The sequence below is a fragment of the Halomonas sp. PR-M31 genome, from assembly GCF_001039575.1.
Classification (GTDB): domain Bacteria; phylum Pseudomonadota; class Gammaproteobacteria; order Pseudomonadales; family Halomonadaceae; genus Modicisalibacter.
In genome coordinates this window covers 1-54,526 of the sequence record NZ_JIBT01000042.1, presented here as the reverse complement: position 1 = coordinate 54,526, position 54,526 = coordinate 1, and the positions used below count along the sequence as shown (strand labels likewise).

General features: G+C 59.3%; 44 protein-coding genes and 3 pseudogenes. 17 read left to right on the top strand and 30 right to left on the bottom strand.

Annotation, left to right across the window (positions count from 1 at the left end):
• The 6 genes and pseudogenes from scpB to bcsE form a co-directional block, all read right to left on the bottom strand.
• On the bottom strand, nucleotides 1-697 hold a 697-nt coding region (gene scpB / locus CH74_RS12360), incomplete at its 3' end, for an SMC-Scp complex subunit ScpB (protein ID WP_048307858.1).
• Entirely contained in the window at nucleotides 694-1,599 is a 906-nt protein-coding gene (locus CH74_RS12355) for a ScpA family protein (protein ID WP_048307857.1), read from the bottom strand. The genes scpB and CH74_RS12355, both read right to left, overlap by 4 nt.
• Nucleotides 1,600-1,691: 92 nt before the next feature.
• Nucleotides 1,692-3,563 carry a DEAD/DEAH box helicase gene (locus tag CH74_RS12350; RefSeq protein ID WP_048307856.1) on the bottom strand — a complete coding sequence of 624 codons (1,872 nt, stop codon included), beginning with the start codon at nucleotides 3,561-3,563 and terminating at the stop codon, nucleotides 1,692-1,694.
• Between the two features lie 63 nt (nucleotides 3,564-3,626).
• Nucleotides 3,627-5,287 (bottom strand): annotated as a pseudogene (gene bcsG / locus CH74_RS19625) (cellulose biosynthesis protein BcsG).
• The gene (gene bcsF, locus CH74_RS20060; RefSeq protein WP_048307855.1) at nucleotides 5,274-5,465 is read right to left on the bottom strand and encodes a cellulose biosynthesis protein BcsF; all 192 of its coding nucleotides are present in this window, start codon (nucleotides 5,463-5,465) and stop codon (nucleotides 5,274-5,276) included. Before bcsF ends, bcsG begins: the two are co-directional and overlap by 14 nt.
• Nucleotides 5,462-7,057, bottom strand: coding sequence for a cellulose biosynthesis protein BcsE (bcsE, locus tag CH74_RS12335; protein ID WP_048307854.1), 1,596 nt, complete (start codon nucleotides 7,055-7,057; stop codon nucleotides 5,462-5,464). The genes bcsF and bcsE overlap by 4 nt, the downstream gene beginning before the upstream one ends.
• A gap of 177 nt (nucleotides 7,058-7,234) precedes the next feature.
• On the opposite strand from bcsE, the gene bcsR reads away from it, so the two are divergent.
• The 7 genes from bcsR to CH74_RS12305 all read left to right on the top strand — a co-directional run bounded on the left by bcsR (nucleotide 7,235) and on the right by CH74_RS12305 (nucleotide 18,015).
• Nucleotides 7,235-7,438, top strand: coding sequence for a BcsR/BcsP family cellulose biosynthesis protein (gene bcsR / locus CH74_RS20055; RefSeq protein ID WP_082140415.1), 204 nt, complete (start codon nucleotides 7,235-7,237; stop codon nucleotides 7,436-7,438).
• Nucleotides 7,435-8,142 carry a cellulose biosynthesis protein BcsQ gene (bcsQ, locus tag CH74_RS12330; RefSeq protein WP_048307853.1) on the top strand — a complete coding sequence of 236 codons (708 nt, stop codon included), beginning with the start codon at nucleotides 7,435-7,437 and terminating at the stop codon, nucleotides 8,140-8,142. Before bcsR ends, bcsQ begins: the two co-directional genes overlap by 4 nt.
• On the top strand, nucleotides 8,139-10,709 hold the full coding sequence (bcsA, locus tag CH74_RS12325; RefSeq protein WP_048307852.1) for a UDP-forming cellulose synthase catalytic subunit: 2,571 nt from the start codon (nucleotides 8,139-8,141) through the stop codon (nucleotides 10,707-10,709). Before bcsQ ends, bcsA begins: the two co-directional genes overlap by 4 nt.
• Before the next feature lie 50 nt (nucleotides 10,710-10,759).
• On the top strand, nucleotides 10,760-13,006 hold the full coding sequence (gene bcsB, locus CH74_RS12320; RefSeq protein WP_048307850.1) for a cellulose biosynthesis cyclic di-GMP-binding regulatory protein BcsB: 2,247 nt from the start codon (nucleotides 10,760-10,762) through the stop codon (nucleotides 13,004-13,006).
• A 3-nt stretch (nucleotides 13,007-13,009) separates the two neighbouring features.
• Nucleotides 13,010-14,116: a cellulose synthase complex periplasmic endoglucanase BcsZ gene (gene bcsZ / locus CH74_RS12315; protein ID WP_082140414.1), complete on the top strand. Its 1,107-nt coding sequence runs from the start codon at nucleotides 13,010-13,012 to the stop codon at nucleotides 14,114-14,116.
• Nucleotides 14,113-17,649: a cellulose synthase complex outer membrane protein BcsC gene (gene bcsC / locus CH74_RS12310; protein WP_053070747.1), complete on the top strand. Its 3,537-nt coding sequence runs from the start codon at nucleotides 14,113-14,115 to the stop codon at nucleotides 17,647-17,649. The genes bcsZ and bcsC overlap by 4 nt, the downstream gene beginning before the upstream one ends.
• Nucleotides 17,650-17,775: 126 nt before the next feature.
• Nucleotides 17,776-18,015, top strand: coding sequence for a hypothetical protein (locus CH74_RS12305; protein WP_048307849.1), 240 nt, complete (start codon nucleotides 17,776-17,778; stop codon nucleotides 18,013-18,015).
• 62 nt (nucleotides 18,016-18,077) lie between these two features.
• Here the strand turns inward: CH74_RS12305 and purL are convergent.
• A pseudogene (gene purL / locus CH74_RS12300) lies at nucleotides 18,078-22,018 on the bottom strand (phosphoribosylformylglycinamidine synthase).
• Between the two features lie 62 nt (nucleotides 22,019-22,080).
• On the opposite strand from purL, the gene mltF reads away from it, so the two are divergent.
• Nucleotides 22,081-23,643 carry a membrane-bound lytic murein transglycosylase MltF gene (gene mltF / locus CH74_RS12295; protein ID WP_253273055.1) on the top strand — a complete coding sequence of 521 codons (1,563 nt, stop codon included), beginning with the start codon at nucleotides 22,081-22,083 and terminating at the stop codon, nucleotides 23,641-23,643.
• Here the strand turns inward: mltF and tadA are convergent.
• Nucleotides 23,610-24,095: a tRNA adenosine(34) deaminase TadA gene (tadA, locus tag CH74_RS12290; RefSeq protein WP_048307848.1), complete on the bottom strand. Its 486-nt coding sequence runs from the start codon at nucleotides 24,093-24,095 to the stop codon at nucleotides 23,610-23,612. The genes mltF and tadA overlap by 34 nt on opposite strands.
• An 87-nt stretch (nucleotides 24,096-24,182) precedes the next feature.
• Between tadA and CH74_RS12285 the strand changes: the two genes are divergently transcribed.
• The 3 genes from CH74_RS12285 (at nucleotide 24,183) to CH74_RS12275 (ending at nucleotide 27,767) form a co-directional block, all read left to right on the top strand.
• Nucleotides 24,183-24,986 carry an acyl-CoA thioesterase II gene (locus CH74_RS12285; RefSeq protein WP_048307847.1) on the top strand — a complete coding sequence of 268 codons (804 nt, stop codon included), beginning with the start codon at nucleotides 24,183-24,185 and terminating at the stop codon, nucleotides 24,984-24,986.
• A gap of 170 nt (nucleotides 24,987-25,156) precedes the next feature.
• Entirely contained in the window at nucleotides 25,157-26,890 is a 1,734-nt protein-coding gene (locus CH74_RS12280; protein WP_048307846.1) for a dipeptidase, read from the top strand.
• A 160-nt stretch (nucleotides 26,891-27,050) separates the two neighbouring features.
• Nucleotides 27,051-27,767, top strand: a complete 717-nt coding sequence (locus CH74_RS12275; protein ID WP_048307845.1) for a YebC/PmpR family DNA-binding transcriptional regulator — start codon at nucleotides 27,051-27,053, stop codon at nucleotides 27,765-27,767.
• 20 nt (nucleotides 27,768-27,787) lie between these two features.
• Here CH74_RS12275 and CH74_RS12270 read toward each other — a convergent pair whose 3' ends face one another.
• The 13 genes from CH74_RS12270 to frdA all read right to left on the bottom strand — a co-directional run bounded on the left by CH74_RS12270 (nucleotide 27,788) and on the right by frdA (nucleotide 41,352).
• Nucleotides 27,788-28,441 carry a glutathione S-transferase family protein gene (locus CH74_RS12270; RefSeq protein ID WP_048307843.1) on the bottom strand — a complete coding sequence of 218 codons (654 nt, stop codon included), beginning with the start codon at nucleotides 28,439-28,441 and terminating at the stop codon, nucleotides 27,788-27,790.
• An 85-nt stretch (nucleotides 28,442-28,526) separates the two neighbouring features.
• Entirely contained in the window at nucleotides 28,527-29,567 is a 1,041-nt protein-coding gene (locus CH74_RS12265; protein ID WP_048307842.1) for a mechanosensitive ion channel family protein, read from the bottom strand.
• A complete protein-coding gene (locus tag CH74_RS12260; RefSeq protein ID WP_048307841.1) occupies nucleotides 29,564-30,319 on the bottom strand; it encodes a creatininase family protein in 756 nt (251 codons plus the stop codon). The genes CH74_RS12265 and CH74_RS12260 overlap by 4 nt, the downstream gene beginning before the upstream one ends.
• 3 nt (nucleotides 30,320-30,322) lie before the next feature.
• Nucleotides 30,323-30,943, bottom strand: coding sequence for a DUF6151 family protein (locus tag CH74_RS12255; protein WP_048307840.1), 621 nt, complete (start codon nucleotides 30,941-30,943; stop codon nucleotides 30,323-30,325).
• Between the two features lie 44 nt (nucleotides 30,944-30,987).
• The gene (locus CH74_RS12250; protein ID WP_048307839.1) at nucleotides 30,988-32,307 is read right to left on the bottom strand and encodes a sorbosone dehydrogenase family protein; all 1,320 of its coding nucleotides are present in this window, start codon (nucleotides 32,305-32,307) and stop codon (nucleotides 30,988-30,990) included.
• A gap of 64 nt (nucleotides 32,308-32,371) precedes the next feature.
• Nucleotides 32,372-33,658, bottom strand: a complete 1,287-nt coding sequence (locus CH74_RS12245; RefSeq protein WP_048307862.1) for a S9 family peptidase — start codon at nucleotides 33,656-33,658, stop codon at nucleotides 32,372-32,374.
• A gap of 52 nt (nucleotides 33,659-33,710) precedes the next feature.
• A complete protein-coding gene (locus CH74_RS12240; protein WP_048307838.1) occupies nucleotides 33,711-35,177 on the bottom strand; it encodes a peptide MFS transporter in 1,467 nt (488 codons plus the stop codon).
• Between the two features lie 100 nt (nucleotides 35,178-35,277).
• On the bottom strand, nucleotides 35,278-36,738 hold the full coding sequence (locus CH74_RS12235) for a catalase (protein ID WP_048307837.1): 1,461 nt from the start codon (nucleotides 36,736-36,738) through the stop codon (nucleotides 35,278-35,280).
• Nucleotides 36,739-37,126: 388 nt separating this feature from the next.
• Nucleotides 37,127-38,023, bottom strand: a complete 897-nt coding sequence (locus tag CH74_RS12230; RefSeq protein ID WP_048307836.1) for a prenyltransferase — start codon at nucleotides 38,021-38,023, stop codon at nucleotides 37,127-37,129.
• Nucleotides 38,024-38,081: 58 nt separating this feature from the next.
• Nucleotides 38,082-38,447, bottom strand: coding sequence for a fumarate reductase subunit FrdD (frdD, locus tag CH74_RS12225; protein ID WP_048307835.1), 366 nt, complete (start codon nucleotides 38,445-38,447; stop codon nucleotides 38,082-38,084).
• On the bottom strand, nucleotides 38,447-38,842 hold the full coding sequence (locus tag CH74_RS12220) for a fumarate reductase (protein ID WP_048307834.1): 396 nt from the start codon (nucleotides 38,840-38,842) through the stop codon (nucleotides 38,447-38,449). Before CH74_RS12220 ends, frdD begins: the two co-directional genes overlap by 1 nt.
• Nucleotides 38,843-38,851: 9 nt before the next feature.
• Nucleotides 38,852-39,571, bottom strand: a complete 720-nt coding sequence (locus CH74_RS12215; RefSeq protein ID WP_048307833.1) for a succinate dehydrogenase/fumarate reductase iron-sulfur subunit — start codon at nucleotides 39,569-39,571, stop codon at nucleotides 38,852-38,854.
• Nucleotides 39,568-41,352 carry a fumarate reductase (quinol) flavoprotein subunit gene (frdA, locus tag CH74_RS12210; RefSeq protein WP_048307832.1) on the bottom strand — a complete coding sequence of 595 codons (1,785 nt, stop codon included), beginning with the start codon at nucleotides 41,350-41,352 and terminating at the stop codon, nucleotides 39,568-39,570. Before frdA ends, CH74_RS12215 begins: the two co-directional genes overlap by 4 nt.
• 299 nt (nucleotides 41,353-41,651) lie before the next feature.
• On the opposite strand from frdA, the gene CH74_RS12205 reads away from it, so the two are divergent.
• The gene (locus CH74_RS12205) at nucleotides 41,652-43,529 is read left to right on the top strand and encodes an aspartate ammonia-lyase (protein WP_082140412.1); all 1,878 of its coding nucleotides are present in this window, start codon (nucleotides 41,652-41,654) and stop codon (nucleotides 43,527-43,529) included.
• 65 nt (nucleotides 43,530-43,594) lie between these two features.
• A complete protein-coding gene (locus CH74_RS12200; RefSeq protein WP_048307831.1) occupies nucleotides 43,595-45,046 on the top strand; it encodes an anion permease in 1,452 nt (483 codons plus the stop codon).
• On the opposite strand, the gene CH74_RS20050 is transcribed toward CH74_RS12200, so the two are convergent.
• The 5 genes from CH74_RS20050 to yghU form a co-directional block, all read right to left on the bottom strand.
• Nucleotides 45,039-45,539 (bottom strand): dicarboxylate/amino acid:cation symporter, encoded by a 501-nt coding sequence (locus CH74_RS20050; RefSeq protein WP_367379121.1) that lies wholly within the window; start codon nucleotides 45,537-45,539, stop codon nucleotides 45,039-45,041. The genes CH74_RS12200 and CH74_RS20050 overlap by 8 nt on opposite strands.
• Nucleotides 45,491-46,318, bottom strand: coding sequence for a dicarboxylate/amino acid:cation symporter (locus CH74_RS12195; RefSeq protein WP_367379120.1), 828 nt, complete (start codon nucleotides 46,316-46,318; stop codon nucleotides 45,491-45,493). The genes CH74_RS20050 and CH74_RS12195 overlap by 49 nt, the downstream gene beginning before the upstream one ends.
• A gap of 144 nt (nucleotides 46,319-46,462) precedes the next feature.
• Nucleotides 46,463-47,419: a DUF429 domain-containing protein gene (locus tag CH74_RS12190; RefSeq protein WP_048307829.1), complete on the bottom strand. Its 957-nt coding sequence runs from the start codon at nucleotides 47,417-47,419 to the stop codon at nucleotides 46,463-46,465.
• The gene (locus CH74_RS12185) at nucleotides 47,419-48,039 is read right to left on the bottom strand and encodes an NUDIX hydrolase (protein WP_048307860.1); all 621 of its coding nucleotides are present in this window, start codon (nucleotides 48,037-48,039) and stop codon (nucleotides 47,419-47,421) included. Before CH74_RS12185 ends, CH74_RS12190 begins: the two co-directional genes overlap by 1 nt.
• A gap of 114 nt (nucleotides 48,040-48,153) precedes the next feature.
• Nucleotides 48,154-49,026: a glutathione-dependent disulfide-bond oxidoreductase gene (yghU, locus tag CH74_RS12180; RefSeq protein WP_048307827.1), complete on the bottom strand. Its 873-nt coding sequence runs from the start codon at nucleotides 49,024-49,026 to the stop codon at nucleotides 48,154-48,156.
• Between the two features lie 243 nt (nucleotides 49,027-49,269).
• Between yghU and CH74_RS12175 the strand changes: the two are divergent.
• A pseudogene (locus CH74_RS12175) lies at nucleotides 49,270-49,551 on the top strand (catalase-peroxidase); the annotation flags it as partial.
• 174 nt (nucleotides 49,552-49,725) lie between these two features.
• On the opposite strand, the gene CH74_RS12170 reads toward CH74_RS12175, so the two are convergent.
• Both CH74_RS12170 and CH74_RS12165 read right to left on the bottom strand, forming a co-directional pair.
• Nucleotides 49,726-50,016: a type II toxin-antitoxin system RelE/ParE family toxin gene (locus CH74_RS12170; protein ID WP_048307824.1), complete on the bottom strand. Its 291-nt coding sequence runs from the start codon at nucleotides 50,014-50,016 to the stop codon at nucleotides 49,726-49,728.
• The gene (locus tag CH74_RS12165) at nucleotides 50,004-50,282 is read right to left on the bottom strand and encodes a CopG family ribbon-helix-helix protein (RefSeq protein ID WP_048307823.1); all 279 of its coding nucleotides are present in this window, start codon (nucleotides 50,280-50,282) and stop codon (nucleotides 50,004-50,006) included. The genes CH74_RS12170 and CH74_RS12165 overlap by 13 nt, the downstream gene beginning before the upstream one ends.
• 197 nt (nucleotides 50,283-50,479) lie before the next feature.
• Between CH74_RS12165 and CH74_RS12160 the strand changes: the two genes are divergently transcribed.
• Nucleotides 50,480-50,695, top strand: coding sequence for a TIGR02450 family Trp-rich protein (locus tag CH74_RS12160; RefSeq protein ID WP_048307821.1), 216 nt, complete (start codon nucleotides 50,480-50,482; stop codon nucleotides 50,693-50,695).
• A gap of 107 nt (nucleotides 50,696-50,802) precedes the next feature.
• Here CH74_RS12160 and CH74_RS19615 read toward each other — a convergent pair whose 3' ends face one another.
• Together CH74_RS19615 and CH74_RS19000 are read right to left on the bottom strand one after the other, a co-directional pair.
• The gene (locus CH74_RS19615; RefSeq protein ID WP_253273056.1) at nucleotides 50,803-51,564 is read right to left on the bottom strand and encodes an amidohydrolase; all 762 of its coding nucleotides are present in this window, start codon (nucleotides 51,562-51,564) and stop codon (nucleotides 50,803-50,805) included.
• On the bottom strand, nucleotides 51,483-52,454 hold the full coding sequence (locus CH74_RS19000) for an amidohydrolase (protein WP_216594758.1): 972 nt from the start codon (nucleotides 52,452-52,454) through the stop codon (nucleotides 51,483-51,485). Before CH74_RS19000 ends, CH74_RS19615 begins: the two co-directional genes overlap by 82 nt.
• A gap of 185 nt (nucleotides 52,455-52,639) precedes the next feature.
• Between CH74_RS19000 and CH74_RS12150 the strand changes: the two genes are divergently transcribed.
• Entirely contained in the window at nucleotides 52,640-53,908 is a 1,269-nt protein-coding gene (locus tag CH74_RS12150; protein ID WP_048307820.1) for a putative DNA modification/repair radical SAM protein, read from the top strand.
• Nucleotides 53,909-53,923: 15 nt separating this feature from the next.
• Nucleotides 53,924-54,526 (top strand): TIGR03915 family putative DNA repair protein (locus tag CH74_RS12145; protein ID WP_156181508.1); only part of this gene is annotated, 603 nt, incomplete at its 3' end.

The following is a 54,526-nucleotide window of genomic DNA, read 5'->3' as shown; positions in this document are numbered from 1 at the left end:
CTTTTACTGGCTGTGATTTTTGCTGTTCACTTGAGGCAGTGACTTCATCGAAAACATCGCCTATCGCGCTGTCGTCGGTGTCCGTTTCATCCAATGCAGCCACGCCAGTGTTTGCCTGGGCGCCCTGAACGTCAATCTCATCTTCATATAGGGTCTCTTCGAGCATGTCGAAGCCCTTGAGTTCGTGCATGGGTGGCAGAGCGTCCAAGGTCTTGAGACCGAAATCGTCGAGAAACTGCCGGGTGGTGGCATAGACCGCCGGACGGCCCGGTACGTCGCGATGGCCGACCACCCGAATCCAGCCGCGTTCGCCCAAAGTGCGCATGATCGAACTGCTCACCGTCACGCCGCGCACCTGCTCGATATCGCCTCGCGTCACCGGTTGACGATAGGCTATCAGCGCCAGGGTTTCGAGCAATGCCCGAGAATAGCGCTGCGGGCGCTCGTCCCATAGACGCGATATCCAGGGCGAGAGACGCTGACGGATGCGTACCTGAAAACCCGAGGCGGATTCGATCAATTCCAGCGCCGAGTTTTCCAACCGGGACGCCAGTTCCGTCAAGGCATTGCGCAGTTCGCTGCGCGGTGGGCACTCCCGCTCGTCGAACAATCCTTCAAGACGTTCCACCGGTAGTGGTTCCCCCGCTGCCAATAGCGCCGCTTCGAGAATCTCGTCGAGGCGCACAGGATCGCTCATGGACGCTCCTCGAAGGCGCTTTCGCCGTCGCGATCGTCGCCAACCACGAACTCATGAATATCTTCTGATTCCTCCACGGGCTGACGTGCTCGCACATGAATGGATGATAGCGGCGCATTCTGAACGATCTCGATCATCATTTCCTTGGCAAGCTCCAGAATTGCCATGAAGGTCACGATCACCCCGGCGCGCCCTTCCTCGAGATTGAACAACGACTCGAAGGAAGTGAAATGCTCATGATTGAGGCGCTCCATAATGGCCAGCATGCGATCCCGAGTCGAAAGCACCTCACGACTAATGTTATGGGACTGATTGAGCTCCGCCCGGCGCAAAATACCCGACAGGGCGCTTAGAAGCTCGTCGAGCTCGACCTCTGGATGTACTACCCGAGTTTCCAGCGGGGGCAGTCCCGCACTGGCACCGAACCAGTCCCGGCCCAGGCGGGGCAATTCATCCAACCCTTCAGCAGCGAGCTTCAGGCGCTCGTACTCCTGCAGGCGACGGATCAGCTCGGCGCGAGGATCCTCTTCACCGTCTTCACTGTCCTCCTTGGGCGGCCGTGGCAGCAGCGTGCGCGACTTGATCTCCGCAAGCATTGCTGCCATCAGCAGATACTCCCCGGCCAGCTCGATCTCCATCGCCTTCATCAGCTCGACGTACTCGATGTACTGATGAGTGATGACGGCCACATTGATGGACAGAATATCCAGGTTCTGGCGTCGGATCAGATAAAGCAGCAGATCTAGCGGCCCCTCGAAGGTCTCGAGAAAGACCCGCAGCGCCTCCGGCGGAATGTACAGATCCTGGGGCATTTCAGTGATCGGTTGATCATGCAGACGCGCCAGTACCGCCGTCGTTTCCTGAACGGCCGTCTGATCTGACGGTACAACGATGTCCGACATATCACTCACGCTCGCACACACTCCTGGCAGATTTCGCGCCTGCAGAGTGTAACGAAACTAGGCGTTGGGCAGAACGCCGAATTTACACGCTTTCATACTTCTTCCCTAGCAGCATCAGCTTTCCGGTAGCGACCGACATAATCGAAGAGTTTTTCCCGCACCTGCCAATGGCGCCCTACTCGTCTACCGATGACGAAATCCGGTGCCTTGAGACGCCACTCTTCGGCGATGACCGCCTCGGGCGACGTGGGCCGCCAATTCGTTCCCGGCGCCCGAAGATGATGACGCAGAAAGGCCGCCGAGAAGGCGCCCCGCTGGGCAGACGTTTCCAAGGCGTACCATTCATCCAAAGTGGCGCCATCCTCGTCATGGTAGGTCACCTTGAGTCGGGGTAGGCCGCGACCATTGACGGTCGCGGCGAGCTGCATACCGCTAATCCGCAGCACCCGGGCGTCCTTCAGGCGCAGTGCGTCCTTCAGTTTTTCGTCCGGGTCCACCAGGCGTTCGCCGCAGTCGTGGCAACTGCGCGCGGCGATATCGTTCTCGGCGCCACAGGCTTCACAGGTCTTGAAGCGAAAGCGGAACGAACACTGCTCCATCGCAACCTTTTCCGATTTTGAAGTTGTGTCTTTCGCGCGGGGGCGGGCGCGATGAATAGCCGCGCGGGGGCGGGCGCGATTAGAAAGCACAAGCCCTTGGCAGCGCCGGCCATGATGCTCGATGACGATATCGCCATCTCGCTTACCCCAGAACAGGTTGGCATGGCCACAGGCCGGGCATTCGACCTGTACCGGTTCGCAGTCGCTGTCCGGCTTTGGCGCTCCGATTTCCGGGGCGTAGAGATCCCAAGGGTTGCCGGCGTAATCGAGAATCAGACAATCATTCTTGCCCGGCGCCAGGCGCAGGCCACGCCCGACGATTTGCTGATAGAGCCCCACGGACTCCGTGGGCCGTAGAATGGCGATCAGATCCACATGGGGCGCATCGAAGCCGGTGGTGAGCACTGAAACATTGGCCAGATACTTCAATTGCTGCGCCTTGAAAGCCTCGATCAAACGCTGGCGCTCTTTCGAAGCTGTCGCGCCGGTAATCAGCGCCGCCTGATCCGCAGGCAGATAGCCAAGGATTTCCTTGGCGTGATCCACGGTAGCGGCGAACAGCATCACCCCGCGCCGGTCTTGGGCACGAGCGATGATCTCTTCGATGATGGTGGGTGTGGCGCGGTTGCCCCTTACCACCCGATTGAGCTCTTCTTCGGCGAACAGGCCACGCGTGTTGGGCGCAAGCTGCGAGAAATCGTAACGTTCGACCGCCGCATCCACCCGGGTCGGTGCTGCCAGGTAGCCCTGCTTGACCATCAGCCGCAGGGGCTGCTCGAACACGCATTCCTGGAAGAAACACTCCGCTTCACCACGCACCATGCCGTGATAATGACGGTGATAGATGAAGCCCTGGCCCAGGCGGAAAGGGGTAGCGGTCAGGCCGAGAATCTTGAGACGCGGATTGGCTTGACGCAGATGATCGATGACCTGTCGATAGCTGGCATCCTTGTCCAATGACACCCGATGACACTCGTCGATCACCAGCAGTGTGAAACCGCCGTCGTTGAAGCTATTTAGATTGCGCACCACGGACTGCACGGAACCGAACACCACCTGACGGCTGGACTCCTTGCGCTTGAGCCCTGCACTGAAGATGTCTGCGGCAAGGCCGTAGGCCTGATACTTGGCGTGATTCTGCTCCACCAGTTCACGCACGTGGGCCAGCACCAGCACCCGGCCTCGGGCCAGACGCGCAAGCTCCGCGATCACCAGGGATTTGCCGCTGCCGGTGGGCAGCACGACCACCGCCGGGTCGTCGGTTTCACGAAAATGCTCGACCACTCGCGTCACGGCCTGTTGCTGATAGGGCCGTAGCGCGGGCGGTGTAGACGATGTAACGATCTTTGCGATGCTGTTCGACATGACGCTCCTTGAAGATACGGAAATCACTGGATGGCTAATCAGTGATTCCCAAAGGAGATCATTCTACTGCGGATAGGCCATCCAGCCATCGCCTTTCAAGCGAATGTAGGGTGTCTCGTTCACCGGCATCACCACTACACCTTCATTGGCGGATACCGGCTTCGTGGTCGGCAGATCCGCCGTCAATGCCTCCCAATCCACCTCCTGTTGAGCATAGATGTCTTGCTCCAGGAAACGCTCGACCAGCTCGGATACCGCCAGATAGCTACTCGGCGCCTCGATGTGAATGGGCGACTCGTCGTCAGACTGCTCAAGACCGGTAAGTTTTACCCCGACAGGCACATGGGTGATCGAGGGAGTCGGAATCTCGCGCATGCCGGCGAACTGCATCTTGTCGCCGCTCAGGGCCGCACCGTGCTCCGGCACAATCAGAACCGCCACCTGCCGACCTTCGCTATCCAGACGCTTCAAAAACGCAAGCAGATCATCGAACAGCTGCTGCAACAGCGGCTCATAATCCGCAAAGCCTTTTTCACCCACGATGCGATTGCCATCGTGCAGCGTCACCGTGTTGTAGAAAGTGGCAGTAGACTTGTCCCAGTCCTGCTGGGCTATCCATTCATCGAACATGTCCCGGTCACGGTATATCGGTGAGTCGTCGAAAGCGGTCATCTGAGGCTTGAGACTGTCTTGAGGCAGCATCGGCACTTCGATGCCTCCCTGCTCACGAATCGACTTGAGATAATCATCGAATATCCCGTCGTGATTGAGCGCCAGCTCCGTCGAGAAACCCTGACTGGCCAGGTTCTCGAACAGATGACACTGCTGCGGGGCTTCGCTGTAGAGTTCTTCGTGGGGAATCTGGCCGCAGCTGGCACGCAGTAGCCGCAAGCTGGCAGGGCCGCTATAGGAAGTTGCCGAATTGAAGTTGTCGAAGAGACGTCCAGATAGTCGAACAATGGATGATTCGTGACCCCGGCTTCTTCCATGTCGTCCCAGGACAGCGAGCAGACATTGACGACCAGAACATCAAAGGGCTGCGCCGGGGACGCGGAAAACGACACCTGGCGCTCGCTCTCGCTGGCATAGAAGTCTTTGAGCTTGGCATCAAGCTCTGGATCCTTGGGAGTGGCAGCGGGGGCGGGCGCCGGCGCCGTGTTCTGCTCGACGGCGGCCACGCCATTGGTGGCATTCCCTGCCGGAGCCGTAGTGGCGGTCGCCGTCGTAGGCAAAAAAGAGGTTGCACCTATCATGCTTAGTACCGGCAGCATGGCAACCCAGATCAATCCCAGCACCACCGGCACCGTTACCCGAATCCAACCGGCGATGAAGGCATATCCTACCGCCAGCACGAACAGTACCGCCATCCAATCCCAATTGATGAACCGGCTGGCAAGCTCGATGAGATAGTCCAAACTGAAGGCCGATACCTGGGATGACTGGGCCAGCAAGCGGCTGAAAGGCGGTAGCCAGCTATCTTGATAGAACAAGGCAATTCCAATGGGAATGGCCAGTACATGACGTGTTCGATGCAACCAGAGAGGCGGCAAGGGCACCAGCAGGAAGGCGGCAAAAGCCAGATTGGTCAATGCGTTGAAATCAATTACGCCCTGCCAGTAAAGCGCCAGCTTGAAAATGAAGTATATGTTCCATGCCCCCAGACCCCGCCAGTAACGGTTGACTGCAGGAGAACTCGTATTCAACGTCTGTTCAGCGTAATTCATCGACACCCATGCCCTCGTTGCTCACCCCTTTCCTGTCCTCCATACGACGCCTTACACCCAGCCTTGACATATATCGCGGGCGCTGTGGCCAAACCTGATTCAAGCGACGCCATGCCCAATGCGCGACTAGTCCAAGAACAAAACCGCCTAGCGCCATCACTATGAAAAGCTCATTCATTTCTGATGCTCCACGCTCAACTTCAAGGGGGCAGATCTGGGTACGTTTTGATCCTGCTCATCCTCAACGTCAAGCGCTTCCTCTCTAGCGTGTTCCACGTCAGTAAAGACGGGAAGGTTCTCCTGCTCTGCCCAACCAAGCTGGATCAAGCGCTGCATTTCCTCAGCGATGGCGACAGGATCTTCCTGAATGGCCCACTCACCAAACAGCGTCGCGATCGGCATGCCGAATAGACGCTGCAGCGCCATATCGCTGTCGCTTTGCCGGCAGCCGAACAAAAACAGATAAAGACGCCCTTCCATTACCGTAATCATGTCACCTTTCCGGTGAATCCGGCACTGGGCAAACGCCTGTGAGCATGAAAGTCCGCCCGCGGGTACAAGCGTTATTAGAAGTCCCGATGCCAGCGCCGCAGAATCATTCTCGAGCCAGGCTTGCAGGTGGCGGATGAAGGCTGCAGGTGGGCAGCGTCCGCTCATCCCCGCTGGACGCATCACCTTGATCAATCTTTCCACATCATCGTTCACCGGCCGTGTCAGACGTTGGCCTTGCAATGCCTCGATCCGGCTGAAGAAATGAGAAAACGTCACATTGCTTCTTATCACCATGTTGATGCCGCTCAGGATCAGCAGCCGCTCGTCCTGATAACGCAAGCAAGGCACGAGTTCGCGAACCACCAGCTTGAGCGCGCCACCTCGGGACTTGCGCAAGCCGTGAAGCTTGCGCGCCAAGGTTTCGACATCCTCGCTTCGCTCGATGCCGACGATCACCGTGGCGGCCCGGGCCCGGGTTGCCTGAACGACGACCTCGTCGACCTGCTCGAACACTTGCCAATTGCTTAAGGATACGGACGTATGGGCAATTACCGCTCGCTGAACGAGATAGAGATGTTCGTCGCTGCTGCCCCGAGGGGAAGCCCCGGTATCGCCCTGTCTACGCCATCCGATGGCGACGGGGCTGAGAATCATGTCGTCTACGCCGCAGACACCACGATCGCTACGCCAATAAAGAAGATGACACAGTGCCTCCTCTGCATTTGGCTGCAGATGCATCAACCCATCGATGACGTCGTTGTAGATATCCAGCCGTTCGCGCAACGCCAAGCTGTCGGGGCCATGGGCCAGCAACAGCAAACAGGCGTCGCGTTCGGCAAGCCATAAATGCCAACGCCAGCACCAGCGCCGCAGTGCTCGCTCCTTGAACGCAAGCAGCGCTGCTGCGGGTATTTCAAGCACGATAAGATGCGGCGCGCGCCGTTTGCGACGGACTCCGGAAAAATCCTCGGGTAAGGCATGCAGCGCCTCACTCAGGTGTTTACCGGGCAATGACCACTGCGCCACCGACTTGGGACCCGTATCAGCGGAGAGCGGTTGCAGTACGCCAAGGGCATGCTCATCTGGCGCTATCCAGTCCGCCGTCGTATGGCGGGACAGAGCTACCAGAACACCTTGTCCCATACGCTCCGCCTGGTCTTCTGAATCTGCCAGCACCGTATAAAACCCGGGACAGCGTAACGCATCGAATTCCGGTAACGCCTCTTGCAACCCCAATGGAAAATGGTGGCGTTGCATAGCCTCTGGCAGTCCCTGCATGTATCAAGTTTCCGTTATTTACTGAATAAAAACACTGTTATTGTAAACAAAACTTACTGCGCTTAAAATTACGCGCCCTTCAATGAATTCATCTGATTAAAACAATAATTTCAATAAAAAACATAAGCTTACGTTATTTATTAGTTTATTAACCCACTTTGAGATTTAAATTTTAATATGATTAACGAAAAGGGTTTTAATAAAACAATTCAGAACAAATTAGAAAAATACGACGAAGATATAATTTCGCTATTAAAAAACTCAGACTTACCAGAATTCGATTACCGTAACCTGGCTCAACTCGAGCGTCTCAAAACGATCGGCACACGTTGGCCATTGCTCGCTGAACTCACTTTTCCGCATCGAGACCGCTGCATATGATTCGGGTGGCGGTTCAAGGATGTCGTGGCGGCACGGGCGCCAGCAGTATCGTTGCGGGGTTGGCCCAGGCACTGGTGAATGCCGGTGAACGGGTACTGTGCATCGATCTCGATGCGCGCAACTTGCTGCGTCTGCATTTCAACCACGACTGGCGCGATGAGCACGGCTGGGCCAATGCGGTCGACAACGGTCAGACTTGGCATGCTGCCGCTTTCGCTCTTGGAACGCACCTGCACTTCCTGCCTTATGGCCATAGCGAAGTCGCGCCTGTAGAAGCCTTGAACGGCGATGAATGGCAGCAACGTCTCAAGGAGCTCGATAAAGATACCTACCGCTGGGTATTGTTCGACCTACCCGCAGCGTCGTTCGCCCAGGATCATTTTTCAGCGGATGTGACACTTACCGTGGTTCACGCCGATCCCGCTTGCCATGTCTTGTTGGCCAGGCGTCAATTTCATGAAAACGACTATTTGCTAGTCAATCACTTCACCCCTTCCAGCTTGCTGCAAAACGACTTGTACACATTATGGCAGGCTCAGTATTCCGATCGGCTACTGCCTTGGACCATTCATCGGGATGAAGCCATGTTCGAGGCGCTGGCGCACAAACGTAGCGTTACCGCCTATCGATCAGATTGTCTTGCGGCGCAGGGAATTCGCAACCTGGCAGCGTGGCTACTAGCTCGTCATGAGGAAGCCGCATGAGTCTGTGGCTGCAACCCGGCGCGCAAGCCCAATGGAGACGCCACTATCGGCATCTGCGCGATAGACGAGGCGCCACGCCACCCACTGCAGTGCTGCTGACACTTGCCTGGGCCGTCGCCTGGTGCTTCCTGCCGCTGGAATCGGGGCGCTGGCAGAGCCTTCTGTCATCCCATTCCGGAGGCTTTACGCATTTGCAGCGCCGTCGTCCAGGCATTGCAGACCCGCTGCGCTATGGGCTTCAGTTCCTATGGCTGTTACTCGTACGACCGCGTCGCTCCCATGCGGCGCGCGCGTCTCGTCGTGAACGATTCAAACCGTTGGCTCGTGCCCGCGGGTTCCTGTATCCCCGGGCGAACAAGGTAGCCCAGCGTGTCGAGCGCCATTTGCGTCCGGCGCTGAGCACTTTCGAAGGCGATAATCCCGATGGCAGCGCTGCTACCCGGAACACTCGCTGGCTATTGATACTCATGGGCGGAACGACCGCCATACTGATGCTGCTGGTCATCACCCAGCCCTTCACCTTGCCGGCCCAAGCCCTGTTTTCCGTGCTGCTATGGATCATCGCCCTGATCGTACGCCGTCTGCCGGGGCGTTTCTCCACGCTCATCCTGGTAGTACTGTCCCTTACGGTGTCCTGTCGTTATCTGTGGTGGCGCTACACTTCCACCCTCAATTGGGACGACGGCCTGGACATGACCTTCGGCCTGCTCTTGCTGGGCGCCGAAACCTATTCCTGGCTGGTGCTCATATTGGGATATTTCCAGACCCTGTGGCCCCTCAATCGCAAGCCGGTGTCCCTGCCCGAGGACACCCGTGAGTGGCCGAGCGTCGATCTGATGATTCCTACCTACAACGAGTCTCTAGAAGTCGTGCGGCCAACGGTACTGGCGGCACTCGGACTCGATTGGCCCAAGGACAAGATCAACATCTATCTGCTCGATGACGGCAAGCGTGCGGCGTTTCGTGACTTCGCCGCGGACGTGGGCGTTGGCTATATCACCCGGGACGACAACAATCATGCCAAGGCGGGCAACCTCAATCATGCCTTGACCGTGACCCAGGGCGATTACATCGCCATTTTCGACTGCGATCACGTTCCCCAACGTTCTTTCTTGCAGATGACCATGGGCTGGTTCCTGAAGGATCCCAAGCTTGGCCTGATACAGACACCGCACCACTTTTTCTCGCCGGATCCTTTTGAGCGCAATCTCGATCGCTTCAGACGCATGCCCAACGAAGGCACCCTGTTCTACGGCCTGGTACAGGATGGCAACGACCTGTGGGACGCGGCCTTCTTCTGTGGCTCCTGCGCGGTGCTCAAGCGTCGCGCCATCGAGGCTATTGGCGGTTTTGCGGTGGAGACCGTCACGGAAGACGCTCACACTTCGCTGCGTCTGCATCGCAAGGGGTTCACCTCCGCCTACCTGCGCATTCCACAGGCCGCCGGTCTGGCTACCGAGAGCGTATCGGCCCATATCGGCCAGCGCATTCGCTGGGCCCGAGGCATGGTGCAGATATTCCGCCTCGACAATCCGCTTTTCGGACCCGGCCTGCGCTTGAGCCAGCGCCTGTGCTACGTCAACGCCATGCTGCATTTTCTGGCCGGGGTGCCACGCCTGATATTTCTGACCGCGCCGTTGGCCTTTCTGCTGCTGCATGCCTACATCATCTATGCGCCGGCCTTTTTGCTGCTGGCCTTCGTGATACCCCACATGCTGCATTCCGGGCTCACCAATTCGCACATCCAGGGCCGCTATCGCCACAGCTTCTGGAGCGAGGTCTACGACACGGTGCTGGCCTGGTACATCGCCCTGCCTACTACCGTGGCGCTGATCAATCCACGCAAGGGCAAGTTCAACGTCACCGCCAAGGGCGGCCTGGTGGACAGGCAGTATTTCGACTGGAGTATTTCACGCCCCTATCTGTTGCTGATCCTGCTCAACCTGTCCGGTGTCGTGGCCGCCATCTGGCGTTTGCAGAGTGGCCCCGCGGATGAGATCCCCACGGTACTGGTCAGCCTGGTATGGGTGTTCTACAACCTGGTGATCCTGGGAGGCGCCATTGCCGTAGCGGCGGAAGCACGCCAGGTCAGGCGCAATCATCGGGTCAGCATTACGCTCCCGGGGGCGGTGCAGCTTCCTGGCGGCTACGCCTATCCCTGCACGCTGCAAGATTATGCCGAGGGGGGCCTGGGTATCGTTCTGCCAGCAGCCGGGCTGGTCAACGTCGGTGACACCCTCACGCTGTTGTTGCAACGCGGTCATCAGGAGCATGCCTTCGCTGCTCGAGTAGTCAATGCCAGCGGCGAACGGGCCGGTCTGGAACTGGAGAAGATGCCCTTGGCAAAGCATGTGGATTATATCCAGTGCACCTTCGCCCGGGCGGATACCTGGTCCTTGTGGCGTGATGATCTGCCAGCGGATCGGCCCATGAAAAGCATGATCGATGTGGTTTGCCTGGGTTTTGAAGGCTACCGGCGGCTTTTCCAGCATGCGCCTCGAGTCGTGCGTGCCCCGGTGTCCTGGCTGGGTTCTTTCATACCGCAGCGTCCACACGAAGCATCTTGATCGCCGTCCATATAACGGATTACGTCTCATCGAATAGGAATGTTCACAACATGCGTCATCGCTGGATCCTGCTTTCACTGCTGATCGCCCTACCCGCCTGGGCTCAACCATCACCCTCTGCGTCGATGGAGGCGCCTGGCGCTGAGCAATCGGCAACACCGACTCAGGAACGCACATTGAGTCTGGAAGAGCTGGCCCAAGAGGATCTGGAGCTGAGCGGCATGTCGCCGGAACGCCAGATCGAATTCAAGATACGGGGTGATCAACTGGTGACCGACGCCACACTGGAGCTTGGCTATACACCCTCTCCCTCTTTGCTGGCGGACGTATCGCATATCAAGGTGTATCTCAACGACGAGCTGATGGGCGTCGTATCCATCGATGCAAGCGCACCGGGGAAGGCTCAGCGGCAAACGGTATCACTGGACCCTCGGCTGATCAGCGATTTCAATCGCCTGAACCTGGAACTGGTCGGTCATTACAGCAAGATTTGCGAAGACCCCACTCATTCCAGCGTCTGGGTCAACATCGCTGGTGACAGCACGCTGACTCTGCAACAGCAAAAGCTGCCCGTGGCCAATGATCTGGCCAATTTGCCACTGCCCTTCTTCGATGCCAACGACGATACGGCATTGAAGCTCCCCCTAGTGCTATCCCAAAACCCTTCTTTGGGCGCACAGCGTGCGGGCGGTATCGTGGCCTCCTATTTTGGCTCTCAGGCCGAATGGCGCGGACAGCACTTCCCGGTCACTTTCGACACGCCACCCGAAGGGCATGCCGTCGTGCTGGCGACCAACGAGCAACGCCCTGCAGTGCTGGCGGACTATCCCGCCGTGGATGGGCCCACCATCGAGATGATCAGTCATCCCGACTCTCCCTATGACAAGCTGCTGGTAGTGATGGGGCGCGACGATGCGGAACTTGTGACCGCCGCCCAGGCGCTAGCCCTAGGCAATACGCTGTTACGGGGTCAGAGCGCGCGTATCGACGGGCTCGATACTCTCGAGCCCCGCAAGCCTTACGATGCCCCGGCCTGGATACCCACGGACCGACCGGTGACCTTCGGCGAACTGATCGACTACCCTAAACAGTTGCAGACCCAGGGCCGTACGCCCAGTGTTCTAAACGTCGATCTGCGCCTGCCGCCGGATCTGTTCATCTGGCAGAACGAATTGATCAGGCTGAACCTCGATTATCGCTATAGCCAGCCGGTAAAAGACGCCACCTCCCGGCTCGATATCAGCATCAACGACGAGTTCCTGGAGTCCCTGGTGCTCGATCAGGACGGCAGTGACAACCAGCGCAGCCTGCTGCAGGTGCCGCTACTCAAGAACTGGCTGCTGCCGGAGCAAGAGACGGATATTCCGGCCCTGAAGATCGGCACCCGTAATCAGCTGAGCTTCGACTTTGCCTATGCCAATCGCGTGGGCATGTCCGGCTCCGAGGAGCAGTGTCGTCCAATCATCTCGGTGCCTCATCAGGCCAGCATCGATAAGAGCTCGAGTCTGGATTTCTCGAGCTACCCCCATTATCTATCCATGCCGGCGCTGCGCACCTTCACCTATGCCGGCTTTCCCTTCAGCCGGCTGGCGGATCTTTCCCAGACGCTGGTGATCATGCCCAAGTCGCCCTCGGAGCTGGAGCTGACTGCCCTGTTCGATACCTTGGGTCGCATCGGTGCCCAAACCGGCTACCCGGGTGTGGCGCTGAGCATCAGCGACGACTGGGCGAGCGCCGAGGAGACCGACGCGGATATTCTCGCCTTTGGTTCGCTTCCGGAAGATCTGGATGATACCGACCAGGTCGTGGCGTTGGGCGATGATGCCCGCAGCCGCTTGCGCCTGAGCTCGGGCAGCAATGAAAACAACTCATCTGGCAGCATGCAGGCCACTGCCTCGGAAGTGGATAGTGAAATCAGCGTGACCGCCCATGGTCCCATCGCCGCGCTGGTCGAATTGAAATCGCCCTACTTCGATCAGCGCAGCATCGTTGCCCTGCTGGCCAATACGTCAGCGGACTATCGTCTGCTCAACGAATCGATGAACGATCCCGTGGTGATTTCCCAGATACGCGGCTCGATCGCAGTAATCCGGGATTCCGGCATCCGCAGCGACGTGGTGGGCGAACGTTATCACGTAGGCGAACTGCCCTGGGCCACCTGGCTGTGGTACCACCTTTCCACTCACCCCAAGCTGATGGCATTCATCGCCTTGATTGCGATACTACTGGTGGCATTGATGCTGTGGATGCTGCTGCGTCGTTTGGGTACGCGACGCCTGAGCAGAGACGAGGACTAAGCCGTGCGTGGACTGCTCTGCCTGCTGGGGCCCTGGTTACTAGGGTTATGTCTGCTGGCGCCAAATGCTCAGGCTGCAAGCGTTGAATGGCCACTATGGGAGCGCTTCAAGAACGCCCTGATCAGCGATGATGGCCGCGTGATCGATGTCTCCGATGAGCGCATGATCACCACCTCGGAAGGCCAGTCCTATGCGCTGTTCTTTGCCTTGGTGGCCAACGATCAGGATACCTTCGAGCGTCTGCTCGCCTGGACGCAGAACAACCTGGCCGAGAGTGACCTGGGCGCCAGACTGCCCGCCTGGCTGTGGGGGCACGACGAAAGTGAGGATCGCTGGGGCGTGCTGGATGCCAACAGCGCCTCGGATGCGGATTTGTGGATTGCCTACACGTTGCTGGAAGCCGGAAACTTATGGCAGCGCCGAGATTACCAGGTGTTGGGAACGCGTATGGCGCGCCTTATTGCCGATCAGGAAGTAACTAATCTAGAGGGCTTTGGCCCCATGCTATTGCCCGGCAAACGCGGTTTCGCGGACCCGCCGCGCTGGCGTGTCAACCCAAGCTATGTGCCGCCTCAGATACTCAGCCGTTTGAGCGCATTGGGCGCCCCCTGGGACGCCGTTGCCGAGAACGTGCCGGCTTTGTTGAAGGAAACCGCACCTCAGGGGTTTGCACCGGATTGGGCGGCTTGGCGCGCGGATGAAGGCTGGCAAGTCGATCCGGAGCACGGCGCCGAAGGCGACTATGATGCGATCCGGGTCTATCTATGGCTGGGCATGCTGGCCAAAGATGCGCCCGGTCGCGAGGCGCTGCTGGTTCATTTCGCGCCCATGGCGCTGCTGACCAAACGCCTGGGCGCGCCACCGGAAAGCATCGATGCTCAGAGCGGCGAACATGAGGCGCTTGGCAATGCCAGTTTCTCCGCTGCGCTGCTGCCTTTTCTAGCGGATACCCCTTTTCTCGAGGAGCAGCGTCAGCGGCTGCTCGACAACTTCCCTGCGGAAGACGCCTATTACGCTCAGGTACTGACCCTGTTTGGGCTCGGCTGGGACCAGGGGCGTTACCGTTTTGCCAATGATGGCACTCTACAACCCGAATGGAGTTCACCGTGAAGCCGACCCGTTCCCATTGGCCTCTCTCCCTGTGCTTACTGGCTAGCGGCGTGATCGCGTCGCCCTTGCATGCCCAAACCGACGTAACGCCCATTCCCAACGAAAACAGGGCCAGTGGCAATCAAGCCAATGAAACTGGCGCCGTGTCTCCGGAAGAGTGGCTGCTGCAGCAGCTGCGTCTGGGCGAGGCGCGACAAAACGATGTGCTGGTGAAACAGGCACTCGAACGTTTGAAGACCACCGCCCCAGACGATCCTCGCGTTCTTCAGGCTGAGGTTCGCAAGGCGGTGCGGGAAGACAATCTTGAAGAAGCCCAGCGCTTAGTGGAGCGGCTTTCCCAGGAAGCCCCGAACAGCGACGCCTATCGCCTAGCCCGGCTCAACCTTGCCTTGACCGAACCCGAGAAGCGCAGCGCCTTGAGCAAGGCCCGCCTACTGGCCACCACGGGTCAGGCGGAGCAGGCCAAAACCATTTATGACGACGTTCTGGCCGAAGGGCTGCCGACGCTGCCCCTGGCGCTGGAATATTGGCAAATGATCGCTCAATTGCCGGGGGGCACGCCTCGGGCCATAGAAGAACTGCAGGCCCTGGACGAACGCTATCCGCAAAGCCCGGAGCTGGGGTTTACTCTGGCCCGTTTTCTATTCAGCGAAGATCGCAACGAAGAAGCCTTTGCACGTCTGGAACAGCTTGCCGATAACCCCTACGCCCGCAAGGATGCCGGCCGGCAGTGGCGGGATGCCCTGCGAGAAATGGAGGCAAGCGAGGAGAGCGTGGACGGCTGGGAGCGGTTTCTCACGGTTTTCGGCGACACAGATTACGCCGAGGAGGCTCAGCAGACCCTGACACGTCATCGCGATCTGCTCGCCGACCCTAACTATCAGGCTCGTCTGCGAGGTCTGGCCCGCAATGAAGCCGAGGGCGGCGAAGCAGGCGAGGCCGACATTCAACGCGCACTGGCCGCCTATCCGGACGATATCGAACTTCTTGGCGTACTGGGCACCATCCGCCTGCGTCAAGGCCGTCACGATGAAGCCCTGGCGCTGTTCCGCCGCGGTGAGCAACTCGATGACAGTCCCTACGCCAGCGACAAATGGAGCAATCTGATTGCCACCGCCACCTACTGGCAACAGATCAAGCAAGGCGATGAAGCCTTGACCAACGGGGATGATCGACGTGCCGAGCAGGCGTTCGAGCTGGCTCGGCAGCAGATCGCCAAGGCCAACGAGGCCTGGCTAGGACTCGGGGACGTGGCGCGTTACCGCAATGACCGCGAAAGCGCAGAAAACGCCTATCGCCAGGCGCTGCGTCTCGAACCCGGCTATACCACCGCCCTGGAACGCCTGACCGGGCTCTACGCCGAAGAATCGCCCCAGGCCGGGCTCGATTTCATCGACACTCTGCCGCCGGCTCAACAGATGGCGCTGGAAGACACCCGGCGTCGCTTGCAGGTCGCCATCCTGCGCGAGGAAGGCGAAAAGCTGGCCGCCGAGTCGCGCTGGTACGAAGCCAGCGGACGCTTTGCCAAGGCCAGAAAACTTGCGCCGGGTGACGTCTGGATAACCTATGCCCTGGCCAACACCCTCACCGTTCAAAACCGGCAGGCAAGCGCCGACCAGGCCTTTCGCGAACTCTTCTCCCATTTGAACACGCCGCAAGAGCGCGCCCAGGGTCGCTATGCCCAGGCGCTTTACCTTTCAAGCGACGATCGCGAGATTCTGGCCCTCGAGGCTCTGGAGCGTATTCCGGAGGATCAGCGAGACGAGAGCATCCGGGATCTTCAGACTCGGCTAGAGCGCAGTCAACTGTTGTCCCGAGCCGAACAGCGCCGGGCTCAGGGCAACGAATCCAGCGCCATCGCCATGCTGCAAAACGCCCCTGCTCATGCTGACGTCACCCTGCGCCTGGGAGACTGGGCCCTGGAACGCAACGATTACACCGAGGCAGACACCTACTATCGTCGTGCCCTGGAACTCGAACCCGACAATACCTCCGCGCGGCTGGGGCTGGTCGATACGGCCCTGGCTCAAGGCGATCGTGTGGCGGCTCGACGTCAACTCGAGACGATCGATCCCCCCATGGAAGACCTCAATGCACGGCGGCGCCAGGTCAACGCCTGGGCAGCCCTGGGTGAGACGCAGCGCGCCCAGAACATGATGGATGAGCTGCTGGCGGACGAAGAAGCGTCAAAGGATGCGCTGACGTTGCGGGATGCGGGCCGTCTGGCCCAGGCCCAGGGGCAATCGTCTCAGGCGCTGCAACGGTATCGTCAGGCCATGGTGGCCGCGGAGCTGGGCGATCAGGAGAGTCTGGACGACAACGCCGCCTTCACACGACAGACGCGCACGCGACCGGGCGACGACTGGCTGGTGTCCAGCCTGCGCTCCTCCGCCGCCGAGGTCTACCAATCCCAGAACACCCGGGTTCGCTACGGTCATCAGCGCGATCATGAAAGCGGCACCTCCGGGGTTTCCGAATTGACCACGGACGTCGACATGCTCGAAGTCGATACCCCGTTGGCCGGTGGACGCGGGCTTCTGCGGGTCGATCGGGTGCGACTCGATGCGGGTCGTCTGGATCGGGAGATCGATGGATTCAATCGCGACAGCTTCGGCACCTGTTCCGAAGCCGGCTGTAACGACGACTTCAACCAGCAGCAAACCGGTGTGAGCGTAGGCGTCGGCTGGTACAACGAAACCTGGCGAGTGGATATTGGCACCACGCCGATGGGTTTCGAGGTCACCGATGTGGTCGGTGGCGTCACCTACAGCGGCGACGTGGGGCCCCTGTGGTTTGACGCCACGCTGTCCCGACGCGCTCTGGACGATTCCATACTGGCCTATGCCGGGGTCGAGGACCCGCGTACCGGCACTACCTGGGGCGGGGTGCGCGCGTCCGGGGGCAGTATCGGACTGGGCTACGATCAAGGCGGCCCCTGGGGCGTATGGTCCAAGCTCGGTGTTCATCATCTCGATGGCAAGAACGTCAAGGACAACTCTCGCGTGCAGGTCATGGGGGGTGTCTATCGCAAGCTGATCAATCGACCTGACGAACGTTTGAGCGTCGGCGTCAGCACCATGTACATGCACTACGACAAGGAGCTCGGCGGCTACACCTTGGGTCAGGGGGGGTACTACAGCCCCCAGCAGTATGTTTCCCTGGCGCTGCCTGTCACCTATGCCCGACGCACCGAGGACTGGTCCTGGGAGATCGGTGCTTCGATCTCGCAATCCTGGAGCGACAGCGACGACAGCAAGCGCTACCCTCTGGGCGGCAGCGACGTGGCCTCGCTTGCAGATGCCAACGCTACCCGCACAGGGGGGTCCGGAGGGGATTTCGGCTATGGAGTGCGCGGCCAGGTCGAGCGCCGGCTGGGGGATCACTGGTCGGCAAGTGCAGGCTTTGCGCTGCAGGAAGCCGAGGACTACTCGCCCAACATGATCAACTTGACCCTGCGCTACAATTTCCAAGGTTGGCAGGGTGAGCTTGATCTGCCCACATCGGCGCTATCGCCCTACGCGGATTTCGATTGATCGCGCTTCTATGCGGTAGGCCTCATCACCCTTTAAACTGACCGTCCGGGACAGGCTTTTGCGTCTGTCCCGGATCGTTCCCCTGAACACGTTTTTGCAATTTCTTATATAAAGAAGAGTACGCTCATGAAATTTCCCGCCAAGGCTACCACCGATCCCAGTTGCCCTGAGTGCGGCAGTCTGGAGAAACGATTCCCGCCCGGTCGCGAAGGTCAGTACCATGTGTTCTGTGAGCAGTGCAGCCATGATTTTGGCCGCTACAATCGGCTGGTAGGCAACTACAACCACATCCTCGATGATCTGGAACGCAAGCTGGGCGTCAGCCATGCCCCGGTAGACGAGAAGGGCAATCCTTCCCACGAATAAACATTGACGCCATGAAAAATCGCAGCCTCGATGGCTGCGATTTTTGAATGAACCAAGAAAGCCTAACCCAGCCACACCCTCGCATTATAAAACAACCGCATCCAAGCACCGTCTTGCGTCCATCCCTGAGGCCGCCAGGAATTAGTCACTGCTCGGGCGACCCGTTCCGGGTGCGGCATCATCACCGTGACCCGCCCATCTGGGGTAGTCAGCCCGGTGATGCCCGCCGGCGAGCCGTTGGGATTGGCCGGGTAGCGGGTCGTCACCTGGCCATAGTTGTCCACGTAGCGCAGCGCAATCTGTCCACTACTCTGCATGGTGCGCAAATGCGCGCTGTCGCGAAACTCGGCCCGCCCTTCCCCATGGGCCACGGCGATCGGCAGGCGCGAGCCTTCCATGCCCGCCAGTAGAATCGACGGACTCTTCTCGATCTGGACCATTGAGAAACGCGCCTCGAATTGCTCGGATTCGTTGCGCAGAAAGTGCGGCCAGTTCTCGGCGCCGGGAATCAGCTCCCGGAGCTGGGAAAGCATCTGACAGCCATTGCAGACCCCTAAGGCAAAATTGTCATTCCGGGCGAAGAAGCCGGCGAACTGCTCCCGGGCTTTGGAATTGAACAGCACTGACTTGGCCCAGCCGCCCCCGGCGCCCAGGACATCACCGAATGAGAAGCCGCCGCAGGCCACCAGCCCCTTGAAATCTGTGAGCGACTGACGCCCGCTGAGAATATCGCTCATGTGCACGTCAATGGCCTCGAAGCCGGCCTTGTCGAAGGCCGCCGCCATCTCCACATGGCCGTTGACCCCCTGCTCCCGCAGAATCGCCAGACGCGGCCGGGTAGTATTGATAAAAGGTGCGGCCACGTTCTCGTTCACCTCAAAGGTGGGCGTGGCGGAGAGGCCTGGATCACGCAGATCGAGCAGATCATCAAACTCGGACTTGGCGCAGTCGGGATTGTCTCTGAGCGCCTGCAGGCGATAGCTGGTTTCGGCCCAGGTACGCTGGGTCAGGCCGCGGGTGGTCTCGAGCAAGGGTTGCTCGAACAAAGTCACCCGAATCTGGTCGTCGTAGCGCGGCCGGGCAATGACGCCGCAGGTATCGATGCCCGCCGCCGCAAACTGGGCCAGCACGAACTCGGTATCCTTGCGATTGACCTGAATGACCGCCCCCAACTCCTCGGCGAACAGCGCATTGGCCGCCTCGAAGGCATCGTCGATCAACCAGTCGAGCTTGATCTCGAGCCCGCCCCGAGCGGCAAAGGCCATTTCCAGCAAGGTGACCAACAGCCCGCCGTCGCTGCGATCGTGATAGGCCAGCAGCTTGTCGTCCGCATTGAGGCCTTGAATGACGCTGAAAAACGCTTTCAGGTCTTCCGGATCGTCCAGGTCGGGACACACATTGCCCACCTGCCCGTAGACCTGGGTCAGGGCGGAGCCCCCCAGACGATGCTGGCCGTTCCCCAAGTCGATCAGAATCAGATCGCTCTCATCCTGATCCAGGCGCATCTGCGGGGTCAGGGTCTTGAGCGCATCCGTCACTGGGGCAAAGCCGGTCACGTTCAATGATAGCGGCGAGGTGACCGCCTTGTGTTCGACATTACCGTTCTCGGCCTCATTTTCCTGCCAGGCGGTGCGCATGGACATGGAATCCTTGCCCACCGGAATGGCGATACCGAGCGCGGGACACAGCGCCATGCCGACTGCGTGTACCGCGTCATAAAGCGCCTGGTTCTCCCCGGGATGATCCGCGGCGCTCATCCAGTTGGCAGAAAGTTTGACGTCACCGAGCTTGGCAATGGGCGCCGCCGCCAGGTTGGTGATCGCCTCCGCCACCGCCAGACGGGCACTTGCCGCCGGATCGATCAGCGCCACCGGTGGACGCTCGCCGAGAGCCATGGCTTCGCCGGCATGGGTATCGAAGCTTGCCGTGGTCACCGCCACGTCCGCTACCGGCACCTGCCAAGGGCCGACCATCTGATCCCGGGCGCCTGACCGGTGATGGAACGATCGCCGATGGTGATCAGGAAACCCTTTGATGCCACCGCCGGCAGTCGCAGCACCCGATCCAGCGCCTCGCGCAGGTCCAGATTGTCGAAATCCGCACCGGGGACTTCCAGGCTATGGCGCTCGAACTCGCGCTGCATCTTCGGCGGCTTGCCGAACAGCACGCTTATGGGAAGATCGATCGGCGTCGTTGCAAAATGCGCGTCTCGCACGGTCAAGTGGTGCGCTTCGATTGCCTCGCCGACTATCGCATGGGGGCAGCGTTCCCGGGCGCACAGGGCCTCGAAAATATCGATATCCTCTGGTGCCACCGCCAGCACATAGCGCTCCTGGGCCTCACTGCACCAGATTTCCAGCGGGCTCATGCCAGGCTCCGCATTGGGTACGGCGCGAAGCTCGAAACGCCCGCCGCGACCGCCATCCTTGACCAGTTCCGGCAAGGCATTGGAGAGCCCGCCGGCGCCCACATCGTGGATGAAGCGAATGGGATTTTGCTCACCCAAGGCCCAGCAGCGATCGATGACCTCCTGGGCGCGACGCTCCATCTCCGGGTTGTCCCGCTGCACCGAGGCGAAGTCGAGATCCGCACTGGAACGCCCTGAGGCCATGCTGGACGCCGCCCCGCCCCCAAGGCCGATCAGCATGGCCGGCCCGCCCATCACGATCAGCTTGGCGCCAACAAGGATTTCGCCTTTCTGGACATGGCCTTCGCGAATGTTGCCGTGCCCCCCGGCCAGCATGATCGGCTTGTGATAGCCGCGCCGTTCGATACCGTCGACGCCGACGATATCCTGCTCGTAGCTGCGAAAATAACCGGCCAGATTGGGCCGGCCAAATTCGTTGTTGAAGGCGGCGGCGCCGATAGGCGCTTCCAGCATGATCTCCAGGGCGGATTTGATGCGCTCGGGCTTGCCGTAGTCGAAGGCTTCCCAAGGCTGCACGAACTCGGGGATGCGCAGATTGGAAACGGCGAAACCGGTCAGGCCCGCCTTGGGCTTGCCGCCGATGCCGGTCGCGCCCTCGTCGCGAATTTCACCGCCGGCGCCGGTGGCCGCCCCGGGAAACGGCGCAATGGCGGTAGGATGATTGTGGGTCTCCACCTTCAGCAGAATATGAATCGGCTCCTGATGGGTCGCATAGCGTGCCTGCTCGCCTGCCTGCCCAGTCAAGGGTGTAGGAAAGAAGCGCCCGGCCTCGGAGCCCTTGATGACCGCGGCGTTATCGCTATAGGCGGAGAGAATGCCGTCACTGGCGCACGCATGGGTGTGCTTGATCATCTTGAACAGCGAGCGGGGCTGCGCCTCACCGTCGATGAGCCAGTCCGCATTGAATATCTTGTGCCGGCAATGCTCGGAGTTGGCTTGGGCGAACATCATCAGCTCGATATCGCTTGGGTTGCGCCCCAGCTCCTCGAAGGCGCGCAGCAGATAGTCGATCTCGTCTTCTGCCAGGGCCAGGCCCAGTTCGTCATTGGCGATTGTCAGGGCCGCGCGGCCGCCACCCAGGATATCCACCTGCCCTAGCGGCGCAGGTTGCTGTTGGGAAAAGAGCTTGACCGCATCCGAGGCATTGGTCAGCACCGACTCGGTCATGCGGTCGTGCAGGGTGGCGATGATGGTATTGAAAGCCTCTTCGCTCAGCATCCCCCGCAAACGAACCCGATAGGCGATGCCCCGCTCGATGCGTTTGACTTGATGCAGGCCGCAGTTGCGAGCGATCTCCGTGGCCTTGGACGACCAGGGTGACTGCATACCCAGACGGGGCACGACCAGGAACAGATGGTTATGCGAGGTGCTGTCGTTCTCTGCGCGCCGAGTGCCGTAATCGAGCAGGTTTTCAAGCGTCTTGCGGGCATCGGCGGTCAACTCGCCTTCATGATCGATAAAGTGGACATAGTCCGCGTCGAAAGAGTCAACCTCGGGGACCCGGTCGCGCAGGACGGCCAGCAGCTTGGCATGACGGAAAGCGGAAAGGGCGGACGTGCCTCGCAGTTCGAGCATCTCGGGAAAAGCCTCTGCACAAAGCCGAATGGGGGCCGCGAGCGGCGGCAACGAAGGGCTACATGATACTGGAAAGCGTGGGCTGCGAGAAATCCATCGACTCCCCCGACATGACAGCAACTCGGGTGAGCGGTATGGTACTGATTCTCTATCGTCGATCATGCTCCATGTACAAGGTTCTAACCCAGCACCCGCGCTGGTGGATAATTCCGTTGCTGATTGTCCTGCTGACATTGATCACGGATGGCACTCGAAAAGAATCCGATCCGCTGCTGAAGGATATTCATCGTCGGGACTTTCTTCAGGTAATCACTCGGGATACGCCGGCCACCTATTATCAGGGCCGTCAGGGGCCGACTGGCTTCGAGTTCGAGCTGCTGCGCCGTTTTACCGATCACCTGGGGGTGAGCCTGGCCGTCGATACCACCGACAGTATCGACAGCGTATTAACGACCCTGCGCCAGGGGGATGCTGATCTGGGCGCCGCGGCCTTGCCCATGGGCCCACTGCCTGACGGCATCCACTACAGCCGGCCGATACTCGAACTGCAGCCTCTGGTGGTCTATCGGCGCGATCTGCCCAAGCTGCGAGAGCCTGCGGATCTGATCGGACTCAAGATAGGCGTGATAGCCGGTTCCGGGCCCAGGGCGGCGCTGCTCGAACTGCAGTCCCAGCTGCCGGGGCTTGGTTGGCAGGAATCCGTCGATCTCGAGGTTGCCGATCTCTTGCACATGATCGAACAGCAGGAACTCGATGCGGCGGTGATCTATCAACATCAGTTCAAGCTCAATCGCCTGTTCTATCCCGGCGTCGAGGATGGCTTCATTCTTGGAAGGTCGATGAGCCTGGTGTGGGCGCTGCCTGCCAGCAATGGGCTTGGTCTACTGAGAGAAGCCAATCGCTTTCTCGATGAGTTGCGCGAACAAGGCGTTCTCGATGCGTTGATCGAACGCTATTTCGGCCACGACGACTATCTCGAGTACGTCGGTGCCCGGCTGTTCATTCGGCACGTGCAAAAACGTCTGCCCCGGTACGAAAGCGCCTTCAAGGAAGCTGCTCGCAAGACCGGCTTCGACTGGAAGTTGCTGGCAGCACTCGGCTATCAGGAGTCTCACTGGAAACCTGACGCCACCTCTCCGACGGGAGTGCGGGGTCTGATGATGCTGACGGAATCCACCGCCAAGCAGGTAGGGGTCGCCAATCGGCTCGACCCCTGGCAGAGCATCGATGGAGGCTCGCGCTATTTGGTCAGTGTGAAAAAACGCCTGCAGCCCCAGATAACGGAACCAGATCGCACCTGGATGGCCCTTGCGGCCTACAATGTCGGCCTGGGTCATGTTTACGATGCGCAAAAGATCGCCGACATTCGCGGTGGCGACCCTTACAGCTGGGAAGACGTTCGCGAGGCGCTACCGCTGTTACAGCAGCAGCAGTGGTACTCGAAAGGTCGTTATGGCTATGCCCGGGGCGGTGAACCGGTCATCTATGTGCGCAACATCCAACGCTATCTTGAAATTCTCGACTACGTCAGTCGCAGTCAGCAGGAGTTCTACCAGCTTGATCGACGCCTCTTGGAGGATGTGGAAAAGAATCAGTCGTTCGACATCGTACCGCCGGTGCTTTGATCACGCCGGTAAGCAAAAAAGCTCTGCAACAGCTTTTTCGAGCGTGATGCCAGAATACCGCTTGTGATCGTGACCCGATGATTGTGCCAGGGCTGATCGATGAGATTGGCCTGCGACTCGACCATCCCGGTTCGCGGCTCCGTTGCCCCATAGACCAGTCTTGCCAGGCGCGCATGAATGATCGCACCGCTGCACATCATGCAGGGCTCCAGGGTCACGTAGAGGGTACAGTCGTCGAGCCGATAGTTGCCAAGACGCAGCGCGGCGTCCCGCAATGCCTGAATTTCGGCGTGGGCGCTGGGATCCTGGCGGGAGATCGTCGCATTATAGCCGCTGCCCAGGATCTCGCCCTGAGGATCCACCAGTACCGCCCCCACGGGTACTTCTCCGGCGTTTAACGCCTGTCGGGCCTGATCCAGTGCTCGATGCATGTAAAATTCATCACTGCGCATGGTATCGCTCTCTATTATGCTGCCAGCCAGTATGTCGAAGCCTCTATACTGCTGCCATTCGATAGATTCAATCAAAGAGACACCTACATGACGAATACTCTGGATACGCTCGTCACCCTGCTCGGGCTTGAAACCCTTGAGGAGAATCTGTTCCGGGGCCATAGCCAGGACTTGGGCTTTCCCCAGCTGTTCGGCGGTCAGGTACTGGGGCAGGCCCTTTCCGCAGCCAGTCAGACGGTGGATTCGCTACGCCGCGTTCACTCCCTGCATGGCTACTTCCTGCGCCCCGGGGACGCCAAGCGACCGGTGATCTATCAGGTCGATCGCGTGCGGGACGGCGGCAGCTTTACCACCCGGCGCATCAGCGCCGTTCAAAACGGCAAGACGATCTTCTTTTGCAGCGCATCCTTTCAAGGCGAGGAAGAGGGTCTTCACCATCAGACGACCATGCCGGACATAGCCAGCCCAGATGAATTGATGAAATCCGGCGTCAAGGTGATGAACTTCAAGAGTCATCCCATCGAGTTTCTGCACTTCCCGGAAGAGGATGCGGTGGCCCGCCAGCGGCTATGGTTTCGCCTGGCCGGCGAGCTTCCCGATGACGCGATCCTCAATCGCTATCTGCTCGCCTACAGCTCGGATTTCAATCTGCTGACCACGAGCCTGGCCTTTCACGGCGTCAAGTTCGGCGATCCCAAGCTGCAGATCGCAAGCCTCGGTCATTCCCTGTGGTTTCATCGGGACGTCAAGGTCAACGACTGGCTGCTGTACGATATGGACAGCCCCTGGGCTGGCGGCGCCCGAGGCTTTGCTCGGGGCAGCATCTACGATCAGCAGGGCCGGCTGGTAGCCTCTAGCGCTCAGGAGGGGCTGATCCGCATGCGTCCTTGAGGCGTCGTTTCAGCAGCACCCATCCCCCTTTTATATACGCCTGGTACGCCTTGAAGGCTGCGGAATCGCATATTAGAAACTATGATTGGCTGAGGCGGATTGCATGAAGTCTCATACCTATCTTTTGCGCAGTCTACTTTTATGTAGCCCATGGAAAAAGGAACGCTCCAATGAACAAACCTCTTGCGATGTTCACCGTGTCGGCCTTGGCTCTGAGCCTGGCAGGCCCGATCAGCGCCGCGGATACGGACACCATCAAGCGCGATACCCTCGAGAATTTGCAGCAGACCTACGCGGATGCCACTTTTGAGAGCTTCGATGATTTTCTTCAGCAAGTGCAAGACAAAACCGATAATGACACCTTGAAAAGCGCCATCGACCGCTATCGTCAGGATGAAACCCTGGAAGGCAACGACTTCATCAACGTCTACCGCTTGCTGGGGCTTTACACTCGCCTGCACTACGGTGACGAGGTGGTCGATCTGCTAAGCGAGATGGTCGCGGTCAAAACCGGCAAGCAAGGCGACACGCCCCAGCACGAAAATCCGGGGATTGCCGAGTTCGGCGAGTTGGTCAAGAGCAAGGCGGAAGACTTCGGGCTTGAGTTCAACAACGTGGACAACCGCATTTTCGAGGTGACCCTTCCCGGCAGCACCGATGAGGCCTTCGGCATCCTGACCCATAGCGACACCGTACCTGCCAACCCGGATGACTGGGTACTGGACGATGGCACTCAGCTCGATCCTTTCACCACCACCCTCAAGGACGGCAAGATCTACGGTCGTGGCACCGAAGACGACAAGGCCTCCATTGCCGCTTCCCTCTACGCCATGAAGGCCATCGAGGAGAACGACGTTCCATTGAAGCGCAGCATTCGGCTGATGATCGAAACCACGGAAGAAACCGGTGGCGAAGGCTTCGAGTACTACAAGAAGCAAACCGACCTGCCTGCCTACAACATCGTGCTGGACAGCGGCTACCCCGCGGTCATCGCGGAAAAAGGCTTCGGCACCATCGACACCTACTTTCCCATGACCGAAGCCGATGGGCAGGGCCCGGTCATCACCAAGATCACCGGCGGCCTTGCCACCAACCAAATACCCTCCAACTCCATCGCCACCATCGAAAGCGACGATCCCAAGATGCTGAGCCAGAAGCTCCAGGCTCAGGGTCAGGCCTATGCGGATGATAACGGCGGCGACTTCGAGGTGAGCACGGAGGTCATGGACGATACCGTCACCCTGACGGTCAAGGGTCAGTCGGCCCACTCCTCCCGGCCCCAGTCCGGCGTCAATCCGGTGCCTCGCCTGGCCGGACTGCTGGCAAACTCCGATATCGATTTCCAGGAAAATCAATACACCCAAGCCATCCACTACATCGACGACAACTACGGCCTGGACTTCAAGGGTGAAAAACTGGGCGTGGGCTATGACAACGACTTCATGGGCCCCTTGACCCTCACCCCCACCTACCTGGAGGAGCAGGACGGCAAACTGCGGGTGGCGGTCAACGTGCGCGCCCCCAAGGGCGATCAGTCCGTGGAAGAGCTGGCGCAAAGCATCGATGACAAGCTTGCGGCCTATGCCCAGCAAAACGACCTGGACATGGACGTCGACATCGAGATCAGCGACTGGATGATGCGAGATCCTCAAGGGGCCTGGTTGCAGACCCTGCTCAACATATTCGGTGACACCACGGGCCAGAAGGCAGAGCCGATTGCTTCCGCCGGCAGCACCACCGCCAAGCTCTTGCCCAACGCCATCAACTTCGGCCCTTCCATGCCGGGTGAGGAGTACACCGGCCACACCGCCAACGAGTTCAAGAAGGTGGACAACCTGATGCTGGATATCCAGATGTTCACGGAAATGCTCGCGCGCATCGGCAATCAGGAACAGCTGGACTAAACGCCCTTTCCACTGGCCAGCCAACTCCCCGGCCAACCGGTCGGGGAGTTTTCAAAGATGTTCTTCACCCCTGCAGAACTTCCTGGTTAATTAATCCTGTTCCCCATTTCTCTGCTTGCGTAAAATCCTGTGTTTTAAACAGACGTCACGGGAACACAACATGGGCAGGGCCTTTCAGAACCGCAAGGAATCCATGGCCAAGACGGCCGACGCCAAGACCAAGGTGTACAGCAAGTACGGCCGCGAGATTTATGTGTGCGCCAAATCCGGCGGCACCGATCCTGCGGGCAATCTGAGCCTGCGCGGCCTGATCGATCGTGCCAAGAAGGACCAGGTGCCCTCTCATGTCATCGACAAGGCTTTAGACAAGGCTGCCGGCACCGGCGGCGAGGACTTTTCACCGGCCCGCTACGAAGGCTTCGGTCCAGGCAGCTGCATGGTGATCGTCGACTGCCTGACGGACAATCCCAACCGTACCTTTGGCGATGTGCGCGGCTGTTTCACCAAGACCAAGAGCAAGATCGGTACCCCGGGCAGCGTCAGCCACCTGTTCGATCACTGCGCGATCTTCGTTTTTGCCGGCGACGACGAAGACGCCACCCTCGAAGCGCTGATGGAAGCGGACGTGGATGTCACGGACATCGAAAACGAAGACGGGAAACTGACCGTGTTCGCTCCCCACACGGAATACGCCAAGACCAAGCAGGCGCTGCTCGATGCCTTCGGCGAGATCGACTTCGAGACGGACGAGATTCAGTTCGTCCCCCAGACCGTCACGCCGCTTGAAGGCGACGATGTGGCGATGTTCGAGAAACTCCTCGACATGCTCAACGATCTGGACGACGTGCAAAACGTCTACCACAACGCTGAGGTGTAGTACCTCAGCGTGGCAATTGACTAGGAATCGAGCTCGGCCTCGACGCGATTGGGATCGGTGCTCTGATAGGACGGCAACGCCTGTATCCGCTGCCACCACTCGTCGAAGCCGGGCACGTCGAATACCTTTTTTGCATCCGGCGTCGGGCTGACCTGATAGCAGATCGGTGCCAGGAAGAAGTCCGCCAGGCTGCGCTCGTCTCCGGCGATGAAGTCCGAGTCACCGCGAATCGCCATGATCTCCGTCAGCACCCGCTTCGAATTCTCGATGCCCTTTTGATAGTCCTCATCGCTTACCGGGCCGAACAGATCCGGAAAAAGATGGTAGGCGGCCACGGTGCCGATGATGTTGGCGTAGCCATAGGCATCGACCAGATTGATGGTCATGTCCATGCGAGCGCGGTCCTTGATGTCCTCGGGAATGAACGAGGAACCGGGCAGCGCCGCATCGAGATAGCGCACGATGGCGCCGGTCTCGAGTATCCGCAGACCGTCGTGTTCCACTACCGGCACCTTGCCGAAGGGATGACGCTCCAGATGCTCAGGTGAATGCGGCTCGCCTTTCAATACGTTGAGCGGCACCTGCTCGTAGTCCGCCTCCTTTTCCGCCAACAGCATGCGCACGGTGCGCACGTAGGTGCTGTGATTGAATCCGTACAAAACGAGATTAGTCATGAAGCGCTCCTTGGCAATGACATTATATTTCCGATAAAACCGCGCCCATGGACCGAGGCCTGACCTAGAATGCCTCGCGCGCGGCCTAGCCCTGACGATCCGTCTGAGTGTTCTTCTGTGCGTTCTCCTGCGTTGCCGCTTGCCTCCCTTCCTTTTGTACATTTTCTTGCACCTTCCAGCGTGGCGGCGGCGGGCCCTCATGGGGACTAGGCCAACCTTCCCGCTGGGACCCCCGATCGCCGTCCGTGGCCTCGGTTTGGTCGTGAAACAGCTGGACGGTGGTGTCGTAGGGCATGTCGATGCGCGCATCATCCAGGGCCAGCTTGATGGCCTTGACGACCCGTGCACGCACATGAACCACGTCGGCGCGACGGCTATGACTCCACCAGCGCACCCGAATCGTCACCCAGCTGGCGGCAAGATCCCAGGGTAGCGCCTCCGGTGCGGGATCGTTTTCGACGCCATCGACCCTCGCCACCGCTTGGCGTAACACGTCACAGGCCTCGTCCATGCCATCGCCGTAGCCGATGCCGATATCGTACTGGCTGCGGCGCTTCTCATAGGCGGTCTTGACCTGCACCGCGTTGGTGTAGATGTCGCTGTTGGGCACCACGATGCGCTGACCGTCATAGGTTCTGATGATGGTGGCCCGGGTTTCGATGCGCTCCACGGTGCCTTCATAGCCATTCACTTCGACCTGATCGTCGATATTGAAAGGCTGACGCAGCAGAATGAGCAGGCCCGCCATCCAGTTCTGCAGGATATCCTTGAAGGCGAAGCCGATCGCCACGGAGCTGACCCCCAAGCCCGCAAACAGATCACCGGGCTTCAAGGTAGGAATCACGATGGTAGCGGCAAACAGAAAGCCCACCAGCACGATCACCCACTTTACAAACCCGCCCAGCACATCGCCCAGGTTGGCGCGCTGCCGGCGTATCGACTGACGGCGAATGATTCGACGTACAAGCAAGCCTATGGCGTAGAACAGCGCCAGCAGCACGATCGCCACCACGATATTGGGCAGCAGGCGGATGGCACCGTCGACCCAGCTGTCGATACGCTCGAAGGATGCGCCAAAATCCAGATCGACTTCCTGGGGTATGTCCTGCTTTTCTGCAACACTCATTGTAAGAACGCCCGATAGGCCTCCAGCACGTCCTCCACCCCGGCTTCCAGGAAACGCTGGCCGTGCTCGACGCAGGCCAAGGACGGCGCCGATCCCATGCGCCCATCCGGGAAGCGCTGGCGGAAGGTCACGGCGTCGCACTGGGCGCTTCCACCGGGCGCGATGTGGGGCGACATGGTTGCGTCCTTGACTGCCTCGGGATGCGCCGCCCAGGAAAGCGAGACCTCTGACGGAGTGGCGTGGCCCCCTTCCGCATCGCCATACAGCTCCTTGGCGATCTCCCGCCCGCGGCGCCCGGTAAACCAACTGTACAGCGATAGCTGCAGCGCATCCTTCGACTGCCCGCTCTGGCTGCCTCCGGACAGGCTTCGTTCGGAAAGAATTTCGGCAAAGGCCGTGCTTACCGTTGCAATATTGCCGCCATGGCCATTGAGAAAGAACACATGGGTGAAGCCATGGCGCGCTAGCGACTCCACGGTATCTTTCAGTACTGCCATCAAGGTGCTGGGGCGCAGGCTGATGGACCCGGGAAAGGCCAAATGATGCTGGGCCATGCCCAGATTCTGGGTCGGGCCGATCAGCACATCATGGCGCTCGCCCAGGGTCCAGGCGATCGCTTCCGGACAGATCGCGTCGGTGCCTATCAAGCCATTAGGCCCATGCTGTTCCGTCGAACCGATGGGAATGATGATGCCCGTGGAGCGCTGAAGATAGGCCTCCACTTCCTGCCAGGTGGCCAGTTGCAGCCGCATGATTCAACTCCCTTTCGTATCCGTCTGGTTGGCGGGAATCTTGGCGCTTTCCAACTCCTGCTCGCTGAGTATTCTGGGGGTGACGACGCATTTGCCGGACTGCTCATCAAAAAACGGTGTGCGCTTGTAGCTTCCATCGAGACGCGCCTTGGTAATCATGCCCGCGGCCTGGGCACCGCAGCCGATCAGACCTTGAGATGAAGGCTTGGGCTCGCCCAGAGCAGACTTGGTGAAAACCCGCATGCGGATCGGGCCAAACGTATTATCAAGTGAACCGACTTCATGTCGCAGGCAGGTATGTACCAGGCCCATAAAGGGCATGTTGTAGTTTGACGGCGTATTCGCAATGGGCGTGTTGCAACAACTGGCATACCAGCGCATCAGCCCTTTCGCGGTCAAGCGCAGACAGGCCAGGTTCTCGATACCTTCGCTGAAGGTCAGATTTTCTGGAGTGGTTTGGATGAGTTCGGTGCCACCAGCCTCGTCGAGAGTCTCGTGTTCCTTACCTAGAAATCGAGGGAACGCCTGACAGTCCGTGCAATAGCAGACGCAGTGAATGTAGTTCTTGATGGGTTCGAGTGTGCCCTTGAGTTTGCCGCACTGGCACTCGATGGCATGAGTCATGGTTGCAGTCCTTGCAGAGTTCGTCAGATCTAGCTTAGCCTGTTTTACGAAGGGTCATTGTACTCACCGCTCACTCGCCAAATGACATTGCCGACGTCGTCCGCTACCAGTAAACCGCCCTCTCGATCGATGGTCACCCCTACCGGCCTGCCTTGAGCCTTGTCATCTGCATTGATGAATCCGGTCAGCACATCGATCGGCTCACCGACGGGCATACCGTTCTCGAAGGGTACGAAAATCACCTTGTAGCCGCTGCGAGGCTTGCGATTCCAGGAGCCGTGCTGGCCAACGAACATGCCCTCATTAAATTGCTCCGGCAGGCTATTGCCCTCGGCAGCGGTCAAACCCAAGGATGCGGTGTGTGGCCCGAGAGCGTAATCCGGCACGATGGCGCTGGCGACGAGATCAGGGTTTTGTGGCTCGACCCGTTCATCCACGTGCTGTCCGTAATAGCTGAAGGGCCAGCCGTAGAAACCACCTTCCTGGACGGAAGTCATGTAGTCCGGTACCAGGTCGCTTCCCAGCGCGTCTCGCTCATTGACCGCGACCCACAGCGCCCCGCTTTCAGGCTGCCAGGCCATGCCCACCGGGTTGCGCAGCCCCGAGGCAAATACGCGGTGCTTCCCGGACTCGGGATCGATCTCCCAGATCGCCGCCCGGCCCTCTTCGTTTTCCAGTCCGTTTTCACCCACGTTGCTGTTGGAGCCCACCCCGACATAGAGCTTGCTGCCGTCCGGGCTCGCGATCAGGCTCTTGGTCCAGTGATGATTGATCGGCCCGCCGGGCAGATCGACAATCTTCTCACCGGCGGCAGTGATTTGAGTCTGGCCCTGCTCATAGGGAAAGCGAAGCACCGCATCCGCGTTGGCCACGAAAAAGTCATTGCCCACCAGGGCCATGCCAAAGGGCGAATACAGATCATCGAGAAAGATCGAGCGTTGATCCGCCACGCCGTCTCCGTCGGTATCTCTCAACAGGGTAATGCGATTGGCGCTTTCAACACCGGCGCCGGCGCGTTTCATGAAGTAGCCCATGATCCAGGACTTGATGCCACCTGACTCCTTGGGGGGACGGTTGGTTTCCGCCACCAGCACATCCCCATTGGGCAACACGTACAGCCAACGGGGATGATCTAGCCCATCCGCAAACGCCTTGACCTCGACCCCTTCGATGCCCTCCGGCTTGGCGCCGGCGGGCCAGCCCGTGGCCGGGGCGATATTCACAGTGGGGATCAGCGTCTCGTTGGGTTCGGGTAGCTGCGGATCGGGCCCGGTGCCGGCGGAGACCGGCAACGTAGCGGTTTCGCCACAGCCCGCCAGGGTGAGCGTAAAAAAACCGAAGACGATCAAGCGCAGGAGAATCATGGCGGCATCCTTTCCCGACAAGCAGTGGTTATTGTTGTAACACCGGAATCAGTGTCGACTAAAATCACTGATTCTGCACAAGAGACTGCAGCTTCTCGAAAACCTTGGGGTCCTGACGCAGGCCATCATGCTGATATTCGTTGGTCAGCCAGTAGGTCAGATTGCCGACCGCCTCGACGGTCTGCAGCGACAGTTCGACATCCACGTACATGTCATCGAAGTAGATGGCAGCCGCCACCGGCACAGTGTTGTGAGCCAAACGCTCTCGATCATAGAACGGCTTTGGCAGGGGGCGGCGGGCAAGTACTTCAACCGCTTCTCGAAAAGGCCTCAGTGTGCTGATTTCCTCGAACATCCAAGGGTAGATCATCTCACCGGTCAGATAGAGCGGACGATGATCTTCCGCAAACTTTGGATGCTGCTGTCGCCCTCGCTCCGCAGACCAGGCGCCTTGAGCATCCGGCGACGCATAGATGTTCTCGTGCAGGGCAGCAAACAGCGGGTTTTCATCGAAGCCTGTCAGAACCATCACCTCCAGCAGGAAATGCGGGTTCAGCGTCTTTTGTTGCTCATCGACGAAGGCCTCTTCGATCAGCCAGTGCAGCCGCTGTGCCCCCTCTCCCATGCCGATCATGAGCCCAAGTGTCTGGAAACGTCGGACGGTAAGCAGGTCCCCGTTGGGCAGATGGGGCTGATGGGCCTGAATATGATCGGCGATATCGTTGAGCTTTTGTTTATCCGAGGGAAAGCGTGCGTAGTAGGCCCGCATCTTCTTTTCCACCTGGGCGTAGGTGCGCCGATAGACCTCGTCCGGATCAGGGGAAAGGCTCGGGATGCCCCCGGCGATATAGCATTTCGCCAGACCTTCCGGTGCATAAGAAAGATAGGTCAGGGTCAGAAAACCGCCGTAGCTCTGCCCCAGGGTTTCCCAGCACGCGCCCTGATAGACATTCTTTCTAATGTGCTCCAGATCCGCCACGATGGCATGGGCATCAAAACAGGCAAGATAGTCCGCGGCGGCCTGGGCATCACTCATCGCTTCCATGGTGGCGCCGGTGATTCGGCTGCTGCGACCGGTGCCGCGCTGATCCGGCAGGATGACGCGATACTTCTTGATGGCGTCTAATAGCCACCCCGGGCCGCTCGAGGTGGGCCTGGGGGATTTGCCCCCGGGCCCACCTTGAAGAAACACCAGCAGCGGAAGCTGAGCGTCTTTCTGGGCAGGATCGCAGACTTCCCGAAAGAAGACGCAGAGCGTTTTGTCGTCATCCGGATTCCTCCAGTCAAGCGGCACCTCCAGGCTTTGGTCAATGACATGCAATCCGGAAAGATCGTAGGTATCGATTTCCATGGTGAAGCGCTCCATCACAAGTTGGATCCTGAGCAGATACTTTCCACAAAGCCTAAGCCACGCCTTGAGATGCTCTTTTAATGAAAGGAAGACAAATCAGCAGCAAGACCGAGGTCGCCATGCCGATCACCGCCATGGCGATGAAGTAGGTGACTTCGGTGTCCTGGGTATAAAAGGTGCCCAGCTTGCCGCCGGCGGCGAACCCGAGCGACAGCGACATGTAAAACAGCGCCAGCATCTGGGTCTGAAAGGCCGTGGGCGCAAGCTTGGTGGAGACCGACAGGCCAATGGGAGACAGGCACAGCTCCGAGGCAGTAAAGCCGATCAACAAGATGACCAGCATGATCAACGGCATGCTGACCCCCTCGGCGCCCAGATAAGGCAGATAACCCAGGAAGGTGAGCCCAATGATGAGCATGGCAATGACGAACTTGGCGGTGGAAGATGGCTGACGCTTGCCCAGGGTCGTCCATAGCCAGGCAAAGACACCGGAGAAAACGATGACACACAGCGCCTGAATCGAGACCAGCCAGCCCACGGGAACGGTCCAACCAAAGAGCATGCGATCTACCCGCTGATCGAAGAACGCCGTGATCACGGTATAGGACTGGCTGTACAGCGCCCAATAGATCGCGCTGGTCAAGAACAGCGGAACGAAGGCATAGACCCGGCGGCGCTCTTCTGCGCTGACGCGGCTCGAACGCAAAATGAGGTAGAAATAGATGACGGACACGATGGCAATGATGCCGAGCAGCACGTCCGCCAGATTATCTGCGCGAACCCAGCCAAGACCGATGGCCAACAGCAGAATGGCAAGGGCGATGACGGCTCCGGCAACGTGATATTTGACGCTGCCTGCTTCGAGAGGCATCGGTGGCTTGCGCTGGTCGTCGGGAAGCTGCTTGCGCCCCCGGGCGTATTGGAAGAGCCCGATGGCCATGCCGATGGCGGCAATGCCGAAACCATAGTGGAAGCCGACATTTTGCTGCAGCAGTCCGGTCAGCAGTGGCCCGACGAAGCCGCCAATGTTGATACCCAGATAAAAGATCGAAAAACCCGCGTCCCGCCTGGGGCTGCCCGGTTCGTACAGCGAGCCGACCAGGGACGAACAGGTGGATTTCACCCCGCCGCTGCCAAGGGCCACGAGAATGAGACCCGCGGTGACGCCATACACCCCGGGCAGGATTGCCAGGGAAATATGCCCCAACATGACGACCACGCCGGCGTAGAACAGGGTGCGCTCCGCGCCGAACACCCGATCGGCAAACCAGCCGCCGAGAATCGCCGCCAGATAAACGCCGCTGCCGTAGGCCCCGACGATGCCGATGGCGACGGATTGGCTGATGTCCAGCCCGCCTTGAGAAGTCTCGTAATAGAGATAAATCAGCAGGATCGCCTGCATCCCGTAAAAGGAGAAGCGCTCCCACACTTCCATGCCGAACAGCGTGGCAAGCGGCCAAGGATGGCCGAAAAAGTGTCGCTCGCTTTTAGCGTCGTTGACGCCTTGATTGTCCTTCATCCTTTCTCCAAGTCGCGCGCAAGAAATGACGTTTTATATTAGCAATAAAAAAGCCCGCTCACCTTGTGGCGAGCGGGCCGGCTTTGGAAAATAAAGGCGATCAGCTTTTGCCTTTCTTCACTCCGTCTTCGATGCGTGCACCGATATCCTTGTCGATGTTCTTCCAGTACTCGAACGCGCGCTCGAGTACCGGCTCGGTCACCCCATCCAGCAGATGGCCGACGGCATTGTTGACCAGTCGCTCGCGAGCAGCATCATCCATTACCTTGTTGACAAGCTGGTTGGCCTGACTGAAATCGTCGTCGTCCTTGCGCAAGGTGTAGGCCGAGCGCACCAGTTCGCCATCCGCATGCCAGGTGGTGTCCTCCGGATAGCGCTCTGGGTCCGCCGCCGGGCCGCCCTTGCTGTTGGGCGCATACACCGGATCGGACACCTTGTTGATACGCATGGCGCCATCCTTGGAGTAGCTGTGCACCGGCGCAATGGGCGCGTTCACCGGGATCTGCTTGTAGTTGGCTCCCAGACGATGACGATGTGCGTCCGCGTAGGCAAAACCGCGGGCCAGCAGCATCTTGTCCGGCGAGAGTCCGATACCCGGTATCAGGTTGTTGGGCTCGAAGGCGGCCTGCTCTATCTCCGCGTGGTTGTCCGTGGGGTTGCGATCCAAGGTCATCTTGCCGACTTTGATCAGCGGATAGTCCTCATGGGGCCATACCTTGGTCAGATCAAACGGATTGAGCCGGTAGGTCTTGGCATCATCAAACGGCATGACCTGAACGTGCATGGTCCAGCTTGGATGATTGCCTTGTGCAATGGCGCCGAACAGATCCCGCATGTGGTAGTCGCTGTCCTCGCCGGCCAGGCGATCCGCGTCTTCCTGAGTCAGGCATTCAATGCCCTGATCCGTCTTGAAGTGATACTTGACCCAGAATTTCTCGCCCTGGGCGTTCACCCACATATAGGTGTGGCTGGTGTAGCCGTTCATATGGCGCCAGCTCTTGGGAATACCGCGATCCCCCATCAGCCAGGTGACCTGGTGGGCAGATTCCGGTGACAGGGTCCAGAAATCCCACTGCATGTCGTGATCGCGCAGGTTGTTGTCCGCACGCCGCTTTTGGGAGCGAATGAAGTGCTGAAACTTCATCGGATCGCGCATGAAGAAAACCGGCGTGTCGTTGCCGACCATGTCGTAGTTGCCTTCGCTGGTGTAGAACTTCAGCGAAAAGCCCCGCGGGTCGCGCCAGGTATCCGGGCTGCCCCGCTCACCGGCCACGGTAGAAAAACGCGCCAGCATGTCGGTCTTGGTACCCGGCTGGAACACCACTGCCTTGGTGTACTGGCTGACATCCTCGGTTACTTCAAAATGGCCGAAGGCGCCGCTGCCCTTGGCGTGGGGCTGGCGCTCCGGGATGCGCTCCCGGTTGAACTGGGCCATCTGCTCGATCAGGTAGTGATCGTGCAGTACAAGCGGACCGTCCGGGCCAACGGACAGCGATAGTTCATCGCTTGCTACCCCAATGCCGGCGTCCGTGGTAGTTGGCTTGCGGTTGTCATTTGCCATTAAAAATCATCTCCCTGATGGTTGCGTAACAACAGGTGTTCGCAGCCATTCTATCGCTAGCAATCGTGTTTATCTTGTCGGTCTGTACATACAATGGACCGATACCAGTAGCTTAGGTTCCTGACGTCCACTGTATATAAAAACAAGATAAGGCGGCTGTCTACCGACTCAACATTCGCCGGCGCTTTCGGATGCTGTTTATCAAGACGGGAACCGTCGGGCCAAAATCATTGATATTGGCTTCAGACGCCACGGGGCGCGACTTCAAGAATAGCCGGCGTATGACAGCGTAGGGGGTGTCATAGCTCGGCTTTATCCGATTCATCGCAAGATTTCATCGCTTCACTTGAAAATCGATGACATTACCCAGTCTGATCACATGCCTTTTTCACGCTACCCACATACCCACCGCCAATAGCAGCAGCGTGGACAGCAACGTGGCGACATTAATGCTCATGATTTTCTGTAAGGCTTCTTCGTCCTTCAGTGCTTTGAGCAATCTCAGGGCAATCCATAGCGCAGCAGGAAGGGTAAGAAAGGCAAGCCAGGCGTCCATGGGCAACAGACCGTACAGCCTACCCAAGGCAATCAGCCCATAGGCGCCGAGCAGCAGCCCCGCCACCCAGCGCGAGGCGACGGGCAAACCCACCACGATAGGCAGGTGGCGGCGACCGATACGCCGATCCGCCTCCACATCGGGGAATTGGTTGATCAACAGCAGCTCGCTGACCAGCATCAAGGTCACCGCCGATCCCATCAGCGCCGTCTCATCGACGCGCCCGCCAAGGGCAATCAGAGTGCCCAATACCATGATCGGCCCGAAGCCCAACCCCGGCGCCAGCAGGCACCATAGCGGCGAACGGGTCAGCCAGCGGGTATAGGCGACCATCAGGAACACGCCGCTCAAGCCCACGATCAGCATCGGCCAGCCGCGCAGCCACAGAAAATACACCCCGATCGCGGCTATGCCGACGAGTGTGGCAAGCGCCGTTATCAATACCTGTGGGGCCGCGGACGGATGCTCCGGCAAGGCACCACTGCCCCCGGAAAACGGGGTGCGCCGCGTAATATGATCGAGCCCAGAATGAAAGTCGTCGTATTCATTGAGCAGATTGACCCCGGCATGGGCCAGCAGGCCGCCGATCAGCACCAATGCAACATCGAGTCCGTGAAGGGATATCGGCTGATTGACCGCAAGGCTTATTCCCAGCAGCACGCACAGCGGCGCCAATATCAGAAAACTCGGGCGCGTCGCACGGGTCACTGCTGCAATCGATGATGACATGAACGTTTTACTCAGTATGACAAGGCTATATGCACTCACTAGTGAATATGAGCACACATTACATATTGCCTAGCACGAACCCCAGCAACGCAACCACACTAAACAACATAGCCGCGCCATAGGCGATGATCTTGTTGGTCTTGTCGCGGCCCAGTTTCAGGTCGTGCAGGCCATGGCGAATACGGTGCATGGCATGAAACAGCGGCAGACAGATGACCGCCCCGATGAATATCAAGCCGGGAAAGCTGAACAACAGGCTGCGACTGCGCTCGAAATCAAGGGTCTCTACGGGTAACAGCCCCAGAGGAATCAGCAGGGCAATAAACAGAATGGCAGCAGGCACGAACACCGCGAAGCAGACGCCGCCGGCGCTGAACAGGGCCCACCAGATGGGCTCGTCGCTTCTCTTGATGCGCTTTTCCATCACATACCCCTCCCAAATACCCAGGCAAAAAGCGCCATTACCAAGAGCACGCCGAACCACTGCCCCAGGATGATCCACTTGGCTGGAATCGCCCGGCCCCCCACCCGCAATGGCATGACCCGGGGAAACAGCGTGAAGAAGGTTGCCGCGTGGAAAAGACTGGCACCGAGCGCCAGCAGGTTGATGGCGATGGTGATGGGGTTCTGCATGAAGTGTAGCCATCCTTGCCAGCTTCCCGGCCCCAGCAGCAGGCTATAAAGCCCCGCCAGCAGGCAGACAATGAAAAACACCAGGGGCAGCACCGTGGCTTCCCGGGCCATGTAGGCCATGAAGTAGCGATTCTTCAGCCACCAGTTGCGTTTTAATTCGGGAAAGTACCCAACGTGCTTTGCCATTGTGATCTCCTAGCGTTTGAACAAGTTGATCAAGAGATCCTTGGCGGATTCGACCTTGCCTTGGTTCACCGCTGCTGCCGGATCGACGCTCTTGGGGCATACCTCCGAGCAGTAGCCCACGAAGGTGCAAGTCCACACGCCTTCCTCACGATTGAGCTGCGCCATGCGCTGCGCCTTGCCCTGATCTCGGCTGTCCAGGTTGTAACGGTGCGCCAGAGTCAGCGCCGCGGGCCCCAGGAACTCGGGATTCAAACCAAACTGCGGGCAGGCGGAATAACACAGGCCGCAGTTGATGCAATCAGAGAACTTAAGATACTTGGCCAGCTGGGCCGGGGTTTGCTTGTGGGTCTGGGTACTGTCTTCCGAATCGTTGATCAAATAGGGCTGCACCGCTGCCAGATGCTCAAGGAAGATCTCCATATCGATGATGAGATCTTTCTGCACGGGAAAATGCGCCAAAGGTTCTATCTTGATTGTGCCCGGATACTCCCGCAGGAAGCTCTTGCAACCGAGCTTGGGCTCGCCGTTCACCATCACCCCGCAGGAGCCGCAGATCGCCATGCGGCAGGACCAGCGATAGCTCAGGCTGCCGTCCATGTCTTCCTTGATATGATTGAGCGCCTCGAGAATTGAGGTGCTGTCATCGAAGGGAACGTCGAAGTCCTGCCAGAAAGGCGTCTTACTTTGCTCTGGCAGATAGCGTTGGATACTCAGGCGTTTGGTGGTCATTTGCGTGCTCCTTTACCCGCATCGCCATAGGCGCGCACCGCAGGTGCCGAGAAGCGGGTATCTACATCCTGCCAACGCAGCTCCGCCGGGGCATCGGCGTTGAAGAACACCTGGCTATGCTGCAGGAAATTGATATCGTCGCGCTGCTCAAGACCTGCATCCAGGCGCTGATGGGCACCTCGGGACTCCCGGCGATTCAGGGCCGCCAGACAAGTTGCCTCGGCGATGTCCAGGCCAAATCCCAGTTCGATGCATTGCAGTAGCTCAGTGTTGTAGATGCGGCTTCGATCGCTCAACTTAATGTTGTGATAGCGTGACTTGAGGTCACGGATACGATTCAGTGCGGCCTGCATGCCCTGCTCGTCCCGATAGATACCGCAACCGTCCTCCATGGCCTGGACCATCTCACGCTTCAAACCAACCCAGCTCTCAAGGCCATCGGCGTCACGCAACCGGGCCACCTGTCGCTCCTGATCCTGAACCTGCTGTTGAAGTGACTCGATGTCGGCGTAAGCGGTGGCGGCTGCGCGATGACTTGCCTGCTCCCCTGCCAGGCGGCCGAAGACCAGCAGCTCAGAGAGTGAATTCGACCCCAGTCGATTGGCGCCGTGCAGCCCCACGGAGGCGCATTCCCCCGCCGCATACAGGCCTTTCAGGCTGGTTTCACACTGGGCGTCGGTCTCGATGCCGCCCATGGTGTAATGCACCGCCGGGCGGATCGGGATGGGTTCGGTGACCGGATCAACGTTGATATAGGCCTGAGCCAGCTCGCAGATGAAGGGCAGGCGCTCGTGCAGGTACTCCTTGCCCAAGTGGCGCAGGTCGAGATACACCACGTCGTTGTCGGCAAATTTACCGGTACGCCCGGCCTTCTGCTCCTGCCAGAAAGCCTGGGACAGCTTGTCCCGGGGGCCTAGCTCCATGTACTTGTTCTTCGGCTCGCCCAGGGGTGTTTCCGGACCTAGGCCGTAATCCTGCAGATAGCGATAGCCGTCCTTGTTCAGCAGTAACCCGCCTTCCCCACGACAGGCCTCGGTAATCAGAATGCCCGTGCCCGGCAGGCCCGTGGGGTGATACTGCACGAATTCCATGTCCCGCAGAGCCGCCCCCTGGCGATAGGCCATGGCCATGCCGTCGCCGGTCACGATGCCGGCATTGGTATTGAACTGAAACAGACGCCCGGCGCCGCCGGTGGCAAGGATCACGGATTTGGCCCGTAGCAGAATCAGCTCGCCGGTGGCGACCTGCAGCGCGATGACGCCGGCCACCTTGCCTTCCACGGTCGCCACATCGAGCACGAAATACTCATCCAGCCGCTCGATTTCCGGGTATTTCAACGACGTTTGAAACAGGGTATGCAGAATATGAAAGCCGGTCTTGTCCGCGGCAAACCAGGTGCGCGCGGTCTTCATGCCGCCAAAGCGGCGCACCTGTATCGAGCCGTCCGGTTTACGGCTCCAAGGACAGCCCCAGCGCTCCAACTGCACCAGCTCCCGATGGGCATGGCGAATGAAGTAATCGACCACTCCCTGTTCCGCTAGCCAGTCGCTGCCAGCGACGGTATCTTCGAAGTGGGCTTCCAGGGTGTCCTCCTCGCTGGTCACAGCCGCAGCCCCGCCTTCCGCCGCGACGGTATGAGAGCGCATGGGATACACCTTCGAAAGCATCAGGATGCGCTGTTCGATGCCTTCCTCCCTGGCATGTTCCGCAGCGGCAATCGCAGCGCGCAGTCCAGCGCCCCCTCCCCCCACGATCACGATATCCGCATCTCGATGTTGCATGACTATCCTCGTCGGTTGTTCGGCGGCTGAACGAAGCAGGAATGTCTCCACAAGATCGCCTTTGAACAAAGCCTTGCACAGGTATTGAACAACCACCACGCCCAGGAGTAATAAACCGGCTAAACATTGATCTACATCAATCTTCCCTGACAAGTCCGGGGCTACGGTGATTATCAAGCCCTTGGAAGAAACCCATGAACAGGGACTGTCCCAGCGCTGCGAAGGCTTCAGGTCCGATTCTCACTGGGTTGCTCATCGACCAACTCTTCTGACCCTCGCGATTGACAAGGAGACGTGACATGAACGACAGCGAATCATCCGATGGTGGCCTTACCGCAGCGACACAGGTTGATGATACCGATCAGCATATCGTCGCCGTACTCGAGGAGTACGGTCGCATTCAGTCGTTTTCCAAGGGTGACTGGATCAGCCAGGAGGGCACGCCGAGAGAGTGGTTCGCGGTGCTGCTTGCCGGACAGCTGGAGCTGCTGTACGGCCGCTACGGCGATACGCGGCGGGTCGGGCTTCTGGAGACGGGGGCCATGGTTTTCGAGGGCTTTTTGATGGACGATCAGAACCCCCACCGGCTCTCTACTCAGGCTGCCGTGGACGGTCGGCTGCTGGTGCTGGATGCCGACGCCAAGGAACGCCTGCAGCGAGAGCAACCAGACTTCTGGAATGACCTGATACTGCGGGTGGCGATGCGCCTGCGCGCGCGGCTACGAGAAGCCACCGTCCGGCTGGTCGAGCATGGCGAGCCGGCCTTCGCGATCGGCACCACCCGGGTAGAGCATGATTCCCTGGGAGAGCGCGAGATTCCGGCGGATGCCTACTACGGTGTGCAGACGCTGCGGGCGATGGAGAACTTTCCCATCTCCGGCCAACATCTGAACAATTACGGCAATCTATGCACCGGGTTGGCCATGGTCAAGAAGGCCGCCGCGCAAGCCAATCACGAGCTGGGGGTGCTCGAGGCCGACAAGGCGGAGGCCATTGCTTTCGCCTGCGACGAGATCATTGCGGGCAAACTACGTCGACACTTCGTGCTGGACATGATTCAAGGGGGTGCCGGCACCTCGACGAACATGAATGCCAACGAGGTTATCGCCAACCGTGCACTTGAGCTGCTGGGTCATCAGCGGGGCGATTACGCCCACCTGCATCCGCTGGATCACGTCAACCTGTCCCAGTCCACCAACGACGCCTACCCCACCTCCGTGAAGATCGCCCTGCTGCTGACCGTCAAACAGGCGCTGAACTCCCTGGACGAGCTTTCCAGCGCCTTGCAGACGAAGGCTGATAAGTTCGCCGATGTATTGAAAATGGGGCGCACCGAGAATCAGGACACCGTCCCGATGACATTGGGTCAGGAGTTCGGTGCCTATGCCGGGATGGTCGCCTCCGCTCGCCGCGCGCTGGAACACGCAACCCTGGAAATGCACCTGATCAACCTGGGCGCCACGGCCATCGGCACCGGACTGAACAGCCCAGCAGGCTATGCCCAGTTGGTAACCGACAAGCTGGCCGTCGTCTCTGGCCTGCCATTGACCCTGGCAGAGGACCTGGTGGAGGCCACCCAGGACTCCGGTGCGTTCGCCTATCTGTCCGGCGCCATGAAGCGCGTGGCGATTCAAGTCTCCAAGATCTGCAATGACCTTCGCTGGCTCTCAAGCGGACCTCGAGCGGGGCTCAACGAGATCAACCTTCCCCCCATGCAGCCGGGCTCTTCCATCATGCCGGGTAAGGTCAATCCGGTGGTGCCGGAGATGGTCAACCAGGTCTGCTATCAGATCATCGGTTTCGATGCCACGGTGGGTATCGCCGCGGAGGCCAGTGAGCTCGAGCTGAACATGGCCGAGCCGATCATGGCCTATGACCTTCTTCAAGGACTGACCATCCTCAACAACGCCACCATCGTGCTCACCAACCGCTGCGTGACGGGTATCACCGCCAACCGGGAAGTCTGCCTGGACTACGTGCAGCGCTCGATCGGTCTTGTCACCGCGCTCAACCCGGTGCTCGGCTACGAGCGTTCTTCCCAGGTGGCCAAGGAAGCGCTGAACACCGGCGGCAGCGTCTACGACCTGGTCATCGAGAAGGGATGGCTGAGCCAGGATCAGCTCGATGAGCTTCTGGAGCCGAGCCGCATGACCAGCCCCATGCAACCTCGAACTTAGCGAGACAACCCAATGACGGTGCGCACGTAAATACAAAAGACGCGCGCCGCAAACAGGACGCATCTATGACCCATCGATTGAAAATCTTTGCCCCCCTTCTCATTCCGATCATCGTGGCGCTCTTTCCGGTGCCCGAGGGGCTCGCGCCCCACGCCTGGTATTTCTTCGCAATCTTTCTCGGTGTCGTGGTGGGGCTGGTATTCGAGCCGCTGCCCGGCGCGGTAATCGGACTGATCGGCGTCGCCGTAGCCGCACTTTTGGCGCCCTGGGTGCTGTTCTCTCCTGAGGCGCTCGCCGCACCCGGTTTCAAGCTGGGCAGCAGCGCCTTTGCCTGGGCGGTGTCCGGATTCACCAACGCCACGGTGTGGCTGATCTTCGGTGCCTTCATGTTCGCCCTGGGCTATGAAAAGACAGGGCTGGGTCGGCGCATTGCACTGTGGCTGGTCAAGACCATGGGCAGACGGACCCTGACCCTGGGTTACGCGGTGATGCTTGCCGACACCATCCTAGCGCCTTTTACACCGTCCAACACGGCGCGCAGTGCCGGTACGATCTATCCGGTGGTACGTAACCTGCCAGCGCTTTACGACTCGCATCCGAACGATCCGAGCATGAAGCGCATGGGGAGTTTTTTGATGTGGACAGCGATCGCCTCGACCTGCGTGACGAGCTCACTGTTTCTGACCGCCCTTGCCCCCAACCTTCTTGCCGTCGCCCTGACCGAAACCACCACGGGTATCCGTATCGGCTGGGGAGAGTGGTTCATGGCCACGGCGCCGGTAGGCATCCTGCTGCTGCTGATAGTGCCCTTGCTGTGCTACTGGCTGTGCCCGCCGGAGGTCAAATCCGGCAGTGCGGTATCCGACTGGGCAGGCGAAGAAATCAAGAAACTCGGACGTCTTTCACGCAACGAGATCCTGTTGATCATTTTCGTGCTGATAGCACTGACCCTGTGGATCTTTGCCTCTAGCATCCTGGCGCCAGCCCTGGTGGGCATTCTGGTGATCTGCGCCATGCTGCTGACCGGCATTCTGAAGTGGGACGACATACTGGCCAACAAGGCCGCCTGGAACACCTTCTTCTGGTTCGCCACTCTTGTCGCCCTGGCGGGCGGACTCAACGAGGTTGGCTTCGTGAAATGGTTCGGCGACCTGATCGGCAGTCGCATCAGCGACTTCGGCCCCATGATGGCGATGATCCTGCTGACGACGGTCTTCTATCTATTGCACTACTTCTTCGCCAGCACTACCGCTCATACCACCGCGCTGCTGCCGGTCATGCTGGCGGCAGCGTCCGGCATACCTGGCGTGGATCTGCACATGTTCATTCTCATGCTGCTACCGACACTAGGGTTCATGGGCATTCTCACTCCCTACGCGACAGGACCAAGCCCGGTCTACTACGGCAGCGGCTATCTGCCCGGTCCGCTGTGGTGGCGACTAGGCGCGATCTTCGGACTGCTGTTTTTGATCAGCTGGCTAGCGATCGGCGTGCCCTGGATTGCGTTCATCAACTGACGTTCCATGGGAGCAAGCTAAGCACTCGATTCCTCTTCCGGCTCCTCAGCAATCGCCCCGCGCTTGCGCTCGGTGCGAGCGATGATGGAGGAGCGACCAGGTCGCCGGTCACGTTGAGCCCGGTCGCGCCCATCCCGACCAGGGCATCGATGGAAGTCAAAAGCGCCACGGTCTCGATGGGCAGCCCTACCTGGGCAAAGACCGTGGCGATCATGACGATGCCGGCCCCGGGGACCCCGGCGGTGCCTATCGAGGTGAGGGTACCGATCAACACGATCTCGATCATGTTCATGAAACTCAGCGGAACCCCGACCACGTTTGCCGCAAACACCGCGGAAATGGCGATACGGATGGCCGCGCCGTCCATGTTGATGGTGGCCCCCAGAGGCAGGCTGAAGCCGTACAGGCTGCGGGGTATGTTCAGACGCCGAGCGGCGTCCAGGGTCAGCGGCAGCGTACCGGTGCTGCTTTGGGTGGCGAAAGCCGTCGCCATGGGGGTGCGCGCCTCTCGGAAAAACCGCCTAACCCCACGCCGAACACCTTCATCAGCACGCAATAGAGAACGAGCTGAACCGCCAGGGCGACATAGAGCACCGCCACCATGTTGCCCAGGGACAGAATAGTGGCCACTCCCTGCTTGCCCACGGTCTCGGCAACGATCGCGAAAACCCCGATGGGCACGTACTGAAGTACACCGGTCATGACCTTCAGGGTGATTTGATTGAGCCCTTCCACCGTGCGGTAAAGATGCTCGCCAAGCTCGCCATGAGTCTTCGATGCGCGCAGCTTGAGCAGCGCGATACCAAAGACGAAGGCCGTGAAGATGATGCCCAGCAGATTCACCTCGGTGAAGGCTGTAAAGATATTGTCCGGCACGATAGCCAATAGCACCTGAGCTATGCCGGGATTGTCCGGCACGTCTATCTCGGCATTTTCATCCAGGGATAATCCCGTACCCGGCTCGAACAGGGTCGCGACGGCAAGCCCGACGATGATCGCAAGCGCGGAGGTGGCCACATAGTAGCCAAACAGCTTGCGACCCATGCGCCCCATGCTGCCCAGCTGCGCCTGATTGATGCCCACCATGAGGGTGAACAGCACGATGGGCACGATGAGAAACTTCAGCAGCCGCAGCAATAAATCGCCGAAGGGCGCCAGCCAGTCTGCGGCAGCCTGCCCGCCAATCAGCCCGACGATGATGCCGAGCACCAGCGCAACGGTGACGCGAAGAATCAGCGAGGAATCGAAATAGATACGCAGCAGTTTTTTCATTGGTTGGCGCCCGTCTGCACCGGTACACGAGATGCCATGAAAAGCGGTGCTACAAAAAGCGAAGCGTGTGCTGATGCCATGATGCGGGTTCCTCGTCCATGATGGCGCCGATTGTGATGGATATGGGCGGGAGGGTAAATGCCGTCAGTCCCCGGAGTTATCAAGCCCCAGTATCCAGCCTTCCAAATTGCGCTGAGAGGACGTGAGATTTGGTGCTGCCGCCAGACGTCCGTCGGCTATCTCGATCATCATCAAAAGCCCTAGCAAGGCATCGAAGGGATCTTCACCGCCAGCGCTCGTACCAAAGCCGTCGGTGAGTTGCTTCTTGGTGGCACTGTCCCAGATGACGCTTTGGGTATCCGCCAGCAATTGCCGACCCTTCTGGATGCGATCCGCTTGGCGACGCTTGCTCTGCCCTGCCCCCATGCCAACCCCCAGCAGGTGCGCCGCCAGGGTCGGCCAAGTTTCACACAGCACGCAACGAGAACGTGCAGCCAGAAAGGCGAGATCACCGTCGAAGGGCCAGAGCGCCGCTCCGCCCATGCAGGCCTGGACACGGGTCGGAATGATCACTTCGCGCCAGCCGGCAATGGCGGCCTTGCCGACCTGATTGGCGCCTAGCGTCCAGAACAGCGGACAGGGCAGTCGGCCCGGCGTTCGCCGCTCGCACTCTCGACGCAGGTCGTCGAACTCGGCAACGCCGAGGGCATTCGTGAGCTCCGTCTGGCGCATTCCCCGGCAAGACCTATTTGGATAGAAAGGCCGGGCTAGGACGATATCCTGCGGTGTTTGCGCCACCCGAAAGAAGTCCGGCCATTGACCCGCCGCAAGCTGATCAAGAAACCCGCCGAAATCATCGATTCCAACCTGGTGCGCCCAGCTTGCGGGCACGCCAAGAGGGAAATCGAAGCCGACGAGAGTTGTACTGCTCTCATCGTTTAAAAACGTTTTCAGCCAAGCGTCGATATTGCCGACGCGATGAGAGGCCGATACCTGCCAGCGCTGTTTGGCGTCATCCCACCGGGCCTCTGTCACCCAGCGCTTGCCCGGCCTCCGGCTCCAGTCCGCGTGCAGCAATCGGTTAAAGGCCAATCCGGTCATCAGTCGCTGTAGCTGCCGGATGCGCCGGCTTCAAGAAAGGCCCGACACTGATGAATGTCTTCCGCCAGGGTGCGCCCTTCTGAGAGCGGTGGAAGTTCGTCGATGGCAAAAAAATCCGCCGCATCGGTTTCGTTGTTGGGCACGAACTCGCCCCCTTCAAAATCGCAAACGTAGAACAGCTTGTAGAGATGATCCGGCGATACCGGCGTGTAAGGGTGCAGGCTGCGATCCTTGAGCATGGCCAGACGCGGATTGCTGGCATGGCGTCCGGACTCCTCGAGGATCTCCCGCAGTACACAGGATGACGGCCCTTCGTTCACGTCCGCCCAGCCTCCGGGAAGTGTCCAACGGCCGTCCTTGATCTCGCGCACCAACAGTACCCGGTTGTCGACGAAGACCGCGCCGCGCACGTCCACCTTGGGGGTGGCATAGCCTGCATCGGGAATGAAGAAGTTTTCGACTTTCTCGATGGGCGCATCGCTCAATACCGCAAACATCTGGTTGGTCAGCGCCTCGAGCTGCTGATAGCGCTCGAGTTCGTATTTATTGGTGGTATAGGTCTGCCCGGTCTGGGCAATGGAGCGAAGCTGCTTGGCAAAGGCAATCCAGTCCTGGCTCATGAAATGCGTCCTGGGGGGAAGGGCATGAAAAGGCATCTCGTGCAGGCGCCGCCAATGCAAGGCGGCGCCGGATTGATCAAGATCATTCAACGCGGAATCGGTCCACTCCAATGCTTATGAACCAGCGTCGAGCTTGTCCTGAGTCTTTTGCTCGAAATCGCTGGCGTCATGACGCTCGTGCAGCTGCATCTCGGGCTCGCCGAAGGTGCGGTTGACCATGCGACCGCGCTGCACCGCCGGACGAGCGTCTATCTCTTTTGCCCAGCGCTGCACGTTTTCGTATTCCTGCACCTGCAGGAACTCCCCGGCATCGTAAAGCCGCCCCAGGGCCAGCTGGCCATACCAGGTCCAGTTGGCAATGTCGGCGATGGTGTAGTCGTCACCGGCCAGATAGTGCGTCTCGCTCAAGTGGCGATCCAGTACGTCCAGCTGACGTTTGGTCTCCATGGCGTAGCGATCAATCGGGTATTCCAGCTTCTGTGGCGCATAGGCGTAGAAGTGCCCGAAGCCGCCGCCAAGAAAGGGCGCGCTGCCCATCTGCCAGAACAGCCAGTTGAGCGTTTCCGTGCGGGCAGCGTGATCCGTCGGCAGAAAGGCGTCGAACTTCTCCGCAAGATACAAAAGAATCGAACCGGACTCGAACACCCGGGTCGGCGGCGTGGTGGTGTGATCCATCAGCGCCGGGATCTTGGAGTTGGGGTTGACCTCGACGAAACCGCTGCCGAACTGATCGCCTTCGCCGATATCAATCAGCCAAGCGTCGTATTCGGCGTCATGGCCCTGGGCCAGCAGCTCCTCGAACATCACCCCGGCCTTAACGCCATTGGGAGTAGCCAGGGAGTAAAGCTGGAAAGGATGCTTGCCAACGGGCAACTCCTTGTCATGGGTGGGCCCGGCTACGGGACGATTGGTGCTGGCGAACTTGCCGCCGCTTTCCTTTTCCCAGGTCCATACCTTGGGTGGGGTGTAGTCGCTTTCCTGGCTCATGTTGACTCCTTGCAGGTCGTGATGAAACGTTCCTTTGCGACAAACCATAGTCGGTTAACGTTTCCGCTTCAAAGCATCTGCCGCATAGGCGAAAACTATCAAAACAATACCGAGAATTGCCCGGCGCATTAAGAACCCCGGGTGTACCGTCAGGAGAAAGGTTATTCCATCGTTACAACAACGAGAAAACCGACATGAATGCAAATGCTCCCACCCCCGCCGGCCGCTGCCCGGTCATGCACGCGCCCGGAAACCCTCACCAACGACTTCTTCGTCAATCTGATGGACATGAACACGGAATGGAAACCGACCTCGGAGGACCCGGATCTGTTCGAAGGCCGCGATCGTAAGACTGGCGAAGTCAAATGGACCGGCACCCGGGTGGATCTTGTCTTCGGCGCCAACTCCCAGCTGCGGGCCCTGGCAGAAGTCTATGCTCAAAGCGATGCCCAGGAGAAATTCGTGAAAGACTTCATCACCGCCTGGACCAAGGTGATGAACGCGGACCGCTTCGACCTGGCGTGAGCGTCATCTGCACGTCCATATGTAGATGATTGAAAAGCAAAAGCGGTGTTTCAGTGAAAGCTGAAACACCGCTTTTTATCATGACCCTGGCTTTTTATCATGACCCTGAAGAGGATCATTAAAAGGCGTGTGATGTTGGCTAAAGAAAAAAGGTGTTTTTTGGGCGCACGAAAACTAGAGGCCGGCTTCTTTTTGGTGACGGATAGCCAACACCACAACAGTGTCCCCATCGATGCGATACCGTGCGACATAGCCGCTATCACCGAAGTCAATCAGCCAGTCCCGGAACTCCTCGGGCAGGTCGTCAACAGGGCGCCCAATGCGTGGCAGTTCTGCGAGCGCCTGAATACCCTGGATGATGGCTGTAGCGGCTCGCTCAGCCGCTGCAGGATTCTTCGGCCGCAGGAACTCGCGCAGCCGCTCCAGATCCCGGAGCGCTGCCGGGGCGAAGATCACTTGTGACATGTCGGGGCCGGCACCTCGTCATCCGTTCCCCAGCTGGCCAGCCACTTCTTCACTTCGTCAGCGCTCGCGTGCAAGCCGGTAGCCTGGTAGTCCTCCCAAGCCTTGAGAGTGTCTTGCCTGAAGTTCTCTCGCCTCTCTTCGCGCTCCACATACTGTTCGATTGCTTCACGCATGAGCCAATGTGCGGAACGCCGGCGAGTGTCGGCGAGGTGCTGGACCCGCTCTTTCAGGCTGTCGTCGAGCTTGATGGACGTTGGTGTTGCCATGACGGCCTCCGTAGCTAGAGGTAATACCTTTGGCTACTATGGACCGAATTGGCCTGCCTGTCGATGGCAGGCTTTCTTGGCGGGGCCGGCAAAGTGCGACGAACCTTTTTTATAGGATTTCCGGTCACTGGCATTAGGATAGAAGCAGCCAGGCTACAAATCCCTTTTACTCTTTTACACCCTTTGCCGGAGAGCCAGTGAACAGCATCAACCCGAACAAGCTTCACCACAGCAAATGGGCCGCCGCCCAGCCGCGCAACAAGGAAAAACACTTCATGGTGACAAAGCTGCTGCGAGACGGGGAAGAGAACGTCGTTGAAGTGATTCTGGAAGCCGTGATCAGCCGCAGGGAGCTTACCCTGCCTTGGCGGGATCTAAAGGATGACGAGATCTGGCTGATGGGGTGGTGTTAGGAAATCGCGGTGTTCGATACAGGCGTCGAGCGCCGGTGAGTACGCGCGACACCAGCGGCGGTATTGGCAGGCGCGGGAATTCAAGACCCGTGCCTATTCGGCCTCGTTCAATCCTGCTCGCGTTCATAGACTGCCTCCCCCGCGATCCAGGTCTGCTCGACTTGGGTCTGCCAGATATTCTCCGGCGCGGTGCGCATGATATCGGTATCCACCAGCAGGAAATCCGCCCACTGGCCGGGCATCAGGCCGCCCAGGCTGTCTTCCTGATGAGCCGCGTAGGCGGCATCGATGGTAAAGCCGCGCAGCGCCTCCGCGGCGGTGAGTTTCTGACCCAAGCGCCAGCCACCTTCGGGCTGATCCTGACGATCCTTTCGGGTCACTGCCGCATGAATGCCGTAGAAAGGATTGGCAGGCTCCACAGGGAAGTCCGATCCGGCGGCGATGCGGCTGCCGCTATCGAGAAAAAAGCGCCAGGCATAAGCACCGGCAAGACGCTCCTGCCCGAGCCGATCGCCGGCCATGTTCTTGTCGCTAGTGGCGTGAGTGGGCTGCATGGAAGGAATCACGCCGAGCTCGGAAAAGCGGGGTATATCGCTGACGTCGACCACTTGGGCGTGTTCGATACGATGACGCAGCTTCTGGGACTGATCGTCGTTTTTAAGGTTCTGGGCGTAAATATCCAGCGCGATGCGATTGGCCCGGTCGCCAATGGCGTGCATGTTGGCCTGAAAACCTTCGCGACTCGCCTGGTCCACCAGCGTTTGCAGCGCCGTTTGATCCTGCAGCATTAGCCCCTTGGAATCCGGTCGATCGCTATAGGGTTCGAGCAGCGCCGCGCCGCGACTCCCAAGGGCACCATCCGTGTAGATCTTGACGCTTTTGATATCCAGCCAGTCTTCCGGATCGTCCTGAGGCCCTTTCTCGAGCATGGTCTCGAACTCGGGATCGCTTGAGGCCACCATCGGATACAGTCGCAGTCATCGGCGCGATCGCGGTAAAGCGCGAGCTCTGCGGCGCTGGCACCGGCATCGTGCACGCTGGTGATACCGACTTCCTGAAGGTGTGCGACCGCAGTATCGAAGGCTTGGGCCATCTCTTCGGCACTGCGCGTAGGGATTTTGTCCGTGATCAGCTGCTCGGCGTTGTCGATGAACACGCCGGTGGGATTACCCGACTTATCCTTTATAATCTCGCCGCCATCCGGAGCCTGGGTATCCGCGTCGATGCCCGCTAGCTCCATAGCCTTGCTGTTGACCCAGATCGCATGATGATCGACGCGACTCAGCATCACCGGGCGATCGGCAATCTGCGCATCCAGGACTTCAGCGGTGGGAAATTCCTTGCCTTCCCATAGCACCTGGTTCCAACCACCGCCGCGAACCCATTCAAAATTGGGGTTCCGGGAGGCGAACTCCGCGACCTTCTCCGCGCTTTGCTTCGCGGATTCCAGATCACGCAGATCCACTTCCAGAAGGCTGTAGCCCAGCGCCATGAAATGGCCGTGGGCATCGATCAGCCCGGGCAACAGCGTCTTGCCTTGTGCGTCGATGTCGTTGTCTGCATTGGTGTAATCATCGGCCACGGCCTTGTCGCCGCGGGCGACCACCTTGCCATCCTCTACCACCAGGGTGGAAAAGTTCACCAGCTGGCGGTTGTCATCAAAGCCATAGCCGTTGGCGTTGTGGAACACCGTGGTCTCGGCTTGAGCTGCGAAACTCACGCCGGCAATGGAAAGGCACAATAGCGTTTTACGAAACATGGATGACGGCTCCTGATTCTTGTACTTGGAAAACCGGATTTCAGTTCGCGTTGAAAAACGAACCGCCGGCCCTGGTTCCTAGCGTAGGAAACCGCAACACTTTTTACTAATTCATTCAGGCTGCGTTTGCCGACATGGCCACAATCAGGTGGTGCAATACAAAAAATACTGTATGATTGTCCAGTATGGAACTGATCGCTAAACTCGCCATCCTGGCCGACGCCGCCAAATATGACGCCTCCTGTGCGTCGAGCGGCACGCAGGCCAAGAACTCGACCAAGGGCCGCGGTGTGGGCTCCACCGACGGCGTGGGAATTTGTCACTCCTACGCCCCGGACGGCCGCTGCATCTCCCTGCTGAAGATCCTGTTCACGAATTTCTGTATCTACGAATGCAGCTACTGCGTCAATCGCAACTCGTCCAACGTGCGGCGTGCACGCTTCACCGTGGACGAAGTCGTGAATTTGACCCTGGATTTCTACAAGCGCAACTACATCGAAGGGCTGTTCCTGAGCTCTGGCATCATCCGTAACCCGGACTACACCATGGAACAGCTGGTGGCCGTGGCACGCAAGCTGCGCGAAGAGCATGACTTTCGCGGCTACATCCATCTCAAGACGATTCCCGAGGCGGATGGTGAACTGCTGGCAGCGGCAGGGCGCTATGCGGACCGGCTTAGCATCAACATCGAACTGCCCACCCAGCAGGCGCTTGCCGAACTGGCGCCGGAAAAAGATCAGCGCACCATCAAGCTATCCATGGCGCGTATCCGCTCGCGGCGCGAAGAGTCTTTCGCCGATCAGAACGCCTATCAGCGGCAACCCCGGCGTTCCGGCACGGGCAAGCCGCCGGTTTTCGCCCCCGCCGGCCAGTCCACCCAGATCATCGTTGGCGCCGAACCCTCCACGGACGCCCACATCCTGCAAACCTCGTCGGCCCTGTACGCGGGCTATGCGCTGCGTCGTGTCTATTATTCCGCTTTCAGCCCCATCCCGGATGCATCCATGCGACTGCCGGTGCAGCAACCGCCGCTGCTGCGAGAGCATCGGCTGTATCAAGCAGACTGGCTGATGCGCTTCTACGGCTACGCCGCCAACGAGATCACCCAGTCGCCGGACCCCGGAACGGCCCCAGGCATGCTTTCTTTAGAGGTCGATCCCAAGCTCGGCTGGGCGCTTGCCAATCGCGGCTTCTTTCCGGTGGATATAAACCGTGACTCCAAAGTACGGCTGCTGCGGGTTCCCGGACTTGGGGTCAGAAGCGTCGATCGCATACTGCAGATTCGAAGGGTGCAGAAGGTTCGCCTGGAGGATCTTGTTGCCATGCGCGCCAGGGTGAAAAAGGCGATGCCCTTCATCGTCTGCGCCAATCATCATCCATCCCTCAATGAGCTGGACAGCGACCGGCTGCGGGCACGCTATACCCCAACTGCCCAGCAGCTGTCGCTGTTGTAACCAAGGCTTGCCGCCATGACGCAACCTTCGCTGTTTGATGACACAGATACGGATGCGCTGACGGCAGTGCGCTTTCATCCGGACTTTTCAAGCTGGCAACAGCGAGCGCGGCAACTTTTGATGAATGAGACGCCGCCGCAGCGGGTCTGGTGGCAGCCGGATCACACCCGAGAGCGCACCGTAACGTCTTCAAGCGTCACTGCCGTCCGCGTGCCCAAATCCTTCATCGCTCAAGCCCGCGCTGCTAGCTGCCATCGAAGCAATGAGCGCTGGGCGCTGCTGTACCACCTGCTATGGCGACTGACTCACGGCGAGCGGTATCTCATGCAGCTCGCCAGCGATCCGCAGGTGGCAAAACTAAGACACTATGCCAAGTCGGTGAGTCGTGACGTGCACAAGATGAAGGCGTTCGTGCGCTTTCGCGCCGTTGATGACGCAGAAGGTGATCAGCGCTATGTCGCCTGGTTCGAACCGGATCACTTCATCGTCGAGTACGCCGCCCCTTTCTTTGAGCGCCGATTCGCCAATATGCGCTGGTCGATTCTGACCCCAGATTGCTGCGCTCATTGGGAAGGCAGCGGTGAGCTGTGGTTCAGCGAAGGAGCCGACAAGGCAGCG

Excerpts from the sequence above, each read along its gene's own strand:
- CH74_RS12265 (WP_048307842.1), bottom strand. The coding sequence starts at position 29,567 with ATGAGTGTTGCAGAAAAGCAGGACATACCCCAGGAAGTCGATCTGGAT.
- CH74_RS12240 (WP_048307838.1), bottom strand. The coding sequence starts at position 35,177 with ATGAAGGACAATCAAGGCGTCAACGACGCTAAAAGCGAGCGACACTTT.
- CH74_RS12185 (WP_048307860.1), bottom strand. The coding sequence starts at position 48,039 with ATGAGCCAGGACTGGATTGCCTTTGCCAAGCAGCTTCGCTCCATTGCC.
- CH74_RS12195 (WP_367379120.1), bottom strand. The coding sequence starts at position 46,318 with ATGAAAAAACTGCTGCGTATCTATTTCGATTCCTCGCTGATTCTTCGC.
- CH74_RS12275 (WP_048307845.1), top strand. The coding sequence starts at position 27,051 with ATGGGCAGGGCCTTTCAGAACCGCAAGGAATCCATGGCCAAGACGGCC.
- CH74_RS12165 (WP_048307823.1), bottom strand. The coding sequence starts at position 50,282 with ATGGCAACACCAACGTCCATCAAGCTCGACGACAGCCTGAAAGAGCGG.
- CH74_RS12150 (WP_048307820.1), top strand. The coding sequence starts at position 52,640 with ATGGAACTGATCGCTAAACTCGCCATCCTGGCCGACGCCGCCAAATAT.
- yghU (WP_048307827.1), bottom strand. The coding sequence starts at position 49,026 with ATGAGCCAGGAAAGCGACTACACCCCACCCAAGGTATGGACCTGGGAA.
- CH74_RS12280 (WP_048307846.1), top strand. The coding sequence starts at position 25,157 with ATGAACAAACCTCTTGCGATGTTCACCGTGTCGGCCTTGGCTCTGAGC.
- CH74_RS12255 (WP_048307840.1), bottom strand. The coding sequence starts at position 30,943 with ATGACTCATGCCATCGAGTGCCAGTGCGGCAAACTCAAGGGCACACTC.
- CH74_RS12200 (WP_048307831.1), top strand. The coding sequence starts at position 43,595 with ATGACCCATCGATTGAAAATCTTTGCCCCCCTTCTCATTCCGATCATC.
- frdD (WP_048307835.1), bottom strand. The coding sequence starts at position 38,447 with ATGGAAAAGCGCATCAAGAGAAGCGACGAGCCCATCTGGTGGGCCCTG.
- bcsE (WP_048307854.1), bottom strand. The coding sequence starts at position 7,057 with ATGCAGGGACTGCCAGAGGCTATGCAACGCCACCATTTTCCATTGGGG.
- CH74_RS12355 (WP_048307857.1), bottom strand. The coding sequence starts at position 1,599 with ATGTCGGACATCGTTGTACCGTCAGATCAGACGGCCGTTCAGGAAACG.
- bcsB (WP_048307850.1), top strand. The coding sequence starts at position 10,760 with ATGCGTCATCGCTGGATCCTGCTTTCACTGCTGATCGCCCTACCCGCC.
- CH74_RS12190 (WP_048307829.1), bottom strand. The coding sequence starts at position 47,419 with ATGACCGGATTGGCCTTTAACCGATTGCTGCACGCGGACTGGAGCCGG.
- CH74_RS19000 (WP_216594758.1), bottom strand. The coding sequence starts at position 52,454 with ATGTTTCGTAAAACGCTATTGTGCCTTTCCATTGCCGGCGTGAGTTTC.
- tadA (WP_048307848.1), bottom strand. The coding sequence starts at position 24,095 with ATGCGCAGTGATGAATTTTACATGCATCGAGCACTGGATCAGGCCCGA.
- bcsF (WP_048307855.1), bottom strand. The coding sequence starts at position 5,465 with ATGAATGAGCTTTTCATAGTGATGGCGCTAGGCGGTTTTGTTCTTGGA.
- CH74_RS12220 (WP_048307834.1), bottom strand. The coding sequence starts at position 38,842 with ATGGCAAAGCACGTTGGGTACTTTCCCGAATTAAAACGCAACTGGTGG.
- CH74_RS12270 (WP_048307843.1), bottom strand. The coding sequence starts at position 28,441 with ATGACTAATCTCGTTTTGTACGGATTCAATCACAGCACCTACGTGCGC.
- CH74_RS12245 (WP_048307862.1), bottom strand. The coding sequence starts at position 33,658 with ATGGAAATCGATACCTACGATCTTTCCGGATTGCATGTCATTGACCAA.
- CH74_RS12215 (WP_048307833.1), bottom strand. The coding sequence starts at position 39,571 with ATGACCACCAAACGCCTGAGTATCCAACGCTATCTGCCAGAGCAAAGT.
- CH74_RS20050 (WP_367379121.1), bottom strand. The coding sequence starts at position 45,539 with ATGGCGACGGCTTTCGCCACCCAAAGCAGCACCGGTACGCTGCCGCTG.
- bcsR (WP_082140415.1), top strand. The coding sequence starts at position 7,235 with ATGATTAACGAAAAGGGTTTTAATAAAACAATTCAGAACAAATTAGAA.
- CH74_RS12305 (WP_048307849.1), top strand. The coding sequence starts at position 17,776 with ATGAAATTTCCCGCCAAGGCTACCACCGATCCCAGTTGCCCTGAGTGC.
- CH74_RS12230 (WP_048307836.1), bottom strand. The coding sequence starts at position 38,023 with ATGTCATCATCGATTGCAGCAGTGACCCGTGCGACGCGCCCGAGTTTT.
- CH74_RS12350 (WP_048307856.1), bottom strand. The coding sequence starts at position 3,563 with ATGTCGAACAGCATCGCAAAGATCGTTACATCGTCTACACCGCCCGCG.
- mltF (WP_253273055.1), top strand. The coding sequence starts at position 22,081 with ATGATACTGGAAAGCGTGGGCTGCGAGAAATCCATCGACTCCCCCGAC.
- CH74_RS12250 (WP_048307839.1), bottom strand. The coding sequence starts at position 32,307 with ATGATTCTCCTGCGCTTGATCGTCTTCGGTTTTTTTACGCTCACCCTG.
- CH74_RS12260 (WP_048307841.1), bottom strand. The coding sequence starts at position 30,319 with ATGCGGCTGCAACTGGCCACCTGGCAGGAAGTGGAGGCCTATCTTCAG.
- frdA (WP_048307832.1), bottom strand. The coding sequence starts at position 41,352 with ATGCAACATCGAGATGCGGATATCGTGATCGTGGGGGGAGGGGGCGCT.
- CH74_RS12285 (WP_048307847.1), top strand. The coding sequence starts at position 24,183 with ATGACGAATACTCTGGATACGCTCGTCACCCTGCTCGGGCTTGAAACC.
- CH74_RS12170 (WP_048307824.1), bottom strand. The coding sequence starts at position 50,016 with ATGTCACAAGTGATCTTCGCCCCGGCAGCGCTCCGGGATCTGGAGCGG.
- CH74_RS12235 (WP_048307837.1), bottom strand. The coding sequence starts at position 36,738 with ATGGCAAATGACAACCGCAAGCCAACTACCACGGACGCCGGCATTGGG.
- bcsQ (WP_048307853.1), top strand. The coding sequence starts at position 7,435 with ATGATTCGGGTGGCGGTTCAAGGATGTCGTGGCGGCACGGGCGCCAGC.
- CH74_RS12205 (WP_082140412.1), top strand. The coding sequence starts at position 41,652 with ATGAACGACAGCGAATCATCCGATGGTGGCCTTACCGCAGCGACACAG.
- bcsA (WP_048307852.1), top strand. The coding sequence starts at position 8,139 with ATGAGTCTGTGGCTGCAACCCGGCGCGCAAGCCCAATGGAGACGCCAC.